47 protein-coding genes and 2 tRNA genes (2 of these 49 cut by a window edge) are annotated in these 57,671 nt (G+C 43.1%); 20 read left to right on the top strand and 29 right to left on the bottom strand.

Going from position 1 to position 57,671, the window contains the following annotated elements:
* The 8 genes from ABD772_RS15850 to ABD772_RS15815 form a co-directional block, all read right to left on the bottom strand.
* A protein-coding gene (locus tag ABD772_RS15850; protein ID WP_345106632.1) for a DUF5977 domain-containing protein crosses the window boundary here: on the bottom strand, nt 1–3,271 show its 5' portion. 2,465 nt of this gene lie to the left of the window's left edge; the window shows 3,271 of its 5,736 coding nt (coding positions 1–3,271); the start codon lies at nt 3,269–3,271; the stop codon falls past the left edge of the window.
* A gap of 434 nt (nt 3,272–3,705) precedes the next feature.
* The gene (locus tag ABD772_RS15845) at nt 3,706–4,044 is read right to left on the bottom strand and encodes a hypothetical protein (protein ID WP_345106630.1); all 339 of its coding nucleotides are present in this window, start codon (nt 4,042–4,044) and stop codon (nt 3,706–3,708) included.
* A gap of 661 nt (nt 4,045–4,705) precedes the next feature.
* On the bottom strand, nt 4,706–5,461 hold the full coding sequence (locus ABD772_RS15840) for a hypothetical protein (RefSeq protein WP_345106627.1): 756 nt from the start codon (nt 5,459–5,461) through the stop codon (nt 4,706–4,708).
* Between the two features lie 210 nt (nt 5,462–5,671).
* Nucleotides 5,672–5,746, bottom strand: a tRNA-Val gene (locus ABD772_RS15835).
* A 79-nt stretch (nt 5,747–5,825) separates the two neighbouring features.
* On the bottom strand, nt 5,826–6,944 hold the full coding sequence (locus ABD772_RS15830) for a PAS domain-containing sensor histidine kinase (RefSeq protein ID WP_345106623.1): 1,119 nt from the start codon (nt 6,942–6,944) through the stop codon (nt 5,826–5,828).
* A gap of 73 nt (nt 6,945–7,017) precedes the next feature.
* Nucleotides 7,018–8,997 (bottom strand): glycoside hydrolase family 97 protein, encoded by a 1,980-nt coding sequence (locus tag ABD772_RS15825; RefSeq protein ID WP_345106620.1) that lies wholly within the window; start codon nt 8,995–8,997, stop codon nt 7,018–7,020.
* Nucleotides 8,998–9,117: 120 nt separating this feature from the next.
* On the bottom strand, nt 9,118–10,143 hold the full coding sequence (locus ABD772_RS15820; protein WP_345106618.1) for a glycosyl hydrolase: 1,026 nt from the start codon (nt 10,141–10,143) through the stop codon (nt 9,118–9,120).
* A gap of 25 nt (nt 10,144–10,168) precedes the next feature.
* Nucleotides 10,169–13,051, bottom strand: coding sequence for a glycosyl hydrolase (locus ABD772_RS15815; protein ID WP_345106613.1), 2,883 nt, complete (start codon nt 13,049–13,051; stop codon nt 10,169–10,171).
* 255 nt (nt 13,052–13,306) lie between these two features.
* On the opposite strand from ABD772_RS15815, the gene ABD772_RS15810 reads away from it, so the two are divergent.
* Both ABD772_RS15810 and ABD772_RS15805 read left to right on the top strand, forming a co-directional pair.
* The gene (locus ABD772_RS15810) at nt 13,307–16,000 is read left to right on the top strand and encodes a PQQ-dependent sugar dehydrogenase (protein ID WP_345106610.1); all 2,694 of its coding nucleotides are present in this window, start codon (nt 13,307–13,309) and stop codon (nt 15,998–16,000) included.
* A 32-nt stretch (nt 16,001–16,032) separates the two neighbouring features.
* Complete coding sequence (locus ABD772_RS15805) at nt 16,033–16,872, top strand: sugar phosphate isomerase/epimerase family protein (protein WP_345106607.1); 840 nt, start codon at nt 16,033–16,035, stop codon at nt 16,870–16,872.
* Here ABD772_RS15805 and ABD772_RS15800 read toward each other — a convergent pair whose 3' ends face one another.
* The 4 genes from ABD772_RS15800 to ABD772_RS15785 all read right to left on the bottom strand — a co-directional run bounded on the left by ABD772_RS15800 (nt 16,873) and on the right by ABD772_RS15785 (nt 20,171).
* Nucleotides 16,873–17,184 (bottom strand): hypothetical protein, encoded by a 312-nt coding sequence (locus ABD772_RS15800; RefSeq protein ID WP_345106604.1) that lies wholly within the window; start codon nt 17,182–17,184, stop codon nt 16,873–16,875.
* Nucleotides 17,185–17,646: 462 nt separating this feature from the next.
* Nucleotides 17,647–18,372 carry a hypothetical protein gene (locus tag ABD772_RS15795; RefSeq protein ID WP_345106601.1) on the bottom strand — a complete coding sequence of 242 codons (726 nt, stop codon included), beginning with the start codon at nt 18,370–18,372 and terminating at the stop codon, nt 17,647–17,649.
* A 68-nt stretch (nt 18,373–18,440) separates the two neighbouring features.
* Nucleotides 18,441–19,706 carry an MFS transporter gene (locus tag ABD772_RS15790; protein WP_345106598.1) on the bottom strand — a complete coding sequence of 422 codons (1,266 nt, stop codon included), beginning with the start codon at nt 19,704–19,706 and terminating at the stop codon, nt 18,441–18,443.
* 36 nt (nt 19,707–19,742) lie between these two features.
* On the bottom strand, nt 19,743–20,171 hold the full coding sequence (locus tag ABD772_RS15785; protein WP_345106595.1) for a MarR family winged helix-turn-helix transcriptional regulator: 429 nt from the start codon (nt 20,169–20,171) through the stop codon (nt 19,743–19,745).
* A 321-nt stretch (nt 20,172–20,492) separates the two neighbouring features.
* Between ABD772_RS15785 and ABD772_RS15780 the strand changes: the two genes are divergently transcribed.
* Genes ABD772_RS15780 through ABD772_RS15765 form a run of 4 tightly spaced genes read left to right on the top strand, consistent with a single transcriptional unit; the run spans nt 20,493 to nt 25,252 of the window.
* The gene (locus tag ABD772_RS15780) at nt 20,493–23,843 is read left to right on the top strand and encodes a DUF4175 family protein (protein WP_345106593.1); all 3,351 of its coding nucleotides are present in this window, start codon (nt 20,493–20,495) and stop codon (nt 23,841–23,843) included.
* 1 nt (nt 23,844) lies between these two features.
* A complete protein-coding gene (locus ABD772_RS15775) occupies nt 23,845–24,267 on the top strand; it encodes an ATP-binding protein (RefSeq protein WP_345106590.1) in 423 nt (140 codons plus the stop codon).
* The gene (gene ybeY, locus ABD772_RS15770; protein WP_345106587.1) at nt 24,267–24,698 is read left to right on the top strand and encodes an rRNA maturation RNase YbeY; all 432 of its coding nucleotides are present in this window, start codon (nt 24,267–24,269) and stop codon (nt 24,696–24,698) included. The genes ABD772_RS15775 and ybeY overlap by 1 nt, the downstream gene beginning before the upstream one ends.
* A 41-nt stretch (nt 24,699–24,739) precedes the next feature.
* Nucleotides 24,740–25,252 (top strand): glutathione peroxidase, encoded by a 513-nt coding sequence (locus tag ABD772_RS15765; RefSeq protein WP_345106584.1) that lies wholly within the window; start codon nt 24,740–24,742, stop codon nt 25,250–25,252.
* Between the two features lie 65 nt (nt 25,253–25,317).
* Here the strand turns inward: ABD772_RS15765 and ABD772_RS15760 are convergent, their stop codons facing one another.
* The 5 genes from ABD772_RS15760 to ABD772_RS15740 form a co-directional block, all read right to left on the bottom strand.
* The gene (locus ABD772_RS15760) at nt 25,318–25,884 is read right to left on the bottom strand and encodes a TetR/AcrR family transcriptional regulator (RefSeq protein ID WP_345106581.1); all 567 of its coding nucleotides are present in this window, start codon (nt 25,882–25,884) and stop codon (nt 25,318–25,320) included.
* A 75-nt stretch (nt 25,885–25,959) separates the two neighbouring features.
* On the bottom strand, nt 25,960–26,712 hold the full coding sequence (locus ABD772_RS15755; protein WP_345106578.1) for an MlaD family protein: 753 nt from the start codon (nt 26,710–26,712) through the stop codon (nt 25,960–25,962).
* The gene (locus tag ABD772_RS15750; RefSeq protein ID WP_345106576.1) at nt 26,709–27,536 is read right to left on the bottom strand and encodes an ABC transporter ATP-binding protein; all 828 of its coding nucleotides are present in this window, start codon (nt 27,534–27,536) and stop codon (nt 26,709–26,711) included. Before ABD772_RS15750 ends, ABD772_RS15755 begins: the two co-directional genes overlap by 4 nt.
* A 4-nt stretch (nt 27,537–27,540) precedes the next feature.
* The gene (locus ABD772_RS15745; protein WP_345106573.1) at nt 27,541–28,320 is read right to left on the bottom strand and encodes an MlaE family ABC transporter permease; all 780 of its coding nucleotides are present in this window, start codon (nt 28,318–28,320) and stop codon (nt 27,541–27,543) included.
* Between the two features lie 88 nt (nt 28,321–28,408).
* On the bottom strand, nt 28,409–29,122 hold the full coding sequence (locus tag ABD772_RS15740) for a pirin family protein (RefSeq protein WP_345106570.1): 714 nt from the start codon (nt 29,120–29,122) through the stop codon (nt 28,409–28,411).
* An 84-nt stretch (nt 29,123–29,206) separates the two neighbouring features.
* Here ABD772_RS15740 and ABD772_RS15735 point away from each other — a divergent pair, with 84 nt between their 5' ends.
* The 5 genes from ABD772_RS15735 (at nt 29,207) to ABD772_RS15720 (ending at nt 35,671) form a co-directional block, all read left to right on the top strand.
* Entirely contained in the window at nt 29,207–29,863 is a 657-nt protein-coding gene (locus ABD772_RS15735) for an NAD-dependent epimerase/dehydratase family protein (RefSeq protein WP_345106567.1), read from the top strand.
* Complete coding sequence (locus ABD772_RS15730) at nt 29,860–31,728, top strand: ABC-F family ATP-binding cassette domain-containing protein (protein WP_345106564.1); 1,869 nt, start codon at nt 29,860–29,862, stop codon at nt 31,726–31,728. Before ABD772_RS15735 ends, ABD772_RS15730 begins: the two co-directional genes overlap by 4 nt.
* Nucleotides 31,729–31,734: 6 nt before the next feature.
* Nucleotides 31,735–31,980 (top strand): CBU_0592 family membrane protein, encoded by a 246-nt coding sequence (locus ABD772_RS17610; protein ID WP_425562841.1) that lies wholly within the window; start codon nt 31,735–31,737, stop codon nt 31,978–31,980.
* A 69-nt stretch (nt 31,981–32,049) separates the two neighbouring features.
* Complete coding sequence (gene mnmG, locus ABD772_RS15725) at nt 32,050–33,912, top strand: tRNA uridine-5-carboxymethylaminomethyl(34) synthesis enzyme MnmG (protein ID WP_345106562.1); 1,863 nt, start codon at nt 32,050–32,052, stop codon at nt 33,910–33,912.
* Between the two features lie 112 nt (nt 33,913–34,024).
* A complete protein-coding gene (locus ABD772_RS15720) occupies nt 34,025–35,671 on the top strand; it encodes an Ig-like domain-containing domain (protein WP_345106560.1) in 1,647 nt (548 codons plus the stop codon).
* On the opposite strand, the gene ABD772_RS15715 is transcribed toward ABD772_RS15720, so the two are convergent.
* Entirely contained in the window at nt 35,661–36,173 is a 513-nt protein-coding gene (locus ABD772_RS15715; protein ID WP_345106557.1) for a gamma carbonic anhydrase family protein, read from the bottom strand. The two genes, ABD772_RS15720 and ABD772_RS15715, sit on opposite strands and share 11 nt — an antisense overlap.
* A gap of 68 nt (nt 36,174–36,241) precedes the next feature.
* Here ABD772_RS15715 and ABD772_RS15710 point away from each other — a divergent pair.
* Nucleotides 36,242–36,314 (top strand) — tRNA-Gly (locus ABD772_RS15710).
* Nucleotides 36,315–36,388: 74 nt separating this feature from the next.
* On the opposite strand, the gene nadB is transcribed toward ABD772_RS15710, so the two are convergent.
* A complete protein-coding gene (gene nadB / locus ABD772_RS15705; RefSeq protein ID WP_345106554.1) occupies nt 36,389–37,981 on the bottom strand; it encodes an L-aspartate oxidase in 1,593 nt (530 codons plus the stop codon).
* 408 nt (nt 37,982–38,389) lie between these two features.
* Between nadB and nadA the strand changes: the two genes are divergently transcribed.
* The gene (gene nadA, locus ABD772_RS15700) at nt 38,390–39,382 is read left to right on the top strand and encodes a quinolinate synthase NadA (RefSeq protein WP_345106551.1); all 993 of its coding nucleotides are present in this window, start codon (nt 38,390–38,392) and stop codon (nt 39,380–39,382) included.
* A 143-nt stretch (nt 39,383–39,525) separates the two neighbouring features.
* Here nadA and ABD772_RS15695 read toward each other — a convergent pair whose 3' ends face one another.
* Nucleotides 39,526–40,977, bottom strand: a complete 1,452-nt coding sequence (locus ABD772_RS15695) for a DNA/RNA non-specific endonuclease (RefSeq protein ID WP_345106548.1) — start codon at nt 40,975–40,977, stop codon at nt 39,526–39,528.
* A 265-nt stretch (nt 40,978–41,242) separates the two neighbouring features.
* Between ABD772_RS15695 and thiL the strand changes: the two genes are divergently transcribed.
* Nucleotides 41,243–42,301 carry a thiamine-phosphate kinase gene (gene thiL / locus ABD772_RS15690; protein ID WP_345106545.1) on the top strand — a complete coding sequence of 353 codons (1,059 nt, stop codon included), beginning with the start codon at nt 41,243–41,245 and terminating at the stop codon, nt 42,299–42,301.
* A 21-nt stretch (nt 42,302–42,322) separates the two neighbouring features.
* Nucleotides 42,323–43,174, top strand: a complete 852-nt coding sequence (locus ABD772_RS15685) for a hypothetical protein (protein WP_345106543.1) — start codon at nt 42,323–42,325, stop codon at nt 43,172–43,174.
* A 73-nt stretch (nt 43,175–43,247) separates the two neighbouring features.
* On the opposite strand, the gene ABD772_RS15680 is transcribed toward ABD772_RS15685, so the two are convergent.
* From ABD772_RS15680 to ABD772_RS15650, 7 genes are all read right to left on the bottom strand, one after another.
* Entirely contained in the window at nt 43,248–44,639 is a 1,392-nt protein-coding gene (locus ABD772_RS15680; RefSeq protein WP_345106541.1) for a DNA recombination protein RmuC, read from the bottom strand.
* A gap of 55 nt (nt 44,640–44,694) precedes the next feature.
* A complete protein-coding gene (locus ABD772_RS15675; protein WP_345106538.1) occupies nt 44,695–44,958 on the bottom strand; it encodes a hypothetical protein in 264 nt (87 codons plus the stop codon).
* A 49-nt stretch (nt 44,959–45,007) separates the two neighbouring features.
* The gene (locus ABD772_RS15670) at nt 45,008–45,490 is read right to left on the bottom strand and encodes a gliding motility lipoprotein GldH (protein WP_345106535.1); all 483 of its coding nucleotides are present in this window, start codon (nt 45,488–45,490) and stop codon (nt 45,008–45,010) included.
* A 3-nt stretch (nt 45,491–45,493) separates the two neighbouring features.
* Nucleotides 45,494–46,897, bottom strand: a complete 1,404-nt coding sequence (locus tag ABD772_RS15665) for a PSP1 domain-containing protein (protein ID WP_345106532.1) — start codon at nt 46,895–46,897, stop codon at nt 45,494–45,496.
* A 3-nt stretch (nt 46,898–46,900) separates the two neighbouring features.
* Nucleotides 46,901–48,046 carry a DNA polymerase III subunit gene (locus tag ABD772_RS15660; protein WP_345106530.1) on the bottom strand — a complete coding sequence of 382 codons (1,146 nt, stop codon included), beginning with the start codon at nt 48,044–48,046 and terminating at the stop codon, nt 46,901–46,903.
* A gap of 204 nt (nt 48,047–48,250) precedes the next feature.
* Entirely contained in the window at nt 48,251–48,925 is a 675-nt protein-coding gene (locus tag ABD772_RS15655; RefSeq protein ID WP_345106527.1) for a YiaD family glycine zipper/OmpA-like lipoprotein, read from the bottom strand.
* Nucleotides 48,926–49,084: 159 nt separating this feature from the next.
* Nucleotides 49,085–50,413, bottom strand: a complete 1,329-nt coding sequence (locus ABD772_RS15650) for an APC family permease (RefSeq protein ID WP_345106524.1) — start codon at nt 50,411–50,413, stop codon at nt 49,085–49,087.
* A gap of 404 nt (nt 50,414–50,817) precedes the next feature.
* On the opposite strand from ABD772_RS15650, the gene ABD772_RS15645 reads away from it, so the two are divergent.
* The 5 genes from ABD772_RS15645 (at nt 50,818) to ABD772_RS15625 (ending at nt 55,516) form a co-directional block, all read left to right on the top strand.
* Nucleotides 50,818–51,918, top strand: coding sequence for a hypothetical protein (locus tag ABD772_RS15645; protein ID WP_345106521.1), 1,101 nt, complete (start codon nt 50,818–50,820; stop codon nt 51,916–51,918).
* 37 nt (nt 51,919–51,955) lie between these two features.
* Nucleotides 51,956–52,648: a hypothetical protein gene (locus tag ABD772_RS15640; RefSeq protein WP_345106517.1), complete on the top strand. Its 693-nt coding sequence runs from the start codon at nt 51,956–51,958 to the stop codon at nt 52,646–52,648.
* 103 nt (nt 52,649–52,751) lie between these two features.
* A complete protein-coding gene (locus ABD772_RS15635) occupies nt 52,752–53,657 on the top strand; it encodes a T9SS type B sorting domain-containing protein (RefSeq protein WP_345106514.1) in 906 nt (301 codons plus the stop codon).
* Nucleotides 53,654–54,652, top strand: a complete 999-nt coding sequence (locus ABD772_RS15630; RefSeq protein WP_345106511.1) for a PorP/SprF family type IX secretion system membrane protein — start codon at nt 53,654–53,656, stop codon at nt 54,650–54,652. Before ABD772_RS15635 ends, ABD772_RS15630 begins: the two co-directional genes overlap by 4 nt.
* Nucleotides 54,653–54,706: 54 nt before the next feature.
* A complete protein-coding gene (locus tag ABD772_RS15625) occupies nt 54,707–55,516 on the top strand; it encodes a hypothetical protein (protein WP_345106506.1) in 810 nt (269 codons plus the stop codon).
* Nucleotides 55,517–55,710: 194 nt separating this feature from the next.
* On the opposite strand, the gene ABD772_RS15620 is transcribed toward ABD772_RS15625, so the two are convergent.
* Nucleotides 55,711–56,553 carry an FkbM family methyltransferase gene (locus ABD772_RS15620; RefSeq protein WP_345106503.1) on the bottom strand — a complete coding sequence of 281 codons (843 nt, stop codon included), beginning with the start codon at nt 56,551–56,553 and terminating at the stop codon, nt 55,711–55,713.
* Between the two features lie 30 nt (nt 56,554–56,583).
* On the bottom strand, nt 56,584–57,671 hold the 3' portion of the coding sequence (locus ABD772_RS15615) for a YifB family Mg chelatase-like AAA ATPase (protein ID WP_345106500.1). Its footprint extends 451 nt past the window's final position; only the last 1,088 of its 1,539 coding nucleotides appear in the window; the start codon falls outside the window, past its right edge; the stop codon is at nt 56,584–56,586.

Here is a 57,671-nt window from a genome sequence, read left to right as displayed (position 1 = left end):
GATATAACCTTACTTCGTCCACCAGGCCACCGCCCGATAAACTTATTGTAGCACTGCCTGATAACGTTATTCTGTCCATATAAAAATTCCAACCATGATCATCACTTTCGCCATTAACGATTGAAACGTCTGTAGAAGCACCCGAAATGGTTGGTTTTGCGCCTTGTGTCCATAAGGAAACTATGTAGGTGCCGGCAGGTATACTATTGTGGGTAGCGATGTTACCCGCACTGAGCTGATAACGAACTTTCCCTGTTTTGGCTAAACCCGAAGAGTCGCGGCCGGAAGCCGTAAACGACCAATATTGCTGGTCATTAGTTTCGAAACTGGTATAAGCCACCTTATCAGCTGTAGCATTGGTAATTTTGGCAATCGGAACATCCTGGTTGTATCCCCAGATAGTACTCGATGAAGGCTCGCCAAAGTTTTGCGATTGAACCAGATCGTTTTTACTATTATAAGCCTGATAAAACGCTTTTGCGGTGTAGCTGCCATCTATATGATAAGGTTGGTTATTGCCACCAATGATCCCTTTTAATTGATTTGAAAATTTAAAATTACTTAATGAGATAGGATAGGCAGCGTTTACCGTAAAGGTAGTGTCCGGAAGGCCTAAGCCGCCGGCTTTAAACCGATTTACTACACCGCCTGTGATATAGGTTCCTAACAAGTCTTCAGGACCGGTTTGTCGCACTAAAGTGTTTACCTGTTCAATTGGACTGGCTAGCAGATTATGGTGTTTCATATCATCCAAAAAAGGAGTTCCCGAGGGGTAATCCATTGGGTAGGTTGTATAATTAACCAATAAATTGCCGTCGCTGCGATAGGTACTTTGTGATCGCATTAGCGTTGGATAATCAGGCTCCCAGCTATAACTGGTTGAATTGGTTATTGAATTGCCATTATCGGCCTGATCGAATAGCTGTGTGCTGGTCTTTGTTAATTGAATATTTTCGGCCACCTCGTTATAGATCCCGACATTGTAGGTGATGACTTGCAGCGTATTGTCCGCTAATGTTGCATAACCATTAACAAAAGGCCTTTGGCCAGTTACCGAGGTGACCCTGTTGCTGAGTTGGTAGGTATTGGTTGTTGAGCTAACCAGCTTATTATTGCTATCGAACAATAAGCTTCTTTTTAACAAACCTCTTTCAAAATCAAATGAGGTAGACGGAGGATATGCCCCTGCGTTACCATAAGCCGCTTTTACGGGTTTAGCAAAACAATTTAAGATGACGCTGCTGGTACTGTCCGGGTATTCTTGCTGACTGGTATAATAGTCAACCGTTTTACCGCCATCGCCGTTAATAGCCTCGACCTGGCTGTAGGTAACACTCGCCCCATTTATATCAAATAAATTATTTAAAGGTGCAGATGAATAAACAAAAGGAGGGCTATCAGCAGTATATTTGTGCGTTCTTTTGAATAGAAAAGCAAAGGCGTCGCCTACGGCTGGCGCCAGCAAGCTTACGCCGATATCAACAGCCAGACCCACCGGGCTCGAGATACCCGCAATGGTTAAAGCTATGCTTACGGCATTTGAGACTACTGTTAATGGCTTTTTTAAGTTATTTAATTCATAGCCTAATAAACTTGGAATAGGGTTTACAATAGTTCCGGCTTTGTAATTAGTTAACCCTTGTATGTAATAAGGTTTAGTGTTATATACCATGCCGCTTGCGGTACCGTCGTCCAAAAGATATAAGTATTGCTTGGTAATGGGTATCACCTGGCCCAGGCTGTCGTTTTCTATTACATAACGTATGCGCAGGCCGCCGCCATAACTTGTTTTATTGTTGTATTGGTACTTGTTTATTTCATAGATGAAATTGGTGTAGCCGCCATTTAAATTCCTGATACGGTTTAGCATACAGGCTTGCATCCTAACCGAGTCTGAGCCTCTCACATCAAATCCGTCATCATAATTGCCATTTTCCTCAATAAGATTAACCGGTGGGAAACTGCCTCTGCTATTTAATGAGGTATAATAACCCCAATGGTCAAATTCGTCAGATTTTCTCGAAGGTAGTGTAGCCTGATGGTTATAGGTAAACGAGTAAAGTTGTTTTATCTCATCACTTCTTCCCTGCAGCGTAACACAATCCAGCCTGAGCCTTTTTGAATCGGCTTCAGAAGGATTGGCGGGACTCGGACTCAAGAAATAACCTTCATTAAACGTGTAAGTTTTAAGCGGGGTGCTATTGTCATAAATATTGAAGACCTTTATCTGGTTTAACGCCTGTCCGCCTTGCAGATCTTCGCGGGGGGTGTAAGAAAACGTAACGGAGCCTATGTCGTTTTGAATTGAGCTCAGAAATTTGGCATTTAAAACCCGCACTGTTGTACTTACATCGGTAGTATCAACACCAAAAGGTGCCTGCGTTTCTGTATGCCGTATATGGCTTGAAAAGATGCCTGTCCGTGTATCAATACAATAGCGATGTATCTTATAAGTAACTATAGTTCGGTATAAGGTATCAACCTGATTTGGCCCAGAGCTGTATTTAAAGTTGACGGTTTCCTTGCCATCCGGAGATATAATTTGGGTCAGGTACCAGCTGGATATATAGGTAATAGCTTTACTTATTGGCTGATTGACAAGATTAGTTACGGTTAGTTCTTTAGACGATGTATCAGCGCCGAAAACATAGGTAGTGCCATTAAAATCCTTTAATATCCAGGCATTTTGTGTAGAGTCGGCGCTATTGTGTATTGGGTGCTTAATTACCCTGATACCCTGATCTGGCAAATACTGTGGATGCCCCAGCGTATCGACCACTAATTTGCCGGTGTGCCCCATAAAATTAAAGTAAAATATATCAGGCTCACCATCCACCTTATTATTGATAACTGCATTCAGGTAAACAGAGTCGACGTCTCTGGAATAGACCCTTTTGCCGTTATGCTGATAGCCTTGCGAAGATTCGTCGGGCAGGCCGCGCATAACACGTGTAAGTACACCACCCGCATTTAATACAAATCCTAATCCTACGTTACTCGCAATATCCTGCACTTTGATACCTGAACCATGATAACTTAAAGTAATAGGTGTATTAATTTGTCTACCAGCCAATTGATCTACCGGTAATACAACTGATGCTATACCTGTATGCTCATTAACAGGCACATTCGCATATTGTAATAATGCGGAAGCATTGGCCGAAGGCGGCACATAAGTACTGCTACCATTAACAAAACTGCCTAACTGAGCGAAACAGATGTTTGAAGAATATAATAGAATGCTGATAAATAAAGCAGAAACTTTTTTCAAGTCACGACAACTCATACGTTAATGTTTAATAAGGAAACTTATACTTTTATTTTTTTGACACCCTATTCTTCATGGCTACTACTTGTTTCTTAAGCCCGGTTAGCTCCGATTCAAACTCGTTTAGCTGTTTGTCTTTATCATTAGGTAAAGGGTTAATTCGTAGACTTTTTTAAGTAGTTTAAATTCACCTCGCCAAGATTTATTCCGCCCTTTTCCATTTACGATGCTGACGGCATTTCGGGCAAATGTTGATTTGCACATTGAGGTAACTTGTATGTTTTTTAAAACATAATCAGGAACCGGAATGCTTTTATCTACTTTAACTTCCTTTGAGCGGATTATACCGTTGACTGTCAACCTTTGGTCCGGAGAAGATGTGCCGATACCGACATCTACCCATTGACAATAACGGGCCAGGTGGAGTATTCAGATACCTACGTTTCGAGATGTGCGTATAATAATTCGTAGAGGACTACCGGACTTGTCAAGTCGCGAAGCCTATATATATTCAAGCCCGCCCCTACATTTTCTCCGAAATCCCAGCTTTTGGGGCCTTTAACACTTGTAAACAAAATAGTAGCCCATCCATCAATATCATCACTGTTGTTTAATGACAATAAATTATTTGATCCAACATCGCCAGTTTTCTGCAGAAGCTTGGTTGGAGTTGTTGTACCAATACCTACGTTACCGCTAGATGGAAAAGTATTTGTTTGTGCGTAAGAGCAATAACCCGAAACGGCTATCGCTAACGATAGACAGGCTTTTTTCATGATAAGGTTGTTAAGTAGGTTAAAGTTAGGTAACGAGAAACAAATTGTCAAGGTTATCGTTAATAAAGATTATTTGTTACCCGTTGGTTAAGGCCTCCCAATGTTTCTTGGTGCAGATACGCTGTTGGTACGTATTGTACTTTTTAACATCTGGTATGGTAAACAATGGGTCCATCAGGCTTTGAACGACAAATGTCCATTGAATTAAATTTAACAGCAGTGATCAAGTATCCCGGTATTCTTCAAAAACTAAAACATTCTCCTGCTGTCTTGCATCCATAAACTCAAAACCTATCACTCTTACACCCGAAGATGCTGCGAGATCTACAGTATATGTTGCGAAGGGATTAAAGCTCCCAGCCAAAAGCTGTCCGGGTTTCTTCTTTTGCTTATACTACCAATTTATTTTCTTCGATAAAAACTTATGCCTGGGTTGCTGATTCGTTAGTAATGGGATGCATAACCGGGAGGCCGATAAATGAGATGGTGTTTCTTGCATGCCTTGGCTCAATATTCTCGCGCCGAAGGTTTGCAAGGCAAGCTACCAGGAAAAGCTCTTACCTGTTTCAGCTATGATGAAGCTAAATATTCGATCTGTGGTCCTTTCTCGGTGTAAGCGCCCAAAAAGCGGGAAAGGATAGTGAGTTTATTTAATCACTGATTAAGGCATGCGTTGGACTTTGTAACCTAATCCGATGTTAAGATTAACAAATACATTGCTTTGTTTATCGGTAGGTCCATTGTTAAGCTTGTAATTATCATCAATCCTCCAATTGCTGTTAGAAGCCTGTAGGTAATAGCCAATCCTTACCCCAATTGGTATAGAGCGATGTATAGTGTAATTATCGAACCGCTTATCTTTAACACCAATCAGGTAATCGAAACCTGCTCCAAATTCAAAACCCGCTCTAGGGTTCCACAGTGTTTTGCTGGAGGTTGAATTAAGCAACTCAGATGAAAACTCGGATGTGCTTTGCGTGCGTCGGTCGTCACGAATACGTAACATAGCTTCTGATAGATTTAAACCAACAAAAGGGAAGAAACGCATGTTTTCATGAGTAGAAACGTTATATCCCGCTCTTCCATAGATTTGAAATTGGTTGTACTTTGCCTTGATGCCGTTTGCCGTATTTGGGGCAGAAGATGATGTGAAACTAGCGCCTATCCCGTCTTCTATTATAAACTTTTTATGAACGTGATTCATAGACAGATTGAGCCAATAGTTGTTATCTGGTAGTGAGGGAATGCTATTTGCATTAAGAATCCCATTTAGTTGACCTAACTTGCTCGGCCGAAACATTCCTTGAATTTGCATGGCACCTGCAATGTCTTTAGTAATTCCGGTTTGAGCTTTGGCAGATATTGTGATGGCCAATATACCAACTGAAAGCCAAAGTGTTCTATTTAATTTCTTCATAGTAGTGTTACATGATCTACGTATAAACTACAAAAAAGGATTTGGTTTTGTTTCTAAGTTATCAAAGTTTATTCTTTAACCTCACCCCAGATGGTTGTGGCCGACTCGTGTACTACGATGTACTAACGGATCAACTGTTTTCATGGCCCTAGAAGACCCTCCAAACAACAAAAAAGCCCTTAGAACTTAATCTAAGGGCTTTCTATCTTGTGGGAGCAACAGGGTTCGAACCTGTGACCCTCTGCTTGTAAGGCAGATGCTCTGAACCAGCTGAGCTATGCTCCCTTTGTTTTGGGACTGCAAATATAGAAGTCTTGCTCAACTCTTCAAAATAAAAAATTAAATAATATTTATTTGTTTGATCTTAAGCCTTAAAAAGGACTTCCTGCCCGGTTGGGCGGTTAAAAGAAATAGTAAACACCGTCCCTTCATTAACCTTACTTTCTACCGTAATGTTACCGCCTAAGCCGGTAATATGATTATAGACCAGGTACAGGCCAATTCCTTTTCCATCTGAGTTGTCGTGAAATTTTTGGTGAAACCCAAATAATCTATCTTTAACCTTATTCATATCGAACCCAATACCTTTGTCGGCAAACGTTACCTGGTTTATGCCATTTACCTGTTGCGATGATATTGATATATATGGCGCTTCGCCGGGCTTAGCATATTTAATGGCATTGGTAATCAGGTTTAAAAAAACGCTTTCAAGCTGGGTTTCATTAAAACGGATTTGGCTTAGCTTACTGAAATCTACCTCAATCGTCGCTCGCGAGCCGTTTACTAAAGAGCTTAGCGACCTTAAAACATTATCCAGCGTTTTGTTCAGGTCAAGCTCACGCATGTCAATCTGTGGCGTTGCTTTTTCAACCAGCGCATCCACATATCTGTCCAGCGTATTTTTCAGATTGTTAGTGGCAGCCTTTAAGTGGTGGATGAATTCCTGCGTCTCATTATCAGTTATTTTAGTATTGTCCAACAGATCAAATACCGCAAGCAGGTTGGCCACCGGTGCGCGCAGGTCGTGCGAAGTTGTATAGTTCAGCTTTTTAAGGTCATTGTTTAAATCTGTCAAATTTTTTATCAGCAGATTCCGGTCTTCTTCCTGTTTTTTCTTATGCGTAATGTTTTTTGCAATAGCATACACCAACTGCTCACTATCTACAGGCATCGACGTCCACGATAACCAAACAGTCTCGCCCGATTTAGTTATATAGCGGTTTTCAAAATTTAGCAGCGGAATACTGCTCTGTGTTAAATTGTTCCGGTTGGCTGCAGTCGCCGATTTATCATCCGGATGAATAAAATCACTGATGGGTCTTGAAAACAATTCTTCCCTAGTATAGCCAAGCATGTTTGAAACCGCGGGATTGATTTTTCTGAAATAGCCGTCGTATCCAGCTATGCAGAGCAAGTCGGCCGAGAGATCAAAAAATAGTTCCAGGTTAAATTCTGTATCGGGGGTATTTGCATATTCATTCATAAAGCAGGTCGCAGTTGCGGATGATCGACAACAGCGAAACTATTATACACATATTTTTTACGGTTTATTTATTTTATTGTTGCATTAAATGTATCGCTTGCCCACCCCCTGCCGCAATCGCGACTTCTATTATATCCTGATCGGTGAGAATTTTTATACTTTTAATCAGATGGTTGGGGTTTTTGTCATCGTCTGGCGCATCCTGGTATAATTCTACCCGGTAATTTCCCTTTGGTAAAAAATCAAGCGATATTTTTAAGTTACGCTTCTGGCTGTTATTGATCGTACCTACATACCACTCAGTTCCATGTCTGCGGGCCACCGTCAAATACTGCCCTGGTTCAGCATTTATTACTTTGGTTTCATCCCAAACTGTTGGTACCGCTTTAACAAAATCAAAGCCTGGTTGGCCCTCATAAGCTTCGGGATAATCAGCCACCATGTGCAGGTAACTCTCCATTACCACGTACATCGCCAGCATGTGGCATCGCGTACCAATCATCATCGGTCGAATAAAATGCGTTTTAAACTCATCCGGCGCCACCGCCCTGAACCCGCCGAGATGATAGTCGGTCGGCCCCGCCAGCAGCCGCGTAAAGGCGATATCCAGATCGTGTTCAGGTGGTAAACCCTGCGGCAGCCATTTGTTATTTTCATAATTGTAGGTTCCCTCACGGGTAAACTCATTAGGATATGTCCGGCTTAACCCCGTTGGCTTATAGGCGCCGTGGAATTGTATAAATAAGTGATGCGCCGCCGCATGTTGTAATATCTCTTCCTGGATCTTCACCATCTGTTGGTCGTCGCGGTTCAGAAAATCGACCATCATGCCTTTTATACCCCATTTTTCGAATTGTGTAAAGGCTTCTTCTAATTGCGGATATAGCGCCTGCCAATGCACCCACACGTGTATCCCCACGCCTTTTGATTTGGCATAATCGCACACCTTTTGCATGTCCAGCGAGCCAACGGGCTTGGTGACGTCCGAATACGTTCCCGGTGTACCATAGCCCGGCCAGTTATTGCTATACCAGGCAAAGCCACCATAGCCGATAACCGAATGATATTGGATATGATTACGGGCGCAGAAATCAATATAATATTTATTGAATTCAAAGTTTACGCCGGGCATAAACGAAGTATCAGGCATCACATCGCCATTCCACCAGTGAAAGGAAGTCTTACCCGGCTTTATCCACGATACATCTTTTATTTTTGATGGCTCGTTCAGATCTGTGATGATGTTCGACTCAATCAAAGCGCCAACCCGGTCACTGATCATCATTACGCGCCAGGGCGTATGATGCGGAATAACTGCTTTTACCTTAATTTCGGTTTGACCCGGCAATGGCGATAATTTGCTGATCAGCCCGCCATTATGTTTACCCAGATACATGCCCGCATAATCACGCAGACTGGCTTCGGTAATTGCCATATAAACCTTATCAGGGAATTCAAACAGCGCAGGCATATCTACCAGCGCGTCCTTTTTCAACTTGCTCAGGGGCACCTTCTCATATAAACCTTCATGGGCGTTGTTGTATGTCTTAAAAGATAATATCCTGAGCTGCGGATCTCCGGCTACATTGAATTCACTGTTTTCGTCTGTCAATGTATAGGCCGACCAATTTTTTTGCTGCGGAAATTCATACCGAAAAGCAAGTCCGTCGTTAAACACTCTGACAACAATGTTAATACTCCTTTTAAGCCCGTTAATTTCCGCAAGAGGCACTATAGCTTGCTCATAGCTATTGTTTACGTGTTTGGTTTTACCAACTACCAGGTCATATTGCTCCACTCCGCTTTTGTAAACCGGTTTAAGCATTTTCAAGTTCGACGCAAAGTTGCCGCTGTCTTTAAATGCCAGCCCAACACTTGAATTGTTAATAATAGGGTTGCCTTTGTAGCTTACGCGGTATACAGGACGCCCATTGGTCAAGGTCAGCTGGTAACGGATATTTCCATCGGGCGATTTGACACTCACTTTTTGAGCAATCAATGGCTGTGCAACAAACAGCAGCGCCAACCAGGCAAACGGTTTAATAATTCTCATCAAAAAAACAATTGGTTTGAATGCTAATGTATCAAACAATCTCTACATATTGACTATAAAGCAGCAGCGTATCCATATAGGTTGAGCGTTTTGATAAAATGATGGGCGGGTACCCATGAATCACAGCCGGTCAAAGAAATTTTTAATTCTACGCCATAAAGAAGTTCTGTCTGTTCCATACACAGCCATGATATCCGGCACTTTATCTAATGTTATTACCAGGTCACTACTATAAACATCACGCAATTGCGGCGTTGGTACTTTGGTCAGGAAATTGGTGTGCCACTCCATAAACCAGGACCATTTAATACCCTCTTTGAAAGATTTTGCAGGATCAGGCGGAACGCCGCACTCATGCATAGGTATGGGCATCTCGTCGCCCACGATTGTTTTAACCCTGTTGTACATTGCCAGGCGCGGAATTTTTTCTTCTGTTTGATAGGTATCCGCCCCGGCTATATCTACATATTGCCTGCCGGGGTACCAGGCACCGTCTGGCTTATCAGCATAACACAGTACCCATATCAGGTTGTCCAGATGCTTTTCATGTACATAATAGTTGTACATGGTTATCCAAAGCCGTTTAAATTGCGCAGGGCCTTTTTTGCCCCACCAAAACCAGCTGCCGTTTAGCTCGTGAAAGGGCCGCCATAAAACCGGGATATGCCGTCGGTTTAATTTTTCGAGCAGCTCTGCCTTTTCGTCAAGCTCTTTCCAGAAAGCTTTGTTCTCGGGTGTGCCATACTCAAATACTTTATCGATATCGACTTCCTTTTTGGTATTCTCATAACCACTACCGATAGATGGTGCGCCCCAATGCCACATAATAGTCGGGATACCCCCTTTGCGCCACCATTTTCTGGCAAACTTTACTTCTTTTTCGTTTTTACTACTATCTATAAAATCCAGCCCGCGAATGGCCGGCAGCCTGCCCGTCGAGTCGAGCACATATTTCAATTCATCAAAACCCCAGTTAGACGTCATTTGCCCGGCCAGCATTTTGTGGCCATACATAGCCTGAAGATAGCAATATAAAGCCTTAGCCTCGGGCGACGCGTTTTTATTGGACAACTCCATTTGTTGCGCATACGCTTTTATACTGCAGAACAGTATACCATATAAACATATTTTCTTTAACGGGCTCATGTTATGAAAGGTAAATCGTCTCGCTTTATTCAGCCTCCTTCAAAGTTACCGGGCCGATCAATCCCGACGGCAACAACGGTGTGTCTTTACTAAACTTGTGTATGTTAGTGCGCGTAAACCGCTTTTCTTGCGGCAGCGGCTCATCACCGATCAAACGGTTAGGCCACAGATTTACCACGGTCACTTCCAATTTGTTCTGGCCCGCATGTACGGCTTTGCTGATATCGACGCGGGCGGGCTTTGTCCACACAACACCCAGGTTGACGCCGTTTACTTTTACCACCGCTTCTTCGTGCACCTCGCCGAGGTCGAGCACCAGTTTTTTGCCGGCATTGGCTTTGGCAACCTCAAAGGTTTTGCGGTAGACAGCCGTGCCCGAATAATGCCTGATATTATAATCGTCAAACTTCGTCCAGTCTTTCAGCGAGTCGATAGCTAATTTTGCCGGGCCGCCCCATTTCGGGTCAAAACGTAATACCCAACTACCATTTATCGCCGATTTGGTAATATAGGTTGGATAATTGGTTTTTGCTGTTCCTTTTGCTGTCGGCGCTATTGGCTTCCTGAAAACAACAAATACAGAACCACGCGGATCAAACTCCAGCGGCACCGTAGTGCGGCCATTGCTTTGTGTAAATGCTTTCGCCAGGCGGATTTCTCCTGTCACGGCATCCCATAGCTCGGGCTGTTTGCCGCTTACGCGGAAAGTGCAGTTCAACTTTTCTTTAGCGTCCCAACGGCTGGCTACAAAGTAAATATCGGTACCGGCTACGCGGCGATGTATCCAGTCTATATCGCCGCTATCGCTTAGCCCGGCATATTCAAAATCGGGCGGCAGTTTAATGTCTTTTAATACCTGCGCAGGGTTTTTGCTGCTGATAACATGATACCTGGCCGTTGGCGACCATAAATCGGCTATTATCTTTTTAGCTTTTTCGTTGTCACCGGCATTTAAAACCAATCCGGCCAAACCCGCAGGTTCCGGACCAACAACTATCGCCCCTCCATTTACCAGCCCTGCAATCTTTTGTAATGCTGCATAAGTAATTTTGGGCTGATTTGGCAACACCAGCATTTTGTAGCTCATGCCATCGGGCAATACCAGGCGGCCATTTTTTACGCTAACGCGATGTAGCAGCACATCTAAATTACAGTTATCATGATCATAACCCTGGGCAGGCAACGCAGGTGTCGATTTCATTTGCTCGCCATGACCGATGCCGTCGCCAATATAATAGAGCGCATCGGCAACAAAAAGCCCCTGCTGCAGCATGTACGAGCAACGACCCATATAGGCATTAAATGCCGGAGTCTCATCCCACCAGGTAACATTGCGGCTGTAATGCGTCCCGGCAAAATAAACATAGTTAGGCTTGGCATCAACCACAAGCGACTGGCTGAAATTGTGAAACACATTCAAATTCAACCCGTCGCAAAAAGCCTGATCGGCTACATTTTTCAAGTCAAAAAAGCTTTCTTCCCAATGCGGGCCGACAGAGGTAAAGGCCTCGCAAGCCGTCACACGTTTACCGTAAACATGGTTGGCCGTAGCGGTATTGCGTAGCAGAAATCGCCGCTCGGGTGTAGGTCGGTGTACCGAGGGGACCCAAAATTCGCCCATGGCCATATTTACGGCGTTCGAGTTTTTCAGGTTATCCAGTTGTGCCGTATTTGGCCCTGCCGCTTCCGAATAGCAAATCAGCCCGTTTTTGTTGGCCAGTTCGCGCAAGTGCCCATAATGATTAGTGGCTATCAGGTCGGCTATGGTGCGGTAATAATCGCGGCGCACGCCGTCTGTTTCCGTGGTATCATTCAGTGTAATGCCCGCGATGGCAGGCAGCCATTTAATCAGGTTATATTGATGCTGTGCTGCAAATTTTTGCGCAAACAGTTTTGTCCAGGTGGTTTCACCGCCTTCCCAGCTATCATCTTCAACGCCATATAAGCCCTTACGTTCATCAGGCTTCATTTCTTTCAGCATCTTGCCAACGGTAGTGTTCCAGGTCGTATCCAGCGCTTCGCTGCTCATGCCGTCAGTAAAGTATCCCCAAACATCACGATGCCCGGTTGGCCGGTAGGCAAAGCGCATGATCTTCCATTTACCCACAGGCGCGTTCCATTTCAGCTTACCTTCAGCATCTATTTTATTTGACAGGTCAATAACCTGCGAAACATTTACATTCGGTTCATCGGGCATAGCAAGCACCGCTATCTCGTGTCGCTTGAATTCGTTCTTCACCGTCAGCGGCATTCGGGCTAATTTCTTTTTATAGTCGGCCGCCGCCGCAGAAAGTGACGCATGGGTAGCCAATACGTTTTGCGACGGTTCAGGAAGTTGTTCATCGATCACCAGCCCGCCGGCAATATCTTTTTCTGACCATATCAGCTCCTGCTGGCCGTATTCAGGGTCAATGGGTCCGGAGGTTCCTGCCAGACCGACACTCAGTACGAACTTTATCCCAATGCGGTTGGCTTCCTTAGCCGCGTATCTGAACAGTTCGCGGACACGACTATTCCATGGTTTCAGGATAGGTCTTGGTAACGGCGACTGGAATGCGCCTTTTAAATCCTCTCTCTGTTTTACCACATACTTTTTACCTTCTAAAACCATGTTGGCTACCATCGAGCTGGGCTCATAACCTGTCCCGCTTTCATATAAAATAGCACCCTCGATGCCTTTTTTGTGCATCTCTTCCAGGTCGGCAGTAATGGCTTTCTCATCAGCATCAACCCTTAACCACATCCAAAACACCCAGGGGCGTGCACTGTGCGGCGGCGTTTTGAAATTGGCTTGCATGTCCGGATCGGCAATGTTTGATGTCGCGTTAATGTTTTTGGGCACCTGCGCAAATGCTGCACCTGCAATTAAAAGCACCGAAGTGGCTATGAAGAACTGCTTTTTTCTCATGGTTATTTAGTCCAGAATGTCGGATGTGTTTATATCGGCTTACCAAACTTAGGCTAAAAATCTTTTAAATCATAAAGCTGCAGAAGGACGATTCCTTAATCCGGTCATTCTACATCCGCAGAATTTTAAATATGTTTGTAAGCCAATTTATGCGCGATTTATGTAACAAATTTGCTCTTTTGTAAAAAATCGGCGATACAGCGCGCTTATTCTCAACCAAAACCAGCTTTCATTGCTATCTTAACAACCAAAATTATGTGTAAACGTATTTTTCTCACAGGCTTATTAACAGCCACCGTACTTTTAAATGCTTCGGCTCAGTCAAACACCAGGCCTGACGACAGCCGCTTTACCAAAGTAGTACTGGCACAACGCATAGAAGAACCTATGCAATTTCAGATACTTAAAGATGGAAAAGTTATTTACGCCGAACGTAAAGGAAAACTTAAAATGTATGATCCGGCTACGCAAAAGATCTCGGTAATTCACGAGTTTGCAGTAAGCACCAAATACGTGAGCCAGACCGGCGAAGTGAGTGAGGCCGAAGATGGCCTGCAAGGCGTTGTCCTGGACCCCGATTTTTATAAGAATCACTGGATATATGTTTATTATTCGCCTGCGGGTAATGACCCCAAAAACACATTAGAGCGCTATACCTGGGACGGCAGGGGTCCGCTGAACATCTCATCGCGCAAAAAACTGCTGGATGTGGTTGTTCAGCGTTATGAATGCTGCCACGTTGGCGGTGGGATGGTTTTTGACAAAAACAAGAACTTATATTTGAGCACTGGCGATAATACCTTCTCTCGTGCATCTGACGGTTTTTCTCCGCTGGACGAACGTCCGGGCATGTCACCAGAGGATTCGCAGAAGGGCTCATCAAACAGTAATGACCTGCGCGGCAAGATCCTGAGAATACACCCGGAACCAAACGGGACCTATACTATCCCCAAGGGAAATCTTTTTGCTCCCGGAACACCAAAAACACGAGCCGAAATTTACACCATGGGTAACCGTAACCCGTGGCGCTTAACCATAGATAGCAAAACCGGCTGGCTGTACTGGGGCGAAGTTGGCCCTGACGGTAGCACTGACGATTTTGAGCATCGCGGGCCGCAGTCGTACGACGAATTTAACCAGGCTAAAAAACCCGGCTTCTATGGCTGGCCATATTTTGTCGGCAATAATTTTGCTTATAATCATTATAACTTCGCAACCAAAAAATCTGGCGAGTGGTTTGATGCCGCACATCCAAGAAACACCTCGCCCAACAATACCGGCATAACTGATCTGCCTCCTGCTACTCCGGCCTTCATTTATTATTCAAAACAGCAAAGCACTACGTTCCCGCTTTTAGGAAGCGGCGGCGATAGCGCAGTTGGCGGGCCAATTTTCCATGCTGATGATTTTACCGGAGCTCCGCGTACGTTCCCGGCCTACTACGAAGGCAAATGGTTCATTACCGACTGGGTTCGCGGCTGGATCAACGTGGTGTCTATCGACGACAATGGAAATTATGTGGGCATGGAGCGCTTCTTGCCCGACTTGAAATTACGCGGACCGATCGATATGAAATTTGGCCCAAGCGGCGATTTATATGTATTGGAGTATGGGAACGGCTATTTCAAAGATAATCCCGAAGCCGAACTTATCCGCATTGAATACAACGGGGGTAATCGTAAGCCACAAGTACAGGCATCCGTTAATAAAACAGCGGGCGCCGTGCCAATGAAAATTAGCCTGTCATCAACAGGAACCAACGATGCCGACAAAGATGAATTAACTTATTCGTGGAAGATAACCCGCAATGGCGTGCTGTTTAAAACCATCGCGCAAGCAAACCCAACATTGCAATTAACCACACGAGGAATTTATAAAGCCCTGTTAACCGTAACTGATTCGCATGGCGCTAAAAACAGTAAATCTGTTCAGGTAAATGCGGGTAATGAGCCGCCGATGGTTAAATTTAATGTCACAGAAGGCAATTCAAGCTTTTTCTTTCCGGGTAAGACCATTAAATATAATGTAAGTGTTGTTGATAAAGAAGACGGCAGCCTTGCCAACAAACGGATACCCGCGTCGCGCGTATCCGTAAGTGCCAACTATTTGTCTGAGGGTTTTAACATGACAGCCATTGCCTCAAAACAAGGCGCGGTTGACGCCGGTGCCGAATATGCAAGCGCCATAGCCCTAATTGCCAAAAACGATTGCCGCTCGTGCCACGCTGTTAAAGAAAAAATATTGGGCCCTGCGTTTACCCAGGTGGCCATTAAATATAAAGGCGATCCGGGTGCTCCGGATCGCTTAGCTAAAAAAATCATTTCAGGCGGCTCAGGAAATTGGGGCGATGCCATGATGCCTGCACACCCTACGCTTGCAGACGGCGACGCAAAAGCCATTGTAAAATATGTGTTGAGTTTGGCGTACCCTGCGGCTAAAGCAAAATCATTACCGGTTAGCGGCAGCTATACTACCAGCATCCCGGCAGGGAATAAAAATACCGACGGTAGCTTTATCTTGCGTGCAGCTTATACAGACCGCGGCGCTAAGGGGCTGCCTGTACAAACCGGCGAACAAACGCTGGTACTACATGCGCCGGTAATGCCGGTATCGAAGACAACCGGGGTACATGACATTTCATTTAACCGCGATAGTACTGTTGCCAACTCAAAAACTGACGGTGCGTGGCTGTGCTTCAGTAATATCGATTTAACGGGCATTAAACAAATAGCATTGGGCACCCGCCGCAATAGCGGCGAAACCGTTGGTACCGTTGAAATTTATGCCGGCTCGCCCAAAGGCAAACTGCTTGCTAAATATACCGGCACTTATGCAACCAATAAAGTAAAAGCCGAGCTGCCGCCGGGCCTGGGTATAACCGATCTGTACTTTGTATTTACCGGCGCACCAATACAGGTGAGTAACATTAAGTTTTTGGATAGTAATTAACAGAATATATTAACAACTCAACACTATACATTATGAACAAGCGCAGGGATTTCCTGAAAAACATGGGTGCGCTGGCCGTAGGGTCAGTATTGTTGCCCTCTTTTAAATTTGCCCCAAAAAAGGCAACCAGCGATCCTGGTATACAACTGTATACTTTCCGTGATGAAATGCTGAAAGATCCGAAAGGAACTCTTAAAATTATTTCTGATCTGGGTATTAAACAAATAGAATCTGCTGCCAGTGGTAAGGGCTTATATTACGGTTTGACCCCTAAAGAGATGAAAAAGACGTGTAAAGACCTGGATATGACCCTGCGCAGCGGCCATTGCGGCATTGATGCCAACTGGCAAAAAACCATTGACCAGGCTGCCGAAGCGGGACAGGAATATTTGGTATGTTCTTCACTGCCTTTCTCTGGCGACACCATAGCAAACTATCAAAAAGTTGCAGAACGCTTTAACAAAGCGGGTGAAGAATGTCAGGCTGCGGGTTTGAAATTTGGTTACCATAATCACGATTTCGAATTTAAAACAGATCAAGGCCAGACTTTATATGATATCTTGTTAGTAAACACCGACCCCGAATTGGTAACTATGGAAATGGACCTGGGTTGGGTGGTTGCTGCCGGCAAAGATCCATTGGAGTACTTTAAAAATTATGAGGGCCGCTTTAAACTATGGCACTTAAAAGATATGAAAGGCCGTAACAGCGTAGAGTTTGGTAAAGGTAACCTGGATATTGCCGGTTTACTTAAGCAGGCTAAGCTGGCAGGGCTCGACTATTATTTCATTGAGCAGGAAGAATATCCGGCCGGATCGCCATTGGCAAGTATGAAAATCAATATGGAGTACCTGTCAAAAGTAAGCGTATAATTACATAGCTACACTTTGCCCGGGGCGTGGGTCCTCGGGCAATATTTCCATCTGCGGGTAGTCGATATAGTCAGCATACCACTGTATAGCGCCTACCACATCCAAAGCATCTTCTGCAGAAATATCTATCGTTTCAAAGGCGTACAACTTCCCGTTTGCATACCCGAATAACTGTATCTCGTTCGGATTAGGCACAAAGCTGTCCGAATTTAAACAGTATACCCTTATTTTTAACTCTGTATCCCTTGAGTGGATAACATCGCGGCAAGGATTGTTCGGATCGGTAGCTAACAGATATACGTTGTACTCCATATTAAATTCTTTAACAACAAGATTTGCGGATAGTTTGAGCTTTTTATTTTCGGCAGAATAAATATTTAAAGCTGCTTATGCTCCTACCCTTTATTGCTATAAATCTATTCTGCAAACAGTGCGTAGCCCGTACTATCGCTTTCTTGAACTTTTAAGCAACAATTTGAGCAAATCGCTCCCTAAATGGGGAATGCTTTCTCCGTGGTTAATTCATCACCAGGCTATTCTCGGCTCAATTTACCTATAAGTGATGGCGTTATTACCCCTGGCATTGCGTTTGTCTATGTATTTTATAACCCTCTCAAGGGTTGTTTTTCATAGGTAGATGTAGGGTCGAAAACTGCGAGAGTATTTCGGCCCTTTTTTAACTGATCATGGAAACTGTTAATTGATATTTGCCCCTAATAGTGACTATAAAATGAGCAAGCCGCATGCTTTTTAAACATGCGGCTTTGTTGTTTCTCAGTTATTGTTGAGTTGAAAGTAGGTTGGCGATTTCCGCTTATCCTCAGGGATCTTTAAAAACTCTTTATAGCTATCGTTAATATACATACCCATATTAAAATCAGCGCGAAAGTAGGTGTCGGCATCGGGCATATACCTTTGGATAAAGTTTTTAAGCTCTTGCCCCCTAAGCGGGATATACTTCTTTACGGTTTCCTCATTAAACGCCGCGACAATTTGCCGGTACTGCGCTCCTTCTTCTTCAAGCTTTTGTAGTTTTTCGCGTTTTTTCTGGTCGCTATGCGAATCAAAGATCTTAACTTTTAAACCACCGCCCGGCTGATAAACCACGGTCTTGCTTCCCAACGGACCGGTTTCCGGAGCAGCACTCAGGTTGCCCAAATGAGTTTCCGTGTTTCGCACTTTTACTTCTTTTAATTCATTTTGCTTTAATACCAACGACACCACCCGGTATTTAAGATCGGCCAGGTAAACAGTATCAGGCACGTAGTTCATTCCGGTAAAATAAAGCACATCGCCTTTTTTTGCGCGGATCATAAAGTTTCCTTTGGGGTCAGAATAAACGGTTTGGTGTTGGGTTGAATTCTCAACCTTAATACCCGATAACAGCACCTCATTATGCAACTCCTGTACCCGGCCTTTTAAAAGGTCCTGCGCGCGGGCTTTGCCAAACGTTAATACGCTTGCCGCCAGTATTGCAATATATTTTATTCTTCTGACCATTTTAATCGCACCAAAATAGTATTAATAAACGCCGGCAAACCCTGTTTAACATATTTTAACGTCAAGCCCTAAGCCTGCGCTGCCTGAATAACCGTTGGGTCGACTACCGGTTTCTTCCGCCGCGCCTTCAGCTTTTCACGCCGCAGGTAACGCCAGTGCAGTGCTCCTACCAATAGGGCCGCAACACCTTCGCCCATTAAGGTATTTGGTGTGCCCACCCATTTGGAAATAGCGCCGATCAATAATCCGCCTAAGGGCTGCATGCCGAAAAAGGCCATGGCATAAAAGCTGATCACCCGGCCGCGCATATTTTGGTCGACAGTTGTTTGGATCAGTGTATTGCTTACCGTGATCTGCGACATCATACCGAAACCGGCTATAGTTACAAACAGTAAAGCCAGGTAATAATTATGCTCATGAGAAAATGCCAGTAACCCGGCACCAAAAATCAGCGTATTGATAAAGAGTATTTTTTTAAGATTTGCCCCGGCTTTTAGCGAAGCAAGAAATATCGCCCCCGAAAAAGCACCCAGACCAATAAAACTATCTATGATACCAAATGTCCGTGCAGTGCCTTTAAAAACGTCGCGGGCATAGTAAGGTATCAGCGTGGTATAGGGCAATACCATTAAACTGATCAGCGCCAGCATTACCAATATAAACAGAATAGAAGGCGTGCGCTTGATATAAGAAAACCCCTCGCGCAGTTCGCCGAATACATTTTTAGTGTGTGGTTTCTTCTCATATTTAGGCAGGCGCATCATCAATAATGAGGCAATAACCGCCACAAAGCTCATCGCGTTACCTACGAAACAAGCACCGTCGCCTACGCCTTCCAAGATTATCCCTGCTATAGCCGGGCCTATCAGCCGGGACAGGTTGACCATTGACGAATTCAATGCCAGCGCGTTGGGCAGGTCGCTTTTATCAGCAACCATGTCGTAAACCAGTGATTGCCGCGCAGGTACATCAAAAGCATTGATAATACCCAGCAACACGCTTAATCCAAGTATCTCCCACACTGCATAGTGATTCAATAAAATTAATACCGCTAACAACACTGCCTGTATCATAGATGCCACCTGTGTAGCCAATAGTACACGGAACCTGTTATATCTGTCAGATACCACCCCGCCCACCAGCGAAAACAAAAACGAGGGGAACTGGCTGGCGAATAACGTAAGCCCAAGCATAAATGTAGAATGGGTAAGCGTGTAGATAACCCAGCTTACGGCAGTTTTTTGCATCCAGGTACCAATTAATGATATTGATTGCCCTGTAAAATAAAGCCGGTAGTTACGGCTCCTGAATGCTTTGAAGGTAGTAATGTCCATTTTGTTCTCCTCTAAATCGCTCTCCAAAAATCCGGCCTACTCAAACTCCACTATTTTGGTAAGTATGCCGATTGCCTGCTTTAATAATTCTTGTTCCTTAGGCGTGCAGGTTGCGGCAATGGCTTTAGCCAGCCACAGTTCCCGCTCACTACGTACTCGCAGCAGTGTTTTTTCACCCTCGGCCGATAAGCCGATGTGCACCTTTCGTTTATCCTGCTCAGATGCTGCCCGTGTTATAAAGCCCAGTTCAGACAGATGCCTTAATATCTCTGACATCGACTGGTTAGTGATCTTTTCTGTAGCGGCCAGCTCGCTTGGCAACATGGTTTTATGCTGATGCAAGAGCGCAAGTGTGGAGCGTTCGGTTAATGACAGCTGTTGCCCGGTGCTTGACTCCTTTCTAAGTTTTTTGATCAGGCGACCCGCTATGGCCCGTAAATCAGCCACAAATTCAAGATTATCCATATTTGTAAGACAAACTAATAAGTTTACCTTACAAATATAGTCCAAGAATATTTTGTGATTATCATGCGCCGGTAAATTTGAAACGAGATTCTATTTAGCTGTTTTTTTGAGCAAAAAACAGAGACAAATAATGGTAATCCGACGGGCGGACAAACAAATCTTTCCTGGCTAAAAGGTAATTTATAAAAGTAAACAACTTACAGTAAAATGTTGGTATTGTCCATTTTAATTTTACGTATATTTAGTATAAAATTCGGCAACATATAATTTAGGTTGTGTTTTGCAGTTTAAACACTAATAGCGGTAATTTTACCATCAACTATGTCCTCTGCTGAAAACTACAGTGTTCTGATCGAAAAGATCAATACTTTGATCAAAAAGTATTACCTGAACAATTTGTTGAGGGGGCTTATCTTTTTGTGTGCCGGGCTGTTTTCGGCCTATGTAGTTATTGCGCTGAGCGAGTATTTTGGTAATTTCAATTCGTTTTTCAGGGGGATATTGTTTTATGGCTTTATTCTGCTAAACCTGGGTTTAATTGGCTGGCTCATCGTTCCTTCATTGATGGCGCTGATGCACTTGGGTAAGACATTAACTCACGACGAAGCGGCAGCTATTATTGGCAAACATTTTAATGATATCAATGACAAGTTGCTCAACACCCTGCAGTTAAAAAAGCTGGCAGCCCAAGATGAGCATCACCGTGCATTAATCGAGGCGAGCATAGATCAACGGATTGAACATTTGCGTCCGGTTCGGTTTCCGTCGGCCGTTAATATTAAAGACAACCATAAATACCTTAGATGGGTGCTGGCTCCGGCCGCAGCAATCATTATCATTGGCCTGGCTGCGCCGTCTGTTTTGACCGAAAGCACTAAGCGCATCGTGCGCCATAACGAATATTTTACGCCGGTGGCCCCATTTCAGTTTGTGGTGCTTAATTCTAATTTGTCAGCCGTACAGGGCCAGGATTTAAAGCTTGATCTGAAATTGACCGGCAACCAGCTGCCTAATGATATTTATATTGAATTGGCCGGTACCGAATTTAAGCTGGATAAAGAAAATGTCACCCGTTTTCATTACCTGTTCAGCAATTTGCAGCAAAACACAACTTTCAGGTTGATAGGTAACGGGTTTGTATCGAAGCCTTATGAAGTTAAAGTAAACCTGCGTCCGTCACTGCTGCATTTTGATGTGGAGCTAAAATATCCGGCTTATCTGCATAAAAAAACCGAAACGCTGGCCAATGCCGGTGATCTGACCATACCAGCAGGCACAACGGTGAAATGGCTGTTCCATACACAAAATGCAAGCGCTTTATCCTTCGGGATGAATGATAAAACTTACGATTTGAAGCCGACTGGCGATGATTTGTTTGAGCATACAGAGCGGATTAACAAACCATCTGTTTATAAACTAAATCCACAAAATGCAATGGTTTCTCAAAGCGACTCGGCATCATACCGCATTAACACCATTGCCGATGAGCCGCCGACCATCAGCGTTGACGAAAAACCAGATTCGATTAGCCACCAGGCATTTTATTTTAATGGCAAGATCCAGGACGACCATGGGTTTTCATCGCTGACCTTTCATTATCGCATAGGCTCTCCGGATGCTGGTAATAAACAAATGGTGAAGTCAATTAATGCTGATCTGAACCAATCGCTGTCAGACTTCTTTTATTTCTGGAACCTGAAAGAAATGGGCATCAGGCCTGGCGACCAGGTCACTTATTTCTTCGAGGTGGCCGATAACGATGAGGTAAACGGCCCGCAAAAAGCGCGAACAGCCGAGCGCTCATTACATGTGCCGGACGCCAAAGAACTGCGCGATGAACTAAATGCCGGCACCACCGGCGTTAAACAAAAAATGCAATCGGCCATTAAACTGGCCGACCAGATAGAGCGCGACTCCAAAAAAATAGAGCAGACACTGCTGAATAAAAATTCATTGTCTTTTGACGAAAAGAAACAGGTCGAGGATCTGATGCAAAAACGGAAGGATTTGGATGATCTGGTGAAACAAATCCAGGAAGACAATAAAAAGAACCTGTATAACCGCCGTGAAAACGAGCAGCAGAATAAAGAATTACTGGAAGAACAAAAGCAAATTGAAAATTTATTGAATAATGTTCTCGATCCAAAAACCAAAGAGCTTTTACAACGTTTACAACAGCTGATGCAGCAGGAACAAAAAGAAGGCACCCGTAATGAGCTATCCAAAATGCAGATGGACAATAAGTCGCTGAAAAAAGAGCTTGACCGGATGCTTGAACTATATAAAAAGCTGGAGTTTGACCAAAAGCTAAATCAAAACATCAACCAGTTAAAAAAGCTGTCGGAGAAGCAGCAGAACCTTTCTGATCAAAGCAAGCAGGCCGATCAACAAAAACAAAATGACACCAATCCACAGGCAGATAAAGAGAGCACAGACCGCTTGAAACAACAACAGGAAAATCTGAACAAAGAATTCGAGGATATCAAAAAGAATTTGAAGGATTTGGAAAATCCGGGTAATAAGCAGGATTTTACCAACCCGCAAAGCGAAGAAAACGAGATCCAAAACCAGATGCAGGAAAGCGCTGACCAGTTGTCAAAAAACAATAAATCAAAGGCTTCACAATCGCAACAAAACGCGGCGAAGCAAATGCAGCAGATGGCGCAGCAGATGGAGCAGGAACAGGAAGATCAGGAAAGCAAACAAATAGAAGTTGATGCCAGACAATTGCGCGAGCTACTGAAAAGCCTGGTAAACAGCTCGTTCAGCCAGGAAAAAATAATGGAGTCTTTGCGTAGCATGAGCGCTTCAGACCCGCAATATGTTACGGCTGCGCAAACTCAAAAAAATATAAAGGATAATTTAAAAACCGCCGAGGATAGCTTATTTTCGCTGAGCAAGCGTATTCCGCAAATACAGTCGACCGTAAACCGTGAAATAGCCGCAATTAATACACAAATTGATAATGCTCTGAATAATTTAGGCGAACGCCATACCGCCGAAGCTAACCGCAACCAGCAATATGCCATGACATCAATGAATAACCTGGCGCTCATGCTGGCCGACGCGCTTTCGCAATTGCAAAACAAAATGAACAAGAGTGGTAAGAGCGGTAAAGGCAAGCAGACGTCTGTTTCGCAATTGCGTCAAATGGAAGAGAAATTGAGCCAGAACATGCAAAAAATGCGCGAACAAATGCAAAAGCAAGGCGGTATGCCGATGGGCCAAAGCCAGCGCAACCAGATGAGCGAGCAATTGGCAAAAATGGCACGCGAGCAACAAATGATCCGTCAGTCGTTGCAGCAATTAAATAATGAACAAAGTAAAGATGGCGGCACCGGTGTTAAAGATGCCGACAAAATATCCCGTCAGATGGAACAAACTGAAAAAGATATCGTAAACAGGAGAATAACAGACGACGTAATTAAACGCCAACAGGAAATTCACACGCGTTTACTGGAGGCCGAAAAAGCAGAACAAGAGAGAGAGCAAGATAAACAAAGAGAGAGCAACGCTGGCAAGGATATACCCCCGGGGTATATAAAGGCACTGCAAGATTACCAACAGGTTAAAGGAAAACAAACGGAACAAATTAAAACAGTGTCCCCTGCGCTTAATTTGTACTATAAGCAAAAAATAAAATCGTATTTTGATCAACTTAATGCAAAATAATATGGACCAAGCACCTATTCAAACCACCGACTTATATACTTTACAGCTGCCCTCAAAGCGGGAGAGTATTACGTTATTGGAAAATTTGATCGAGGAAATTGCTGATAAATACCAGGTTGCTGACGACATTTTTGCAAACATGATGACCTCCCTTAACGAGGTGGTCACTAACGCCATTGTTCACGGCAATAAATTAGACCCCGAGAAAAAGGTAATTGTAAACGTTGAGGTTGACCCCAAACGCGCCACCTGGACAATTACCGATGAGGGCGAAGGGTTCGATTATAATAACCTGCCCGATCCAACTGCGGAAGAAAATCTGGAAAACTTAACCGGCCGCGGCGTTTTCATCGTTAAGCACCTGGCAGACCAATGCGTATTTAACGCTAAGGGCAACGAAGTTGAACTGCTATTTAAATTATAATGCCGGCTATCCAGTTTTTTGAGGAGGATATTACCTACAAAATAAAAGATAAAATAAAAGTCAGGCAGTGGATAACCAATACCATCGTTGCCGAAGGCTTTAAACTAAGCGAGCTTAACTATATTCTTTGCTCGGACGAGTATCTGCTCCAAATCAATCAGCAATACCTGGATCATGATACCTATACCGATATCGTCACCTTTGACAACAGTGAACAGCAAGGGCACATAGTCGGCGATATCTTTATTTCTATCCCCAGGGTCAAGGAAAATTCAGAAAAATTCAAGGTTGCTGAGGTTGACGAATTGCACCGGGTTATCATCCACGGCGCATTGCATTTGCTGGGTTATAAAGATAAATCTGCCGTCGACAAGAAAAAAATGACAGAAAAAGAAGATTACTATTTGGCTAAGCGTCAATTTATTAAGTAATTTTACATCATAACACTCACAAGAAACCAAATTAAAACAACATGAAAATATTAGCAATTTGTCTGGCACTCCTGTTTGTCACCAAAACAGCGTCAGTTTACGATTTTAAATTAAAAACCATTGAAGGCAAAGACTTCTCATTAGCCAAATTTAAAGGCAAAAAAATCCTGGTAGTTAACACTGCGTCAAAATGCGGCTTTACCAAACAGTATGCGGAGCTCGAGAAATTGGCGGAAATCTACAAAGACAAGTTAGTAGTAGTTGGTTTCCCCGCAAACAATTTTGGCGGACAGGAACCGGGTACTGATGCGGAGATTAAAACGTTCTGTTCAGATTTATACAAAGTAACCTTCCCGATGAGTACGAAAGTAAGTGTTAAGGGTGATGACATCGCACCGCTGTTCAAATACCTGACAGAAGCAGAAAATCCAGACTTTACCGGCGAGATCAAATGGAACTTTGAAAAATTCTTGTTAGATGAGAATGGCAAACTGATTCACCGTTTCCGTTCAAAGGTAACACCAATGGATCCGGCGATTACCAGCAATTTGTAATTGTTACGGTCTAAAAGAGAAAAAGCAAACCAATTGGTTTGCTTTTTCTCTTTTAGACTAATGCTCTACATATATTTAACCATGTCCCACAGCATTTCGTATCCATCATTGATGATTTTTTCCTTTTCGGCCGGTTCAAAATCATTAGCAATAAGGTATTGATAAATACCGTACACATGGCCGTTAAACATGGATATGATCAGGCTTACCGGCTGTTGTTTCAGTAGTTTTTTGCGGATACCCTCGTCGATTACTGCAAAGTAGCCGACAGTGTGCTGTTGCTGTGTCTGGGGCGATATTTGCGATAAATGCGGCGAGAACTTAAACTGCTGTATATAGTAAAACTTGTCGCGGTTATTCAGCGCCCAGTTTACTGAATAAATAAAAATGTTTCTGAATTTGATGGAAACAAAATCATCTTTATTAACTATAGCCTGGACGTTAGCCGCCTGCTCGTCCTGGATCTTATTATACAGGGCAACCACCAGATCTTCCTTGGTTTTGTAATGATAAAATAACGTACCATTGGCTACGCCCGCTTGGGCAGCAATTTTGGCTGTGGGTGTACCATGAAATCCGTCGGCTACGAACAACCTTAGTGCGGTAGCCTGAATTTGTTCTTGTTTGCTCAAGGCATTATAGACTGGTTGGTCTATAAATATACAAACTAATTAACCTGACCGTAAATAAATTACATTTAAATTTTGCTAATTTTTTTTCGCTGCTTTTTCCTGTGCTTTTTTAATAGAGTCTTGTCTGGCTTTTTCGACTTTTTGCTTTTTCTTAAAAAACCCTTTAAGCAGGAAATTGTGCTGAGCAGCCTTCAGGTCTTCGTTTAAAGTCGCAGAGGTTTTATGTACGGTTTTAATGGTGGCTTTAGCCTGGCTAACGGTATTTTCCATTTCTTTCGCCATTTTATCATTATTCAACAGCCTGCCTAAGCTACCCTGCCCATGGTTTATTTTAGCTACAATCTGGCCCAGGTTGTCAATCAGTGTACCGGCATTATCGGCCATTTTGGTAAATTTTCCAATGATCTTATCTACATCTACCGGGTTAACTGATCCAATAAGGTCGCCGTCCTTAACCATTTGCGTAGTGTTGGAGCCGCCAGGCATCAGTACAACCAGTTTATCGCCCATTAACCCATCGCTGCCTATACTCATGCGTGCATCTTTTTTTACGAATTTCTTAACGTCCTCATTGATGGTCAGCGTTACTTTAACAGTAGTGTCATTTATGATATTGATATCATCGACCACCCCAACGTTGATACCGGCAAACCGAACGTTATTCCCTACCTGCAAGCCATTAACGTTATTAAACATGCCATTCAACTTAAACGTAGCGCTAAACAAGCTTTTTTGGTTGCCGATAAAAAACACGGCAGCTATAACAACCAGCAAACCCGCAAAGGTGAACAGGCCTATTCTTACTTTTTGCGATGGAGTTGTTTTCATGAGATATCTTTAAAAAATGATTTTACAGTTTTATTCTTCGAGTTTTGAAGGCTATCAAATGTGCCTTCTTCAATATATTCGCCATCATTCATAATCACCACGCGGTCGGCAGTGATGCGGGCACACTCCATATCGTGTGTAATGATGATAGAGGTGGTTTTATACTTTTTCTGCATGTTCAGGATTAGTTCGCTGATCTCGCGGGAGGTGATCGGATCCAAACCGGTCGTAGGCTCATCATATAACATGATTTCGGGCTTGATAATCAGCGTACGGGCCAGCCCCGCACGTTTACGCATACCACCAGACAGGTCTGCAGGCATTTTGTCGGCCGAATCAGTCAATCCTACGCTGTCTAAGACTTCCTCTACCCGCTTGTCTATATCCGCCTGGTCTTTGATCTTCAAAACGCGTGTGAGCGGAAATTCAAGATTTTCGCGTACGGTCATGGAATCATACAAGGCCCCGCTTTGGAATAAGAATCCAATTTTTATCCGCAGATCTTTTAGTTCTTGTTCATTTAGTGCAGAAACATCCTCGTTAAACACCTTAAGTGTACCTTCGTCAGGCGTTAACATACCCACTATGCACTGGATAGTAACCGACTTGCCCTGACCTGAACGCCCCAGTACCACCACGTTCTCGCCGCGATGAACTGTTAAATTAATATCCTTTAAAACATCCTTGGAGCCGAATGATTTTTTGAGATGTTTAATCTCAATGACAACCTCGGTTTTCCCCCTGTCATTTTTACGTTGCTCCTTCTCAGGGTTGGCCAACGCCGTTTCTTCCGCTTGGTGCCTTGCTTCTTCTTTCTCTTCCATAAGTTTAACTGTAAAACAACAAACTGGTTATTTGAACGGCGATAGCATCGATCACGAAAATCCACAATGAGGCAGTTACTACTGCTGAATTGGCGGCCAGGCCCACACTTGCTGTTCCACGAGAAGAGTGGAAGCCTTTATAACAGCCCACAAAGCCGATGGCCAGGCCAAAAAATATGGTTTTAATAAAGGCGGGTATAAAATCTGTATAGTCTAACGAGGCAACTACCTTGGTAGCATATAGAGACAGACTCATATGATCACGCAGGTTCAGGGCAAGGAAGCCTCCGATAAGGCCAATCACATCGCCCATTACAGAGAGTAGCGGAACCATGAAAGTGGTAGCTAATATGCGTGTTACAACCAGGTACTGTACCGGATTAGCGCCCGATACGTCCATAGCATCCAACTGCTCGGTTACTTTCATGCTGCCCAACTCAGCGCCGATACTCGAAGCAATTTTGCCCGCGCATATAATGGCAATAATAACCGGGCCTATTTCTCGGATAAAAGAAACGGAGAGTGTTTTAGGCAACATACTCGCAGCCCCAAACTCTACCAGGGTGGGCCTTAATTGTAAAATTAACACCACGCCCATAATAAAGGATGTAACACCAACCAGCATAAACGATCGGTACCCTATTTCATAACATTGACGAACAAATTCCGACCATTCGAATCCGCCTGCGAAAATGTTTTTGATAAAGCGGACAAAGAAGGTCACCTGCTCACCTATGTCTTCCAGCCATCTTTTCCAGGCTGGTATGGTAATTTCTTCTGCCATGGGGTCGTTTTTATTTAATGTATTAACAACAAAGTTTTACTAAATTGTTTTTACATCCAATTTGCCTGACCCCAGGGACAACAAGAAATTACTGAAGCATCGGCACATCTATAATAAGTATGCGGCTATTTACCTGGGTATCAATAATAATTGAACTGGTATCATAAACACCTAGCGCATCTTTTTTGTTTAAAACCTGCCCGTCTATTTTCACAGAACCTTCTAAAACAAACACGTAAGCACCATTTCCGGCAAGTTTTAGGTCGTAAGTAGTGCTATTGCCTGCTTCAAATTCGCCTAATGAAAATGTAGCATCCTGGTTGATCCATAGAGCGTCCACATTTTTGTCGCCGGTCACCAGCGTAGTAAATTCGTTCGGTTTGAATTTGTCTTTAAAATCCTTTTGATCGTAACGGGGTGCAATATTTTTGAATTTAGGAAACAGCCATATCTGGAGGGTATTAGCCTGTTCTGTTTTTGAATGGTTATATTCTGAATGCTCCACACCCGTACCGGCGCTCATTACCTGAACTTCGCCGGCGTGTATAACACCAATATTGCCCATGCTGTCTTTGTGCTCCAAAGCTCCGCTGATCGGGATGGTGATAATCTCCATGTTATCATGAGGATGGGTGCCAAAGCCCGCGCCACCGGCAATAATATCATCATTTAGTACTCTTAAAGCACCAAAATGAACTTTATTGGGATCATAATATCCCGCAAAGCTGAAAGAAAAATTCGCTTTTAACCAACCGTGGTTAGCTGTTCCCCGCTCATTGGCAGGATAAAATATAGTTTTCATATCATTGAATTTATATGTTTAAACATACAATATTTATTCCACTAATTTATATTGTGTATTTTTGCGCGAATTTCCACGTTTTTAATGACAAAGAAAGCAGTAATCGTTGGTGCAAGCGGACTAATTGGCAGTAAATTATTAGATGTATTGTTGGCTCAGCCCGATTATACTGAAGTATTAAGTATCAGCAGAAAAAAAATAAAATTAAGCAATAAAAAGCTTAAAAAAATTGTTGCTGATTTTGATCATCTGAATAATTATGAAGATGAGATAACCGGGGACGTTATTTTTTGCTGCCTGGGTACAACGAGGCGCGACACCCCGGACCTGGATGATTACCGAAAAGTTGATCATGATTATCCGGTAAGGCTGGCACAAATAGCATTAAAAAAAGGGATTGATCAGTACCATTATGTTTCGGCGATGGGAGCCCGGTCAGAATCGTCTAACTTTTATACCAAGATCAAAGGCGATACGGAGAACGATCTGAAAAAAGTAGGATTAAAAGGCTTATTTATTTATCAGCCTTCCATATTAATTGGCCACAGAAACAAGCCCAGGGTGTTAGAAAGCATCGCTGTTTTTGTGATGAAAATAATCGGCCCGCTTTTAGTGGGAAAATTAAAAAAATACCGGGCAATCAATGCTTTGGATGTTGCTAAAGCTATGTACAAACAATCATTAACAAACCAGTCAGATATTATTACTTATACGTCTGACGAAATAAAGAAAAGAGCGTGAGCACCTATATATCTGTCGAAAATCTGGGTCATTCTTTCCATGACCACTGGCTGTTTAAAAACCTTACATTAGGTATTAACAAAGGCCGGCGTGTGGCCCTTGTAGGCGTTAATGGAGCCGGTAAATCTACCTTGTTGAAATTATTAGCCGGGCAGTTTTTGCCTACTGAGGGCAAAGTGGTACAGATCAAAGATCTGCGCATGGGCTACCTGGAGCAGGACCCCGACTTTAAAAACGCCGTTACTATCAGTGATTATATTTTTCACGCCGACAATGTCCAGCAACAGGCCATACGTAAATACGAAGAATTGCTGGAGAATGATCCGGACAATACCAAAGCGTTAGAGGCGGTAATGAATGAGTTGAGTGAAGTAGATGCGTGGGAATACGAATATAAGATCAAAACCATTTTAGGCCGGCTTGATATTCATCATCTCCATCAGCCTATAAATACCCTATCGGGTGGACAGAAAAAACGGCTGGCTTTGGCCAAATTGCTGATAGATGATCCGGAGTTTTATATTTTGGATGAACCGACCAACCACCTGGATATTGACACCATTGAATGGTTGGAAAAGTTATTGACCGAAGGATCAAAGACTATCCTGATGGTAACACACGACCGCTACTTCCTGGATAATGTCTGTAATGAGATCTTAGAAATTGATAAAGGAAAAATAATCCCCTATGTAGGTAACTATGCATATTACCTGGAGAAAAAGGCAGAACGCGAAGCTTCTGACGAAGCTACTTACCAGAAAAACTCCAATCTTTTACGTAAAGAATTAGAGTGGATGCGCCGCCAGCCTAAAGCGCGTGGTACGAAATCAAAGTCGAGAATTGATGCTTTTTATGATCTGGAAGCTAAAACCAAAAATAATGGGCCGCGACAACAGGTTGAATTAAGTGTTAAAACGGCCCGCCAGGGTAATAAGATCATGGAGTTGCATGACATCAGTAAAGCTTTTAATGGTAATACCTATACAGATCACTTTAGCTATGTATTTAAAAAAGGCGACCGAATAGGATTGGCCGGAAAAAATGGTAGTGGTAAATCGACTTTGCTAAATATGATCACCGGTAATTTAAAACCCGATAGCGGCCGTATAGAAACGGGAGAAACCACTGTTTTAGGCTATTTTCATCAATCGGGCATTACGTTTAAGGAAGACGACCGGGTGATTGATGTGGTCAAGAATGTGGCTGAGTTTATCACTATGGCCGACGGCAAGACTATTTCTGCCTCGGCTTTACTAACATTATTCTTATTTCCTCCCAATAAACAATATGGGTTTATCTCTAAACTGAGCGGTGGAGAGAAAAAACGACTCCAGCTAATGGGCATCCTGATGAAAAACCCCAATTTTTTAATCCTGGATGAGCCCACTAATGATTTGGATATAGATACGCTGAATGTGTTGGAGGAATTTTTAACTACCTATCCAGGCGTACTAATGATCGTTTCGCATGATCGTTATTTATTGGATAAGTTAACCGAGCAACTATTTATTGTTGAAGAAAAAGGCCATGTGCGGGTTTATAATGGCAATTACTCTTCATACAGGATAGAACAGGAAGAACAAAAACAACAGGAGCGCTCTGCCAAAAGCGTAGAAACTCCGGCGGCAGCTGCCCCTATATCAGTAAAAAATAAGCTGAGTTTTAAACAACAAAAGGAATTTGAAACGTTAGAGAAAGATATTGCGGCACTTGAAATAGAGTTAAAAATGCTGAACGAAAGGTTAAACGCTGGTTTAGATAATAATGAAATCCTGGAGGCAGCCAATAAAGTAGCCGCTTTAAATAGTCAATTAGACGAAAAGAGCATGCGTTGGATAGAACTATCTGAACTTAAAGAAGTTTAATTTGATATGAAATTATCAGATATCATAGCGTCAATAGGTGTAATTATATTACTAATAGCGTTCTTATTAAATTTATACAAGAAAATACCGGCAAATAGCAAGCCGTATTGTTTTATGAATTTCTTAGGTGCGGGCATGTGTTGTTATTCTTCTTTCCTGATTAACTTCTACCCTTTTGTGGTATTAGAGGCTATTTGGGCAACGTTTGCATTAATATCATTTATAAAAGTTCCACGTGGAACGTCTAATTAAAATGTGTTCCACGTGGAACTTTACGAAAAGCCAAAGGGTTAATGTTCCACGTGGAACATGGAGGTTCAAATGTTTAAAAAATATGATATCGTAGTAGTAGGCGCCGGTCATGCCGGCTGTGAAGCAGCAGCGGCGGCAGCCAATCTTGGCTCGTCCGTTTTGCTGATTACTATGAATATGGGTACTATTGCTCAAATGAGTTGCAACCCGGCAATGGGCGGTGTTGCCAAGGGCCAAATTGTACGCGAAATTGATGCTATAGGCGGATACTCCGGCATCATTACTGATAAAACATCTATTCAATTCAGGATGTTGAACCAGTCAAAAGGGCCCGCTATGTGGAGCCCTCGTGCACAAAGCGACCGTATGCGGTTTGCCGAGGAATGGCGTCTGGCGTTAGAAAGAACACCAAATGTTGACTTTTGGCAAGATACCGTAAGCTCATTATTAGTGAGCGGCGACACTATTAAAGGGGTGCGCACCTCGTTGGGTATGGAAGTTGAGGCCGATGCCGTGGTATTAACCAATGGCACATTTATGAACGGCATCATTCATATTGGTGAGAAAAAATTTGGAGGCGGACGCGCTGCAGAGAAAGCAAGCACCGGTATTACGGAACAGTTAGTTACGCTCGGGTTTGAATCGGGCAGAATGAAAACCGGCACCCCTCCCCGTATTGACGGACGCAGTTTGAATTATTCTTTAATGGAAGAGCAATGGGGAGATGAGGTAAGAGGCCGCTTTTCATATACGGATGTTGAGCAAATAAAAGAACAACGCTGCTGCTGGATAACCTACACCAACACCAAGGTACATGAGACCTTAAAAGAAGGGTTCGAAAAATCGCCCATGTTTACCGGCAGGATAAAAGGATTGGGGCCTCGTTATTGCCCCTCTATTGAAGATAAGATTAACCGTTTTGCTGAACGCGACCGGCATCAAATATTTGTTGAACCCGAAGGTTTAAATACCGTTGAGATATATGTTAATGGTTTTTCTACCTCATTACCGGAAGATGTTCAATATAAAGCACTGACTCAAATTCCGGGATTCGAAAACGCCAAAATGTTCAGACCGGGATATGCTATAGAGTATGATTACTTCCCGCCCACTCAATTAAGTCTGACATTGGAGACCAAGCTGATCAGCAATCTGTATTTCGCTGGCCAGATCAATGGCACCACAGGCTATGAAGAAGCCGCTTCTCAAGGATTTATTGCCGGCATCAATGCGCATCAAAAACTAAAAGACAAACATGAACTGATCATGAAAAGATCAGAATCATATATTGGCGTATTAATTGACGACCTGGTGACTAAAGGTACTGAAGAACCTTACCGGATGTTTACCTCAAGGGCAGAGCATCGTTTATTATTGAGACAAGACAACGCCGATATACGCCTGACCCCTATTGGATATGAACTGGGGTTAATCAATGACGAGCGCATGGAAAAAGTTAATCAGAAGATTAAAGATTCTGATGATATTGTTGCTTATACACGTACCCGTTCGATAGATCAGGCCGGCGTAAATAAACTACTTGAAGAATTGGGGACTTCTCCGGTATCGCAAGCCGCCAGACTTTTTAATTTAGTTAGCCGACCACAGGTATCCATCAATGACCTTACAAGAGTTAGCCCTGACCTTAAGGAGTACTTATCACAATTTGAAAAAGAAACCATTGAGCAGGCTGAAATAAAAATTAAATACGAGAGTTATTTTGAAAAGGAAATGGATATTGTAGAACGGATGAAAAAGATGGAGGACAAAGAGATCAATCCGGATTTCAATTATCATCTGATGCAATCTTTGTCAAAAGAAGCACGGGAAAAATTGATGAAGATAAAACCTCGTACGTTAGGTCAGGCATCCAGGATATCAGGCGTGTCACCCTCTGATATTTCGGTTTTGATGGTTCATATTTCTAAATAATATATAAACAACTGTAAATCAATTAATTATAAAATGTTAATTTTAAACGCTTTTTTCAATTTTTAAATGGTAATCTTCATCAAAATTAAAAAATCGTTTATATAGCCTAAAAATGACGTTAAATAAAAAAGTGCCTTTTTCGGGCCGGATTTTTCTGTTTTTTTTGATAGCCCTGGTGGTTTATAGCTGTGCGGTACAACAAAGACCCCAAGGCGGGCCTAAAGATCACGATCCGCCAAAATTATTGAAGGCGACTCCTCCAAATTTGACGCACAATTTTACAGCGAAAGAAATCAAACTGGATTTTGACGAATACTTTAAATTGAATAACCAATATCAGGAAATTACCGTATTCCCCGCTCCCGATAAAAATCCAGATTACAAAGTCCGCTCAAAAAGTTTGATCATTGAATTAAAAGATTCGTTACAAAAAAACACTACCTATGTTATCAACTTCGGCAAAGCCATTGGCGATGTAAACGAAAACAACGTGCTGAAAAACTTTACCTATGTTTTTTCGAGCGGGAATCATATCGACTCTTTAACCATGGCCGGTACGGTAACCAATAACGAAACTGAACAAAAAGAAAAAGATGTTACGGTAATGCTGTTTACTTTAAAACAGGACTCGTTATTATTTGGCAAAAAGAAACCCAGTCTTTATACCACAACCGACTCGACCGGTAGTTTTAAAATATCAAACTTAAAAGAGGGCGTTTACAAAATATATGCTTTAAAAGAAAAAAGCCCGGACAAGGTTTATAACAACGAGGATGAATTGATTGCTTTCTCAACACATCTCATCAACTTTACACACGATACCTCCACCATTAATCTGAAGCTTTTTAAACAGGCCCCAACTAAATTCCGCTTTGTAGAAAAAACATTTCAGAATGACGGCTCGATGCGATTTATTTTTAATAAATCCTTAACCAGGCCTTCTGTTAAAATTTTGTATCCTGATGGTATTGATGCACAAAAGATAGTAGACTTTAACAAAACGAAGGATACGGTGGTTATCTATTCAAAAAATATGGACTTTGATTCTATACGGTTTGCCTTTTATGACAATAATAAACCCATAGATACTACCTACTTGCGCAAAGGTCGTAAAGAATCGTTTACTCGAAACCTGGCTTTCAGATACGGCACAACGCAAATGAGCCAGCTAAGAAGCGGCACCGATTTGAAAGTATATGCAAACATGCCAATTGAAGCTTTTGACCCCTCCCTCATGGGCTTAAAAGAAGATTCGAACCTGGTAAAATTTACTATGACCAAAGATACAGGTGTCGCCGGTAAGGTGTTGAATATTAAATACCCCTGGAAACAAAAAGCTGCTTACCAATTAGTTTTACAAGAAGGAGCAATTACTGACATATATGGCGATAAGAATAAATTGCAAGTAAAGAAGTTTTCAATTGCCACGCCTGAATCTTATACCAATTTATCGCTCAAAATAAATGTGCCTGATACGGCCAGAAACTATATTGTCCAATTGCTAAATGAACAAGGCGACCCCATCAGAAGTGATGTTATTAAGCAAAAGGCAACGCTCACTTACCGAAATATTTACGTGGGTAAATTCCGTATAAGAGTAGTTTATGATGATAACAAAAACGGTAAGTGGGATTCGGGAAGTATAAAAGAAAACCGTCAACCTGAAAATATCTGGGCTTACAATAAGGTCTTTATCCTGCGCCCTAATTGGGATACTGAGGAAACGGTCGATGTTCCACGTGAAATCATTAGTCCTTAAACCAACCAGAATACATCACGTAATTATCAGGTAGGCGGTCCAGTATAGCACGTTGTTCGCTGGTTAGCGGTTTTATCTTTTTGGCTGGCGTACCGGCATATAAATAGCCCGACTCGCAAATGGTTCCCTCTAAAACAACTGATCCAGCGCCAATAATTACATATTCTTCAACCACCGCATTGTCCATCACAATAGCGCGCATACCTACAAGGCTATGGTCTTTCAAGGTGCAGCCATGAACCAGTGCATTATGTCCGATAGATACATAATTACCGATGTTAGTAGCGGCACCATTATACGTGCAATGGATTACGGCGCCGTCCTGAATATTGGAGTTATTCCCTATTTTAATATAATTCACGTCTCCGCGAATAACAGCATTAAACCATACGGAGCATTTATCGCCCATAATTACATCACCAACTATGGTGGCATTTTCAGCTATAAAACAGTCATCGCCCCAAACAGGCTTTTTATTTTTAACAGGGAGAATAACAGGCATAGTTATTAATAAGTAATTGAGTGAATTTACACTAAAAACTTTATTTTTCCTATGTTTGATTATTATAAGCGAAAATAGCTCAGTTGGTAGAGCATCAGTTTCCCAAACTGAAGGTCGCGGGTTCGAATCCCGTTTTTCGCTCAACGCCCTATCCCTCCCCAAAAGAGGGTGAGATATCAGCACGAACTCGCCCTCAAGGTTAATTTAGACGTGTATTAAAACACCGTATCCTCTAAAACATTTTGATGCTCAGGATAATCCGTTGTATAATGCAAACCCCGGCTCTCTTTACGCATCATGGCCGATTTTACAACGATGTATGATACCTGGATCAAATTACGCAGCTCGCAAAGTTTTACCGATAGTTTGGTTTGTTTATAAAACGACTCTGTTTCTTCGTACAATAAACCCAAGCGGCGCATAGCTCTTTCCAATCTGAAATCTGAACGAACAATACCTACATAATCATTCATCAGTTTCTGCATCTCGCGAATGTTATGGGTTACCAGTATATCCTCGTTTGATAGTTTTACACCGTGTTCATCCCAATCAGGTATGTTGTCAGGTATAATAATGCTGTCAAATTGATCAATAGCATTTTCATAAATACGATGTGCAAAAACCAATGCTTCTAATAATGAATTAGAAGCCAGACGGTTAGCACCATGTAACCCGGTTGATGAGCATTCGCCGCAGGCATATAATCTTTGGATAGATGACAATCCATTATGATCAACCATGATACCGCCACACATATAATGACAGGCCGGCGATACGGGGATCATGTCCTTAGTCATATCGATGCCAATCTCCAGGCATTTAGCATATATATTGGGGAAGTGTCTCAGAATATCTTTTTTAGTGCGATGACGAATATCCAGGTAAACATAATCCTCCCCCGATTTTTTTATCTCGGCATCAATAGCTCTGGCAACGATATCGCGCGGCGCTAACGATTTACGCTCGTCATATTCCTGCATAAATTCCTCTCCATTAATTCTTTTTAATATCCCGCCGAAACCACGCACCGCTTCTGATATTAAAAATGAAGGATATTCACCGGGGTTATATAACGCGGTAGGATGAAATTGAATAAATTCCATATTCCTAACTTTACCTTTAGCACGGTAAACCATGGCCACACCATCTCCTGTTGCAATAACCGGGTTTGTGGTCACAGAATAAATATGTCCCGCGCCACCCGATGCCATTACTGTAATCTTTGATAAAAATTTTTCAACTTCTCCGGTTACCGTATTTAAAGCATAGATGCCGTAACAAGTAATATCAGTAGACGATTTATCCACAAAAACTCCCAGATGATGCTGAGTTATCAGATCAACAGCAAAGTAATGTGTCAATATCTCGATGTTAGGATTTTGATGTATTTGCTCTAACAGCGCCCGTTCTATTTCAAAACCGGTAATATCCTTATAATGCAATACCCGAAATTCAGAATGACCACCTTCTTTTGCCAGATCATAAAGTCCTTCATTAGTCTTGTCAAAACTGGTTCCGTAGTCAATAATTTCATTAATACGGTCAGGCCCTTCTTTCACTACTACCTCTACAACTTCTTTATCACATAACCCATCGCCGGCTATTAAGGTATCGTTTATGTGCTTTTCAAACGAATCTTCTTTTTTATCCACAACCACAGCGACACCGCCCTGGGCATACTTGGTATTCGATTCATCCTCATTTGACTTTGTAACTATCAGTACCTTACCGTGCTTTGCAGCTTTTAGTGCAAAACTTAATCCCGCGATACCTGACCCCACTACCAGAAAATCCACAGATTTGGACATATTATATGTGTTAGATGTGTAAAATTATAATGTCTGTTAATAATAGCGTTCAAAGATGTTAATTTTGTGTAAGCAAAAAACTAACAAGTATTTTTTTAGTGGATAACCTTACTTTTTAGTGATAATAGTAAGAATTTTTAAGCGACTTTTGCGACACTTTAACAACGAAACTAACATTACAAACACCGTGAAACTATTAACAAATAAGTTTTAAAAATAAAAGTTGATTATCAAAATAATCTCATAATCAATACAATAAATAATAAAAAATATTAATTACCTGTTAGTAACTAGTTAAAAACAATATTTCTATAAAAACGTCTGCTGACTTTTAAACATAACTAACACACCAATAACAATAGTTTCTTTTTTAAATAAAAATTAGTTGTTATTAATTGAATTGTTGAAATGGATATCTTCGAAGAAATAAATCTGAAAGGTTATGTCGATGAATACATCGACCCGTCGTTGGACCTTTTTAATGAAATAGAAAAACTTAAAAAAGAAAAAAATGCAGTCATATTGGCTCACTACTACCAGGAAGGAGATATACAGGATATTGCAGACTACATTGGCGACAGTTTGGGATTATCGCAACAAGCCGCTAAGACCGACGCCGATATTATTGTTTTCGCCGGTGTGCACTTCATGGCAGAAACAGCCAAGATATTATCGCCAACAAAAAAGGTATTGTTGCCCGATGTAAAGGCTGGTTGCTCATTGGCGGATAGTTGCCCACCGCACTTATTTAAAAAATTTAAAGAGCAGTATCCTGATCACCTGGTTATTACCTATGTTAACTGCACTGCAGAATTAAAAGCTTTAAGTGATATAGTTTGTACTTCGAGCAACGCGGTTCAAATTGTGGAAAGCTTGCCGCCGGAACAAAAGATCATCTTTGGCCCCGATAAAAATCTGGGCGCTTATGTCGCCAAAAAAACCGGACGGGACCTGGTGTTGTGGAATGGTGCTTGTATGGTTCATGAAATTTTCTCCAGAGAAAAAATAACCAAACTAAAAGAAAGATATCCGAATGCCAAAATATTAGCTCACCCTGAATGTGAGGACGTTATATTAGAAATGGCAGACTATATTGGCTCCACGACCGGTATACTGAAATATGCGAAAAAAAGCCCTGAAACTGAATTTATAGTAGCTACTGAGCCGGGCATTATTCATCAGATGGAAAAAGATAACCCTGATAAGGTGTTTATCCCCGCTCCGCCAAACAATAATTGCGCTTGTAATGATTGCCCTCATATGAAACGAAACACGCTTGAGAAGCTTTATTTGTGTCTTAAAAACGAAAGGCCAGAAATTGAAGTTCCGGCAGATATAATTGAAAAAGCAGTAAAACCTATTGAAAGGATGCTGGAAATATCAGCTAAGTTGGGTTTATAGTTTGTTAACTGACAATCATAAACGAAATAATGTATAGACGCTATACTGGCATCTCTTGTCATGTAGGAAAAAAGGCCTGTCGATATCTCATTAACAGGCCTTTTTATAAAAATTTTTCCGGCCTTCGGCCGTATTTACGTTGTCTAATTGCCCGCGTCTACTTTGGCTTTTAAAGCAGTTTGTACATCGTTTGGTAATGTTGAAAATAAAACATAACCAGTAGCGGTTTCGATATCTTTTACGCGGGTGATGTAAGTTTTCCAGTCGCTGCTCACGCTGTTGATATTAGGGGTGTTTACTGCAAGAACACGGGTTTGCGCGTTGATACGGGCTAAGTCGCCGTTGCCAACAGGTAAAATCAAAGCCACTTTCCAAACATTGCTTGGTACCGTAACATTGCCGCTGGCTATAGTGTTTACTTTGTCGCTGGTTTTTGAACCGATACCGCCGGTGCCATAGCTGCCCATAATGATATAAACCTCATTACCTGCAAAAACCTGGTCGCGTAAATATGCTTCCAGTTTATTCCAGGTTTGTTGGTTATTCTGCGGAGCCTGAGGGATCATGTTAGTCATCAGAAAGGTAGACGAGTTGGCGTTAGCCGAGCTGGTACGATCTGCCGATGGGCAGTTATGGCCCCTGTCAAACCCTGAGCCTATGTAACTGGTACTCTGAACGGCAAACCAGGTTGGATCTAAACCATTAAAAGGTGCAAAGTTATCTAAGCGCTTGGTTACATTGGTGCAATTACTGGCATCAAGATGCCAGCTTACCCAATTGGGCTCGCCAAGATTGCTGTTATAAGATTCAACGTAGTAGCCCTGGTTCAACAGGTAATTGGTATTTGCAGCCAGTGTGGGTAGGGCATTCGACGGATTACCTAATAATAAATTACTATTGTCCCCGGTAGCAGGCGGAGCATCGCTGCCTATAGTAACGCCCCGAGCTGCCGAAGGTGAGCCTGTTTGCGTAGTATCAGCCGGTGGGGTATCGGGGACGCCTACAGTTATGCCCGGATCGCCGGAACCTTTAAAGGTAATATCATCAATATTGATACGGGTAGTGCCCATTTTTTTTATTTCAAACCTAATTTTGCCAGTAGCGGTCACTTTAAATGAGTCGGTAGTCAAAGTGGTGTTGGTTTCGGTAATGTCAGTACCCACCTGGGCGTAATTTGTACCACCATCGGTTGACATTAATAATTGCCAGGTCGATGTGGCATCACTACCATATTTTGCGTGTTTAATAACCAGTGTTTTCACTCCCGAGATATCAAAATTCATATGGATATCGCCGGCACGTAATCTAACTGATTTTAATCCGTCTTTAGCGTCGGCAGTAAGGTTGCCAATTAATGCATCATTAAAGTTCCATGACCCGGTATACAAAGTAATATCTGCGCTAGCATAACCTCCCTTTGTGCCCGATTCAAAATTTTCAGTAATAATATAAGAAGAGGGATGGGTAGTGCCTGTTGTCCCGGTAGCACCCGTAGTTCCGTGATCTCCGTTATCAACCGGACCGCTTTTTTTACAACCCACAACACTTATCGCTGCCGAAAAAGCCGTATAAATAAGTAGTTTTTTAATTTTCATCAATAAATGTTTTGCGGTAAATATCGCAATACCGTGTTAATTATGTATTAACGTTTTAAACCCTGATTAAAAATAATTGAAAATATATACCTGCAGCTAAATAACCTACAGTTAAAAAGATGTTTTAGCGGTATTTACATAAAATGGTTTAAGCTTTTGTATTTTTGTCTGATATGACTGCGCCCGGGAAGATTTTGCTTCACCACTGATTGCTAATAGCAGAAACATAAAATCAGCGATCAAAAAAATTATTAATAGTGTGAATATGTTCGACAACAAAGAAAAAACCAATATAGAAGCGCTCGGCGAGTTCGGCCTGATCAACCACTTGACCAAAAACATTGAACTGGTGCAAAAAAGCACGCTAAAAGGTGTGGGTGATGATGCTGCTGTACTTGATCCCGCAGGTAAAAAAGTGCTGGTATCAACCGACATGTTGTTGGAAGGCATACATTTCGACCTGGCTTATACCCCATTAAAGCATTTGGGATATAAGGCTGTTCAGGTTAACCTGAGTGATATTTACGCGATGAATGGTATTGCTACCCAGGTGACCGTTGGAATAGGTATGTCAAGCAAGTTTCCTATTGAAGCTATTGAAGAAATTTATGAGGGCATTTACATAGCTTGTGAAAAATATGGGGTGGATCTGGTGGGCGGCGACACCAGCTCGTCAAAACAAGGACTGGTTTTAAGCGTGACCTCAATTGGTTATGCAAACCCTGAAGATATTGTTTATAGAGACGGCGCCCAGGAAGGCGATCTGATCTGCGTATCCGGCGATTTAGGTGGCGCCTACGTCGGGCTGCAATTATTAGAGCGCGAAAAATTGGTCTACCTGGAAAATCCGAACATACAGCCCGATCTGGAGGGGAAAGATTACATCGTAGAGCGCCAGTTAAAGCCCGAGGCCCGTAAAGACATTGTGGAGTTATTAAAGGATATTGACGTAAAGCCGACAGCTATGATTGATGTGTCTGACGGTTTGGCTTCAGAGATCATGCATATCTGTAAGCAAAGTCATAAAGGCTGTAGCCTTTATGAGGAAAAAATACCGATTGACCCCATGACCTATGAAACGGCCAGAGAGTTTGGCCTTGATCCAACAGTATGCGCACTAAGCGGCGGCGAAGATTATGAATTATTATTTACCGTTAAACAAGCTGATTACGAAAAAATAAAATTTAAAATGGATATTAGTATCATCGGGCATATTACAGAACCGGCGTCGGGATGTAACCTGGTTTCAAAATCGGGCAACGTACATCCGTTGAAAGCACAGGGCTGGAATGCTTTTCCGGCTGATGATCAAACTATAAAATAATTTAATAAACCCAACCATCCAATGAGAAGATATTTTGTTGTTGTCGCCGTTTTAATGGCCGCTACCGCCGTGAAGGCCCAAAAAAGCGTGCCATTTAAATTAAAATTTTTACCGAACCATACTTACACAGTTACCGGTAATACGATTACTGATTCGCGAATAAACTCTGTAGGCAATGCGAATAAAAAGGGCGCCTCAAAGCCCGCTTTACAAAACAAGGGAAACGTCAGCATGAGCTATGTAATAAAAACGGGTCCTGTTGGTGCCGGGGGTAATTTTCCGTTTAACGTTACCGTTACTAATTTTTCATCAAAAAATGTAGTTAACGGCGTAGTGCAGCCGGGGCCAAAAAACAATCCGGTAGTTGGTGCAATAAGTCGCGGGAAATGCACACCTGACGGTCAGATGCATACCCAATCTATCAGTTTCCCGAACGCGGACGCGAAAACCCAGAAAACCGTTTTAAGTATGGTTAATAAATTAGGCGATGAAATTAAGTTTCCGAACAGACCAATGAAGATAGGTGAGAGCTTTACTCAGGAAAAACCATTTAGCGTAGCAAGCGGTCAAAAAAACATTGGCATCAAAACTACCGTCACTTACACCCTAAAAGCTATTAAAGGCAATCTTGCTTATTTTGATACCAAAGAAGCTATTGCTATGGATGTTACAGGCCAGAAACCTGACAAAAAAGTGGATATGAAAACCAATGGGAAAGGAAAAGGAACGATGGTTTACGATATAGCCAACAATCTGGCGATAGCAAAGGCAGATAACTTAGACATGAAAATGGATATGCATATGGGCGCCATGACTATGGCTATTGATGCTAACGCTGTGACATCTTATAAAGCAACAATAAGCGGTAAATAGTTAGCGCTTACTTTGCTAAGTTCGGGCACTGTATAAAAAATCCCCGGTTAGCATACCGGTACAAGCCGGATAATTACCCGGCTTGTATATCGTCGTTATCGCCTATCTCAATATATTTTTGATCTAATTGCTTGTTGGCCTTGGCACCCAGGCTTTTGATCTTTTCAGCTGTTTTGGTGAGGTTACCGTTGCCCTCGGTTAATTTATTAATGGCGCTGTCGTACGCGCTCTGGCTTTGTTTAATGTTTTTGCCGATGCTTTCCATATCGCTCACAAAGCCGACAAATTTATCATACATAGCGCCGCTTAAACGCGCAATCTCCAATACATTACGGTTTTGGCGCTCCTGCTTCCAGATACTGGCTACAGTGCGCAGTGTTGCCAGCAGCGTTGACGGACTGACAATTACCACCTGTTTCTCCCAGGCGTAACTAAACAGTTCAGAATCTATCTGTACCGCGAAGCTAAATGACGATTCAATGGGGATGAACAGCATCACAAAATCGGGCGAGTTGATACTGTACAGATCGTGATAGTTTTTTGAAGATAAACCATTTACGTGGCCGCGAATAGACTCGACATGCGCTTTAGAAAATAATTTGCGTTCGTCCTCGGTTTCACAATTCACCAAACGCTCGTAAGCAATTAGGGACACTTTTGAGTCGATTATAAGATGTTTTTCATCCGGCAGGTCAATTACAACGTCGGGTTGCAGACGGGTGCCTTCCGGGCCGGTTAAACTGGCTTGCAGGCGGTATTCTTGATCTTTGATCAACCCTGACCGTTCCAGCACCCGCTCCAATATTACCTCGCCCCAGTTGCCTTGTTTTTTATTATCGCCTTTTAAGGCTTTGGTCAGATTTTGCGCCTCGTCGCTTATTTGTTTGTTAAGTTCCATTAACTGGGTGATAACGCCCTTCATGGTGTTGCGCTCGGCAGCCTCCATGTTATATACTTTGTCAACCTTATCTTCAAATGCTTTCAGGTTTTCTTTTAATGGGTTCAGTATCGTGTCCAGGTTGGTTCGGTTAACGTCTACAAATTCCTTCGATTTTTCTTTCAGTATTTTTTCGGCAACGTTTTCAAATTCTTTCTGAAATTTTTGTTGGATATCCTGAATCGCCCGTTCCTGCTCGCTCAGGCGCTCGCGTTGTGCCTTGAATGACTCCTCGGCCTTCGCCATACGGCTTTTCTCGGCAGTCAGTTGTTGATTAAGGTCGGCAACGGCTATATCATAGCGTTCGCGCTCATCTTGCAGCAGTCTATCAGCTTTATCTCTTTCTAAACTTAAATTCAGTGCGCGCTCTTCGGCCTTGGCCAGGGAAATGTTCAATGCTATATTTTCATTTTTTAAACGCGCAAACTCATCCGCCGAAACGCCGTCGGCAGCAGCAGGTTTTTTCAAAAAAAGTAATACAGAAATTAACAAGATCACCAAACTGGCAACTAAAACGGCAACGATCATTTTGATAAAAATATTAGCAAAACGAAGGTAAATAAAAAATAGTTACACTAATAAATTAATGATGCTTTTTAGAAGGCGGTTTTGGGTGGGTGGTATCTATTACCGGATCATCTACTCCGTGGCCATCTGTGCTTGTATCTGTGCCGGCTGTCGATTGTGCAAATGGAGCCTCCGAGCCATTGACCGTGTCAGATGCGCCTGAGTCGCCATGTTTAGAGCCGGTGTCCGGCTTATCATTGCCCGTTTTGTGCTGAGCGCTGTTACAGGCTATGAACAAACAAAACGCAGCGGCAATCAGATGGGCAAATATCTTTTTCATGGCGAAGTTTATCTGTTAACCCAACAATTAATTTTTGCCGTGGTTTTAGCTATTGCGCCTTTTCAACCCGCAGGCCAACGTCGCTAACCTCTTTCAGCGGGTTATCGCGCATATTTTGTTCTATTTGGAAGGTATAGATACCTTTCGCCGGAAATTTGTAGTTCTGCCAAAAAGGGATCTGGAAGCTATATAAATTGCCCGATCCATCACCCAGCCACTCACCGTCGGGGTTAGCCAGTTTAAATTCTAAACGGGTGTTCGTGGTTTTGTTATCCGGGCCGGTTTGATGAACGATTACAAAAATGTTAGAATATTTATAGTCGGCCGTTACACGAAGGTTCAGGTAAAGATTATAAGAAAGATGCTCATCATCTATCTTGACCACCTCTCTGATCTTGTTTGGGTAAGCCCAGTTATTATTAGTTAACTCGGTGTTTTGATCAATAATAGCATTCGGGTCAGAACATCCTGACCACCATAATGCCATCACCATAAATAAAGCTGGGCAAAAATATTTTAAAGCGCCTTTCATTGCTTATTGTTTAGCTGGTTCGCCGCCGCCGCCCCGGTTACCTTCGCCGCCACCGCCGCCACGTCTGCGGTTTTTGTTCCGATTGCGGTTGCGATTGTTGTTTTCGCTACTACCTTCGGTACGCGGCTGACCCTGAGTTTGATTCTGAGCTTTTGGCTGTTGCGCTCTCTGTTGTTGCTGACTGCTGCCGGCATTCGCCTGAGCGCCGCTATTCTCTGCCCGGGGTTGGTTTTGCCTGGCATTGGGCTGGCCATTTTGGTTGCCCTGGCTTTGCTTGTTTTTATTGCGGCTTTTGTTTTTCTTTTTATTGCGATTGCGTTCATCCAAACGGGTCAGACTATCTTGGCCGACAACGTTTTCGTAATCAAAGGCTTTAACCGGTACGTCTTTTTCAGCCTCTACAAATATTACCAGATCTTCAGGGAATACACCCTCTTTGTTCAATTTCTGTATTTCGCGCACCCGATCAAGCGGCACCGGTATCCACGACTCCTCGTGCGGGTAGCTAAACCACATTTGCTTTTTGAAGATATCCGTCTTTTGCAAACGGGCATCGCCTTTCTGGGTTTTAAGCAGGTTTACGTTATCAGGGATGTGTTTTAGCGCATCCATGTAAGTATCCAGCTCATAATTGAGGCAGCATTTCAACTTGCCGCATTGGCCGGCCAGCTTTAATGTATTTAATGACAGATTTTGATAGCGCGCCGCCGATGTCGAAACGGTCTTAAAATCGGTAAGCCAGGTTGAGCAGCAAAGCTCGCGTCCGCATGAGCCGATACCACCCAAACGGCTGGCCTCCTGCCTCATACCGATCTGACGCATCTCTATCCGAATGCGGAAACTTTCGGCCATTTTTTTTATCAGTTCCCTGAAATCAACGCGGCCTTCGGCAGTATAGTAAAATGTCGCCTTGCTTTTGTCGGCCTGATAGTCCACATCGCTTAGCTTCATAGACAAGTTTAGGCTCAAAGCCAGTTTGCGCGCGCTGTGCATGGTTTCCCACTCCATATCCTTAGCGGCTTTCCATTTGTCAACGTCCGCAGGTGTGGCACGGCGATATATTTTCTTTAATACATCCTCTTCTTTAACACGGCGGCGTGTCATTTGCATACGCACCAGTTCGCCGGTCAGCGATACGTGGCCAACATCATAGCCACCGGTAGGCGTTTCAACAACTACCAGATCGCCGTTTTCAAGATATATGTTATCGTGATTAACAAAGAACTCTTTGCGAGAGCCTTTAAATTTTATTTCAACGATGTTAAAAGGCTTATAGTTTACGGGCATATCCATATGCGACAGCCAGTCGTAAACGTCTAATTTGCTGCAACCATTAGTAAGGCAAGAGCCGTTACTTTTGCAGCCTGCAGGCGCACAACCGCCCGTTGAACAACTTCCACATCCCATAGTTTAGTTCGATATATATTGATTCCCTTGCGGGCTTGACTTTAGTTTTAAAAAACTCATAATTTGTAAAGATACATCTAAAAATAAAATTTTAGGGTTTGCATTTCTCTCCACATGATAATGTGCTTTTTCCAGCTCAGCAATGATTGCCTGATTCATAGAGATATTCATGATCGTGCTTAACTTTTGTGCGGTTTCCAATTCGGATGCCGGTAAATGCACCAGTTCGCCGGCGCCGGCAATCAATAAGCAGCATTCGCGCACAAAGTTTATTCCGTAGCGCACAAAGTTTTTTTGGTTTTCGCGGCCCATTTTTGATAACTGGTCCACAAAGCCCACCAATTCAATGCCCTTATTGGCAAAGCACAGGCGCAGCCATTGTACAAACAGCGTGTGGTAGCTTTTATCGTCCTGCTGCATCATGAGCAGGGCATCGGTAAAATTGCCGTTGCTCAGGTAAGCCAGTTCGGCCGCGGTGTTTTCTGTTTGATGGTATTGGCTGATGAGTTCGTCCCTGATCTCGTCATAAGTCAAAGCCGGAACTTTTATTAATTGCGTGCGCGACAGGATAGTATTCAAGATCTGATCCTGATTTTGCGCCACTAACAAAAACAACGTATTTGGCTGAGGCTCTTCGATGATCTTTAGCAGCGAATTACCTTCTTTATCCAGGTATTCCGGTAACCAAAGGATCAGTATTTTATACGCAGACTCAAACGGTTTAAAGCTTAATTTTTTGATGATCTGGTGGCATTCGGCTATGTTAATGTTGGCTTGTTTGTTTTCGGCATCAAGGTAACTGCGCCAGATATCAAGATTGAGATAAGGCGTGGCCAGCAAAGCCTCACGCCATTGCTCAATAAATGTAATGGCTGTGTCGTCTTTATGTTTGGCAAAGAACGGATAAGAAAAATGCAGATCCGGATGCGCCAGCTTCTGGTATTTACGGCATGACGAACATTCGCCGCACGAATCATCCGGCTGTTTATCCAGACACGACAGATACTGTGCATAAGCTACAGCTAATGCTAAACTTCCCGATCCTTCTGGCCCCAAAAACAATTGCGCATGGCTAACCCGGTTCTCTTTCACCGAGTTAATCAGTCTTTGCTTTACAGCCGCTTGCCCAACAATTTGTTTAAACTGCATTGGTGCAAATTAGCAATTAGATTTGAGATCTGATACTAATGGCCAACCGGCATATATTTTTTACAGAAATATAGCTTAACGGCTGTATCACGTTGTTCGGGTGTTTCACCTGTATCAGATACAACACAGTTTAAGATTTTCAACCAAAACAAAACCCCGGCGGAGCGCGCCGGGGTTTGCAAAAAACTATATAGGGTATCAATATTATTGGCCTTGTTCGGCTTGCTTTTTCATTTGGTCATTGGCTACAATGACAATTTCGACACGGCGATTTTGCGCGCGACCGGCAGCGGTGCTATTATCAGCGATCGGCTCGGCCGGGCCTTTACCAACTGTGGTCAGGCGTGATCTGCTAACATTATCGGCAACGATAAAGGAACGAACCGATTCAGCGCGGCGGATAGACAGATCCATATTATGATCGTTACTACCGGTGTTGTCTGTATGGCCGATAATCATGATATTAGTCTGGGGGTTGTTTTGCAGTGATGCTGCTAAATTGTGCAGGTTGGATTTTGCTGCAGCCTTCAGGTCGGTCTTGTCCACATCGAACAAAATGCCCGAGTCGAATTTTACTAAGATCCCTTCGCCTTGCCTTACTACTGTGGCGCCTGGTACAGTCTGTTTGATCTCGGCGGCTTGTTTATCCATTTTATGACCGATCAATGCGCCGGCTGTACCACCCACAGCGCCGCCAATAATAGCACCTAAAGCGGTGTTGCCTGCACTGTGCCCAATTAAAGCGCCGATGGTACCCCCGGCACCTGCGCCTATAGCGGCGCCTTTTTGTGTTTTATTTAAAGAGTTGCAGGCGGTGCCAAAAATACTCAGGGCCAACCCGACTGCAACCAGGCTGTTTTTAATAACTGTTGCTTTCATAATGCTTTCTGTGTGTTTCGCCGATTACTAAACAAACCCGATGCCAATACGCGAGGAGCAAGACAAAGCACGTAAACGGCAAGGAATAATAACTGAAAAAAAATTTTTTTAATGTAGGGGAAATACGTCCGCAGCTACAATTGCCGAAATGACTTATTTTTAGTACACAGCTTTATGCTTGCGCGAGCTGAAACGCAATATTTGCCAGAATAATTCAGCGCTGGCCAATGCGGTTAAGGCAAATAGGGCAGGCTTAATGGTTTCTTCGGATGATGAAAAGGCGCCGCCAAGTGCGACGAAATAAACTGATGCCGGTAAAATCAGCAGCAAACACAAGCTTGTTATACCCAAGGGAATTTTAAAGGGGCGCGGCATGTCGGGATGAGTGCGGCGTAATTTGATGAGCGATATATATTCAAGCGATAAACCGGCGCCGTAAACTGTTACGTCGATGATCAGCAGGTCGGCAAATGTCCAAAGCACCATCAGGCTTACAACGACAGAACAAATAATTATGGATATATAGGGTGTCTGGAAACGTGAATGCAGCTTATTGATGCGGGCGGGTAATAAGCTGTCCTCAGACATCACCTGCGGCACCCTCGATACAGACAGCAATACGGCGGCATAAATGCCTAAGGTGCTGGCCATTCCGCCGATCGCCAACAAAGCGCCGAGCCAATGCCCGCCAATCATCTCGCCCAATACCGGTACGCCTTTTTCTGTTAACACAGCCGGATTGATGCCCGATAGCTGCGCTACCCAGATCACCAGGAAATAAATCACCAGCACCAGGCCGAAAGCAATCAATGTTGATATCAGGTAAGAGCGCACCGGTTTTTCTACTTCCTCGGCATAAGTGGTAGTGTTGTCCCAGCCAAGGCAGTTCCACATCACTGTATAAAGAGCCATGCCTAATGAAGGGAATGCCACATGCTTTAATGAAGGCGAAGGAATAAACAAGCCCCCGCTGTGATGAAAAAAGGCCAGGCCGAAAAGTATGATAAACGGCGTAAGGACAGCAGCTCCCAAAAAAAGGGAGACCCGGCCAACCGGCACTATACCCAATATGTTTAACCCCGCCGATGCCCAGATGATGACGAGGCATACGGGGGTTTTATAAGCTTGCAAGTCCGGAAAGAAAAATGAGGCGTATTCGACAAACAATACCGGGTAAATAGCCAGATCGACAAATGTGTAAAGCCAGGTCCACCAGCCTTCATAAAACCCCCAACGCGTACCCAACGCATATTTTACCCATTTATAATACCCACCCGTTATGGGCATCATGCTGTTAAGTTCAAGCACCGTGAAAATGGCGGGCACATCCCACAGCATCGGGGTAACCAGCAATATCAGTAATGCGCCGTGTTGGCCCGCATAATCCAATAAAGGCTCAAGACCGTATGGCCCGCCCGAAACGGTAAAGAATATAACAGCGACAAGTTGTATCGGCCTGATTTTTTTAAGGTACTGGGTTGATGCCATTTAGGGCATAAAATTATTGTTTTGGACCGAATTTTATTACTGCCGACTTGCGATACTTTTGAAACCACGGGAACAAATAATTTAACCAAAAGGCAATATTGAGGGTAAATGACCACTGTGCTTTTGGTCGGCGATGGCATTTTAAGAGCGCGTGTTATCCACATTTATTAATAAGTTTTGTTAATATTAAATAGCCGCTAATATCCTTATTGTCAATTACTTATGTGGGTTTGTCTTCTTAAATTGAGGTCGAGAGATTGTTTCTTGAAGTGTTTTTAAACACAATTAAATTGACTGGGGCGAAAACAGAGTAGTCTATATGCTTAACTGTTGTAACACCAAAGCAACTATTTACGTATAAGGTAATTACCTGTTAATTAAAACACGGTTGATTAGAGAGTGCAATGTTGCCTGTAAGAGTAAATGTGTTGTTAGGCATTGTCCTGTTTGGGATAATTGGTTTGTCCTTCAGTGGGCTAAATGCTTCGCGCATATCTGTTTTCACAGTAAGTACTGATACGGTAAACGTATGCGGGAATAGCACCACTTTAACCACCTCGACCGTGCCGGGTTATAGCAACCCTATCTGGAATGACGGCACCACAGGTACCTCATTAAACGTTACCAGTTCGGGCGATTACTGGTGGCAAGTTACGGGCACCAGTGTAGTAACCAATGGCGACTTCTCGGCTGCTACAACAAACGCAACCACACGCGGATTTACCAGCTCTTATACTTACAAAAGCAGCTCAAGTACTTGTAATAGTTGCTGCTGCGGGATATTAAGCCTGGAAGGCACCTATACCATCAACACCGATCCGCATAACATTCATACCAACTTTACCTCAATGGGCGATCACACTACAGGTACGGGTCAAATGCTGATTGTAAATGGGTCGGCTACTGCCAATGTTACCGTGTGGACCCAAAGCATTAATGTACAGCCCAATACCGATTATGTGTTTTCGGCATGGGCGACATCAGTAAACCCGCAAAACCCGGCACAGCTACAGTTTTCTATTGATGGCGTACCGCTGGGGAGTACTATCAACCCAACTTCTGTTGATGGCAACTGGCAGTATTTTACCACCACCTGGAATTCGGGTAATCACAGCGGATCATTGCCTATAGCACTGGTAAATCAAAACATCGCCACAAGCGGTAATGACTTTGCGGTTGACGACATTGTATTTGCTCCGGTATACAGGAAAAATATCCACCTGGTATTAAACCCTATACCTGTTTTAAGCCTCACCGGCCCCCACAGCGCCTGCGGCACTTATGATCTGACTAAAACCATTGTGGGATATGACCCGGGTACATACAACTATGTTTTTAAAGACAGTAACGGTAACGTAATCAGCAACGTAAATGCGGGGGCTATTACCCAAAGCGGCACATATACCATTACCGAACAAAATAAACTAACGGGCTGTACATCGGCGCCGGTACAAACAACAGTAACAATTATTCCCAACCCGCAAAAACCGGGTATATCATCTTAAATAATACATTATTAAATAAATGACAAATTATAGAATCATGAAAAAACGTTTCCTAACCATCACCTCAATGCTGGTCTTCCTGATGTTTGCAATCAGTACCATAGCATCGGCGCAAGTTGCTTCCGGTCCCAGCGATTCTACTACCCCGCCACCAACAGCAGCTTCTGATGTAGCTAAAGTATTATGTGCCGGATCAACCATTTCAATGACTGCTCCGCAAGATGCAGGTGGTGTTGATTTTGCCAAGTATCACTGGTATAAAATTGATGCCAGCGGAAATAAACAAGAGGTTACTGCCATGACAGGCCGCACTTATACTGAGGTGCCAACGCTACCCGGCTACTACAGCTATCAGGTAGTTACAGAAAACGCCAATGGCTGTACCTCGCCAATTTCTGATGTCTATAAGATTTACGTATTGCCTCCTCTAAGTGTTACCATTACTTCGCCAAACAGCTCAATGTGCGGTGAGGCCGGCAATGCAACTTTGTTAACAGCAAACCCTACTCCGGCCACGGGCTTCGCGTTAAATTATCAGTGGACCAAGAATGGTACGCCTATTTCGGGTGCAACATCAAGCACTTATAACGTAACTGGCGAGACAACTCCGGCTACAATAACTTATGGCGTTACGGTAACTTACGCGCTTAATTCATCATGTCCGGCAACAAACACCAAAGACATCGTGATTACGCCGTTGCCAAGCAAGCCGACTATCGCAGTAAACTAATAGAAAAATAAATAAGGGCTAGGCGATATCGATGAGGCATTTGTGCAGAATAATAGTTCTATGCGCGTTGTTGATCATAAAAAGTAAGGCATATTCACTACCGGTGTCAAATCAGGGCGGTGATGTTACTTATACGATCAACGAGGGGGCATCTATTGTTCTGCACGCAAGCTCATTGCACGCTTCTGCCTACCAATGGTATAAAGACGGTGTAAAGATTGTCGATGCTATCAATAAAGATTATACGGCCACTGCCGCGGGTATGTACTCGGTAGTGGCTTTTAATGCCGAAGGATGTCCGTCGGAGGTATCAGATGGGGTCAAGATCATCGTCAAACCGGATGATCCACCTGTTAATTTGCCGGATACGGTAGTAGATCTGGCTGTAACTATCGCATCATCAAACCTGCACGCTGCGCCGGGAGATAGTTACACGTATGTGTTAGTGGCCGATAACAAAAGCCCGATAACAGGTACCAATGTGCAGGTAAGCTATGTTATACCAGAAAACCTGGTGTATTTACCGCAGCCCAACAGCGGCGACCTCATTAAATACAATATCGCAACCCGTACGCTAACCTGGAACATTAGCCAGATAAAAGAGAATGACCCTGCCAAATTGGTAATAACCGTTAAAGTATTAGCACCCGGCATGGTTCAAAGCATAGTAAATATAAAAGGTAAACAGATTGATCCAATTTTGGCTAACAACGTGGATCAAACCATACAGCAGGTTTATCCGTTGGTGATAACAAATGTGTTTACGCCCAACGGCGACGGCGTGAATGATACGTTTGTGATACCGGGCCTGGAAACGTATTCAGATACCGAGCTCACCATTATTAACCGATGGGGTAACGTGGTTTATCAAAAAACAAATTATAAGAATGATTGGGATGGATCGGGACTTGTAGAAGGTACTTACTTCTATGTGTTGCGTGCCAAAAACAAAGCCGGCGTTTGGGATACGTACAAAGGCTATTTGACCCTTTTAAGAACAAGGATATGATGAAGAGATTGATATTAATTTGTAGTTTAATTACAGCTTTTATTTCTGCGCAAGCCCAGCAAGACGCGCAGTTTAGTCAATATATTTTTAATGGCTTATACATAAACCCGGCGTATGCAGGATATAAAAGCGATTTTTTTATAAACAGCTTTTTCCGCTCGCAGTGGACAGGTTTGCCCGGTGCACCAACAACCGCATCAATAGCGGCAGACGGAGCAGTGGCTAATGATGCGGTTGGTTTGGGTATTTTATTGCAGCGCGATCAGATTGGTGCGCAAACTACCATTGCGGCCTATACCAACTACTCGTACCGGATACAGATTGGTGAAAATGACGACTCAAGGCTGGCTTTTGGTCTGGGCGTCGGGTTGATACAGTCAGGCATCGACGGGAGTCAATTGAACCCTGTTCAAACCGGCGACAGTTATATCCCGACAGGTTACCATAGCTTTTTATCGCCGGATGCACGCATCGGCGTTCTGTATACGAACAATGACTGGTTTGTCGGAGCCTCGGTTGATAACTTGTTGCCGCAATATACCCACCCTGCGTCAACGGCTACCGCCCTGGGTGTGCCGATCCCTAAACCCCACGAGTATTTTACTATGGGTGGGATATTTGATGTGAGCAGTGATATGAAGCTAAAGCCGTCACTCCTGATCAAAGACACGCCTACCGCACCAACCAGTATGGACGTCAACGCGTTTTTGTTGATCAGCGAAAAACTATGGTTAGGTGGAACCTACAGAACTGCGGTGCCTTTATATAACAAACCTAACTTACAAAAAGGGTTACCACCATCAAGCGCTATCGTGGCTACGGCGGAGTTTTTTGCTTCAGAAAGCCTAAGGATAGGTTACGCGTTTGATTACTCATTGAATAAGTTGGGTACCCTGGGTTATGGGTCGCATGAAATATCTGTCGCGTTTACTATAAAAAACAATAATAGCCCGCGCTCGCGCTTTGATGACCAACTTAAGAAATGCTACTTTTAATTTAGATAAATTATATTAACATGCTGATTTTCCGTGTATTTAATCAATCGTACTATGAAAACAACACTAAAATATCTGAGTTTATTACTTGCAGTAAGCCTGTGTTATGCAGCTTGCAAAAAAACCGAAAGCAGTCCATCAAAAAGCCCGTTTAACCCAGCTGATTTCAGCAGGCAATTAGCAGTAAATCTATATAAATCGCTATCGGGCCAATATGGTGGTGCCGACATCAATGATGGCATTAAGGCCCCCTCGGGCATAACAGCCCCCAACCATAAAGGGCCAGGGACAAACACCATTAATCCTTATTGTGGATTAGCAATCGATACCACTTACACCGCCTCAGAAACGGTGTCTGATAGTGTAAAAAACTATTACACCCGCTTTAAATTTGTTTATGGCTGCGAAAACAATGTATTAAATAGCTACTCGCTGCAAGATAGTGTTGCAAATACGGTTACCTGTCAACAGTACAAAGCGGTTTACAAGCTCACCCAGCATTATAACGTAAAAGCGCTTGACCAAACGTATAAAACATCATCTGTTGAAGGGTCGATATCGTTTTCCTCACACATTGATGTAAACACCCAATCCGGGGTACAATACACATATCTGGATAGCTATTATGCGCTGCATGGCATTAAGGTTGATATCAGCAGCGGCACAGCCGATGTAATTGAAGGCTCGGCAAGTATAAATGGAGTTTTCAAATATAAAGACGCTGTTTATAATGTTAATAACAGCATTACAGGGTCAATAGAATTTTTAGGAAATCACACGTCAAGAGTTACTTTGCAGATTGACGGAAACGGTAACTATGTTTATTTGGTTAACATGCTAACGGGGCAGGTAACTAAAATATAATATTAGTGCTGCTTTAATTAAAGGCTTTATGGGCGATGATATGTTATTTATCGCCCTTTTTTATTTCTTTCCAATTTCGGGGGATGTTGTTTGCCGGCTCCTAAACAAAGGCTTGTTTTACGACTGCAATTAGCGAAAACAAATACAACGCAAAAGCAAGAAATCTCCGGTATAGATTTCACGTCTTGTAATAATTAGCGAGGTATACAGAAAAGGTTGCCGCTTTCAATTCCTTCGGCGGTATTGACCAGGTCGCAGCCAAATTTATCTATCTGGTAAAGGGTATAACCCAGTTCGGTTAAAAAAAAGTGGCAGCCCTTGATGTCTTGTCCGGTTGTCTTCCAGTAATTATCGTCGTATTCAAAAATAATACGGGGCTTGTGTTTTTGCAGCAAGCCCTTCATGCCGAGCAATACCTGGTATTCAAAGCCTTCTACATCTATTTTAACCAGGCTTAATGACGATAGTGGCGCAAGCTCAGGTAGCTGGTCTGCAACTTTAATGGTTACCAATTGTTTTTCGGCACCCTGCTGATTATCGCTTAAACTAAATGTCCCCTGGTTCCAGGTTTGCGGGTCGACTGTAAATTCAGCTTCGCTTTCTGTATCAGACAACGCATAGGGCAGCAATGTGACATTATTTGCCCGGTTAAGGGCCAGGTTATTTTTAAATTTTTCCTGCAGATAGTTTAAGGGTTCGAAAGCGAAAACCTTACCGCTTTTACCAACCCTTTGCGACATGCGGATACTTTGCAAACCGATATTGCCGCCTACGTCAAGTGCCGTATCACCCTCGTTGAGAGAAATACGGATCAGTTTACCAATCTCGTCCTCGTAAGTGCCGTTGCTTAGTATGCTCCATTCAATATAACTATTGCCGGTAGTGTATATGGCAATATCCTCATGGGCCAGCCAGGTGATGCCGGCTTTTCCAAGCCGTTCTGGATATGATTTGTTGAGCAATGACGATAAGCGCTCTTTACCGGGGAAATTCCAGTTACGGGTAATGTTAAATTTTATGCGGTCGCGGCGCTTCATTAGTTAAAGATAAGCAATTTATTAACCCGGTTATCCCGCCCAACCCTCACGATCGAGGCTGCGGAATTGTATAGCTTCGGCCAAATGCTCAATTTCGATGTTTTCGCTGCCGGCTAAATCTGCAATAGTGCGGGCAACTTTCAGAATACGATCATAGGCACGCGCAGAAAGGCCCAGTTTTTCCATAGCGCGTTTAAGTAAATTTTGGCCGGCCTCGCTGATCTTGCAAATATCGCGAACCATTTTAGGGCTCATTTGTGCATTGGCATGCAGATCGGTATTTTCTCCAAAGCGTGCCATTTGAACCCGCCGCGCCTGAATTACGCGATTACGGATCAATTCGCTTTTTTCTGTTGGGCGGTCGGAAGCCAATTCGCTAAAATTCACAGGGGTTACCTCAACATGTAAATCAATTCTATCCAGCAGCGGGCCTGATATCTTGCTCAGATATTTTTGCACCAGGCCCGGCGGGCAAACACATTCTTTTTCCGGGTGATTGTAATATCCGCAGGGGCAGGGGTTCATCGAAGCCACCAGCATAAAGCTGCTTGGGTAATCGACCGTAAACTTAGCACGCGATATAGTTACCCGGCGTTCTTCCAGTGGTTGTCGCATTACTTCCAGGGCGCTACGTTTAAACTCGGGCAGTTCGTCCAGAAATAAGACACCGTTATGTGCCAGTGAAATCTCGCCCGGCTGTGGGTTGCCGCCGCCACCGACAAGGGCAACGTCCGAAATGGTATGATGAGGCGATCTGAACGGCCTAATGGTAACCAGGGCATCTGCTGCAGATAACTTGCCGGCTACCGAATGAATTTTGGTGGTCTCCAGGGATTCATACAAACTTAGCGGCGGCAATATCGATGGCAGCCTGCGAGCCAGCATAGTTTTACCGGCACCCGGCGGGCCTATCAATATTACATTATGACCGCCTGCAGCGGCTATCTCTAAAGCGCGTTTTATGTTTTCCTGTCCTTTTACTTCGCTGAAATCGCTGTCATAATTGCTAAGGCTGTTGTAAAATTCTTCGCGGGTATTTACCTGTTCACGTTGCAGCTCAAGGTCGCCATTAAAAAATGCCGCAACCTCTTTAATGCTTTCAACCCCGTAAACCTCAA

It is taken from the genome of Mucilaginibacter panaciglaebae (assembly GCF_039539265.1).
In the GTDB taxonomy this organism is placed as follows: Bacteria; Bacteroidota; Bacteroidia; order Sphingobacteriales; family Sphingobacteriaceae; genus Mucilaginibacter; species Mucilaginibacter panaciglaebae.
The sequence above is the reverse complement of the archived record's forward strand: the minus strand, read 5'-3'. Positions and strand labels throughout refer to the sequence as shown.

Coding starts and splice junctions, on each gene's coding strand:
- nadA (WP_345106551.1), top strand. CDS start 38,390: ATGGATATCTTCGAAGAAATAAATCTGAAAGGTTATGTCGATGAATAC.
- ABD772_RS15630 (WP_345106511.1), top strand. CDS start 53,654: ATGATGAAGAGATTGATATTAATTTGTAGTTTAATTACAGCTTTTATT.
- ABD772_RS15660 (WP_345106530.1), bottom strand. CDS start 48,046: ATGCAGTTTAAACAAATTGTTGGGCAAGCGGCTGTAAAGCAAAGACTG.
- ybeY (WP_345106587.1), top strand. CDS start 24,267: ATGCCGGCTATCCAGTTTTTTGAGGAGGATATTACCTACAAAATAAAA.
- ABD772_RS15735 (WP_345106567.1), top strand. CDS start 29,207: ATGACAAAGAAAGCAGTAATCGTTGGTGCAAGCGGACTAATTGGCAGT.
- ABD772_RS15775 (WP_345106590.1), top strand. CDS start 23,845: ATGGACCAAGCACCTATTCAAACCACCGACTTATATACTTTACAGCTG.
- ABD772_RS15685 (WP_345106543.1), top strand. CDS start 42,323: ATGAGAAGATATTTTGTTGTTGTCGCCGTTTTAATGGCCGCTACCGCC.
- ABD772_RS15805 (WP_345106607.1), top strand. CDS start 16,033: ATGAACAAGCGCAGGGATTTCCTGAAAAACATGGGTGCGCTGGCCGTA.
- mnmG (WP_345106562.1), top strand. CDS start 32,050: ATGTTTAAAAAATATGATATCGTAGTAGTAGGCGCCGGTCATGCCGGC.
- ABD772_RS15655 (WP_345106527.1), bottom strand. CDS start 48,925: ATGAAAGCAACAGTTATTAAAAACAGCCTGGTTGCAGTCGGGTTGGCC.
- ABD772_RS15795 (WP_345106601.1), bottom strand. CDS start 18,372: ATGGTCAGAAGAATAAAATATATTGCAATACTGGCGGCAAGCGTATTA.
- ABD772_RS15790 (WP_345106598.1), bottom strand. CDS start 19,706: ATGGACATTACTACCTTCAAAGCATTCAGGAGCCGTAACTACCGGCTT.
- thiL (WP_345106545.1), top strand. CDS start 41,243: ATGTTCGACAACAAAGAAAAAACCAATATAGAAGCGCTCGGCGAGTTC.
- ABD772_RS15755 (WP_345106578.1), bottom strand. CDS start 26,712: ATGAAAACAACTCCATCGCAAAAAGTAAGAATAGGCCTGTTCACCTTT.
- ABD772_RS15765 (WP_345106584.1), top strand. CDS start 24,740: ATGAAAATATTAGCAATTTGTCTGGCACTCCTGTTTGTCACCAAAACA.
- ABD772_RS15665 (WP_345106532.1), bottom strand. CDS start 46,897: ATGGGATGTGGAAGTTGTTCAACGGGCGGTTGTGCGCCTGCAGGCTGC.
- ABD772_RS15715 (WP_345106557.1), bottom strand. CDS start 36,173: ATGCCTGTTATTCTCCCTGTTAAAAATAAAAAGCCTGTTTGGGGCGAT.
- ABD772_RS15800 (WP_345106604.1), bottom strand. CDS start 17,184: ATGGAGTACAACGTATATCTGTTAGCTACCGATCCGAACAATCCTTGC.
- ABD772_RS15680 (WP_345106541.1), bottom strand. CDS start 44,639: ATGATCGTTGCCGTTTTAGTTGCCAGTTTGGTGATCTTGTTAATTTCT.
- ABD772_RS15650 (WP_345106524.1), bottom strand. CDS start 50,413: ATGGCATCAACCCAGTACCTTAAAAAAATCAGGCCGATACAACTTGTC.
- ABD772_RS15745 (WP_345106573.1), bottom strand. CDS start 28,320: ATGGCAGAAGAAATTACCATACCAGCCTGGAAAAGATGGCTGGAAGAC.
- ABD772_RS15645 (WP_345106521.1), top strand. CDS start 50,818: ATGTTGCCTGTAAGAGTAAATGTGTTGTTAGGCATTGTCCTGTTTGGG.
- nadB (WP_345106554.1), bottom strand. CDS start 37,981: ATGTCCAAATCTGTGGATTTTCTGGTAGTGGGGTCAGGTATCGCGGGA.
- ABD772_RS15780 (WP_345106593.1), top strand. CDS start 20,493: ATGTCCTCTGCTGAAAACTACAGTGTTCTGATCGAAAAGATCAATACT.
- ABD772_RS15675 (WP_345106538.1), bottom strand. CDS start 44,958: ATGAAAAAGATATTTGCCCATCTGATTGCCGCTGCGTTTTGTTTGTTC.
- ABD772_RS15740 (WP_345106570.1), bottom strand. CDS start 29,122: ATGAAAACTATATTTTATCCTGCCAATGAGCGGGGAACAGCTAACCAC.
- ABD772_RS15830 (WP_345106623.1), bottom strand. CDS start 6,944: ATGAATGAATATGCAAATACCCCCGATACAGAATTTAACCTGGAACTA.
- ABD772_RS15815 (WP_345106613.1), bottom strand. CDS start 13,051: ATGAGAAAAAAGCAGTTCTTCATAGCCACTTCGGTGCTTTTAATTGCA.
- ABD772_RS15720 (WP_345106560.1), top strand. CDS start 34,025: ATGACGTTAAATAAAAAAGTGCCTTTTTCGGGCCGGATTTTTCTGTTT.
- ABD772_RS15640 (WP_345106517.1), top strand. CDS start 51,956: ATGAAAAAACGTTTCCTAACCATCACCTCAATGCTGGTCTTCCTGATG.
- ABD772_RS15785 (WP_345106595.1), bottom strand. CDS start 20,171: ATGGATAATCTTGAATTTGTGGCTGATTTACGGGCCATAGCGGGTCGC.
- ABD772_RS15810 (WP_345106610.1), top strand. CDS start 13,307: ATGTGTAAACGTATTTTTCTCACAGGCTTATTAACAGCCACCGTACTT.
- ABD772_RS15825 (WP_345106620.1), bottom strand. CDS start 8,997: ATGAGAATTATTAAACCGTTTGCCTGGTTGGCGCTGCTGTTTGTTGCA.
- ABD772_RS15750 (WP_345106576.1), bottom strand. CDS start 27,536: ATGGAAGAGAAAGAAGAAGCAAGGCACCAAGCGGAAGAAACGGCGTTG.
- ABD772_RS15620 (WP_345106503.1), bottom strand. CDS start 56,553: ATGAAGCGCCGCGACCGCATAAAATTTAACATTACCCGTAACTGGAAT.
- ABD772_RS15695 (WP_345106548.1), bottom strand. CDS start 40,977: ATGAAAATTAAAAAACTACTTATTTATACGGCTTTTTCGGCAGCGATA.
- ABD772_RS15670 (WP_345106535.1), bottom strand. CDS start 45,490: ATGAAAGGCGCTTTAAAATATTTTTGCCCAGCTTTATTTATGGTGATG.
- ABD772_RS17610 (WP_425562841.1), top strand. CDS start 31,735: ATGAAATTATCAGATATCATAGCGTCAATAGGTGTAATTATATTACTA.
- ABD772_RS15625 (WP_345106506.1), top strand. CDS start 54,707: ATGAAAACAACACTAAAATATCTGAGTTTATTACTTGCAGTAAGCCTG.
- ABD772_RS15820 (WP_345106618.1), bottom strand. CDS start 10,143: ATGAGCCCGTTAAAGAAAATATGTTTATATGGTATACTGTTCTGCAGT.
- ABD772_RS15845 (WP_345106630.1), bottom strand. CDS start 4,044: ATGAAAAAAGCCTGTCTATCGTTAGCGATAGCCGTTTCGGGTTATTGC.
- ABD772_RS15840 (WP_345106627.1), bottom strand. CDS start 5,461: ATGAAGAAATTAAATAGAACACTTTGGCTTTCAGTTGGTATATTGGCC.